The sequence below is a fragment of the Pseudoalteromonas sp. CuT4-3 genome, assembly GCF_035666335.1.
GTDB classification, from domain to species: domain Bacteria; phylum Pseudomonadota; class Gammaproteobacteria; order Enterobacterales; family Alteromonadaceae; genus Pseudoalteromonas; species Pseudoalteromonas atlantica.
Genome location: NZ_CP142030.1, coordinates 425,857 through 483,527 on the forward strand (window position 1 = coordinate 425,857; position 57,671 = coordinate 483,527).

Below are 57,671 nucleotides of genomic sequence, written 5' to 3' on the forward strand. Positions count from 1 at the left end.
GAGTTAAAAGCAGCGCTGATGGTAATTAACACTACACTAAGGACGACTACGCCAGGCCACTGGTACAAAGCAAAGGCTTTCACACCAATAATTGAGCCAAAGGCGCCGCCTAAGTAGTAGCCGAGCATGTAAACACCATTAATACGGCTTTGTGCGCTTGGGTCTATGCTAAATACGCGGACTTGATTGGCTACTTGTGCGCTAAAAATAGCGAAGTCGATTAAAATAATACCGATAATTAGGGCTATTAGGTTTCCTAAAAAAACGCCTGTAATAGCAAAACCAATTGCGGCAAGTGTGAGTACTATCATGACTAATTTTTTAGAGCCCAGCGCATTGACCCACTTACCCGAAGACTTAGCCCCTATTATGCCAGCTAATGCGATGATGCCAAATAATCCGGCCTCTTGGGCACTGTAGTTAAAAGGTGCATCACTGACATAAATAGCTAAAGTAGCCCATAGTACATTAAAAGCAGCAAACCAAAGCGCGCCAGTTAAAGTAAACACTTGTAGTGGTTTGTGCAGTTTAAATAACGCCACTGTACTTTTAAGTAGCGGCCAGTAACGTAAGCTAGTTTGTGGTTTATTTAGGGGTAAAAAGAGCCTAAGTAGTACACCAAATAGCGCAGCTAATATTGCAGACATAACAAATACGCCACGCCAACCAAAGTGTTCTCCTACAAAACCGCTTAACGTGCGTGAAAGTAAAATACCAATGGTTAGACCCATCATTAAGGTGCCCAATGGCGCCCCTTTATTTTCAGCAGATACAAGTGATGCCGCAAAAGGGATTAATTGCTGGGTAATGTTGGCACTTACCCCTATTAAAAATACCGACATTAATAACAGCGGTAAGTTAGGTGTAAATACGGCAAAACTACATGCAATAACCAGTAAGCCCGATAAAATGCTTATTAAGCGACGACGCGCAATAGAATCCCCCAGCGGCGAAATAAACAATAGGGCAAAAGCGTAACCAAATTGAGTAAATGCGGGAATGCTACCAAGTTGTGAATCCGTTAAATTAAACTCGTTACCAATCAGGGGTAAAATTGGCTGGCTGTAATATAGGTTTGCAGCGGTTGCTGCAATGGCGGTTGTCATCAACAATAAAATAAAGCGACTTAACGAGGCGCTTTGCGTTACCCGGGTCATTTTGCTCTCCAACATTAAAAGGTAGGCGAATGATAGAGGGAGATGCTTGATGTTAGAAATGTTTAAATTTGATGGAATCTATACAAATAACGTATAGTTGCTGTTATACCTCTCATACAGAGCAAATTTGAGTAGTACATGGATATAAAAATATTAAAAAGTTTTATTGCAGTGGCTAAGCACTTGAGCTTTTCCGAAGCGGCTCAAGAGCTACATACTGTTCAGCCCGCTATAAGTTGCCATATTTCTTCGTTAGAAGAGCAGCTAGGTGTTAGCTTGTTTATCCGTAACTCTCGGGAAGTGTCGATCACGCAAGCGGGAGAGCAGTTAGTTAAAGATGCCACGGCAATTTTAGCGCTTACAGAGCGGGCTAAAAATAAGGTTAAACTGGTCGATAGCGGGCAGTTAGGCTCGCTGAGTATTGCGTATTTAAGCTCTGCATGTTTAACATTTTTGGCCAAATTAATCCGAACGTATAAGTCGCAGTTTCCTAATGTTCACGTTACCTTGCTAGAAATGACCGCGACCGAGCAAATAGAGGCCCTTAAAAACGAACGGGTAGATGTCGCGTTTTCTCGGCCGTTACCAAGCACCATAGCCGATGAGTTTATAAGTGAAACTATGTATGTTGACCGACTCGTAGCGGTGGTCAACAAAAATCATCCCTTTGCATCGGTGCAAACTATTGATATGAAAACCCTTAAAAATGAGCCGTTTATTCTTTTTAATCGCGACGAAGCCTTAGGGTTGTTTGATGAAATTATTACTCGTTGCAAGCGCGCTGGCTTTTCACCTAACATTATTAGTCAGCCAAGGCATATGCAAACCTTAGTAACAGAGGTTGCCGCTGGTTTAGGGTTAGCTATAGCGCCTTATTGTGTAAGTAAATTATATAGCGAGGGTTGCCATTTTATAGAGTTAGAAAAGGTCGACACACAAATTTATTTGCAGCTGCAATACAAGCAAATTAACAGCAGTGCTACCACGCAAGCGTTTGTAGAAATGGCACTTAATGCCCAAGCAGAAATTCAGCTTAGCATGCGTAATTGAGTTGGCTTTATAAAAGCGCTTTTAGCTAACTTATGCGCCGCAATAATTAGCGAGGCGTAAATGCGAAAAAACGCAAATACACCTTTGTAATTTACATCTCATTTAATTGATTTGTAACTAATTAACATCTACTCTAGTGGTACTAATCACTTCAAGCAACTATGAGAAACATGAAAGCCATTATTTTATTTTTATTTCTTGTTTTTCAATTTGCCAGTTTGCCGGTAAGCGCTCAACCGGATTCTAAAATTACCAATGTCTTATTTATCAATTCTACCAACCAACATATGCCTTGGCATAAAAGTGTTGAAGAGGGCTTAAATAGCGAGCTATCAACACGAACTTTTGACTATGAGCTTTTTGTTGAAAACATTGATGTAGGGCGCTTTGATGAGGCCACTCAAACGCAATTAATGAGCGACTACCTTAAGCAAAAATATAAAAATAAGCACATAGATATAATTGTCACGCAATCCCCCTCAGCTGCCACGTTAATATCGCAATTGAATGATTTTTTTACTAGCACACCAAAAATTTATTTAGAACCTGGCGAACAGTTTAGGCTACCGGCAAACACTAATAATGCCTCAATGCAGGCTAAGTTAGACTACAAGCAAGCAACCGCCAGCGCGGTTAATTTAATGAAACCTAAAAAGCTCATAGTCATCTTAGATACTAAAAATGAAATAGGTATAAACTTTTATACGGGGCTGTTTAATATTATCAGCCAAGATTTCTCGTATTTAGAAGTTGAGCAATGGTTTGATCTTCCTGCTGCAGAACTGATGACAAAAGTAAAAAATGCGCCTTCAGACGCCATTATTTTATTTACCCCTATATTTAGAAATTACGAAAATAAGTCGATTAGCCCGTATCAGCTCGTCAACTTGCTCGCTCAGCACAGTAACGCCCCCATTTTTAGCTACTGGGAAGTTTTATTGGGCTCAGGTGTCGTGGGTGGTTATGTTTTATCAGGTGAGAAAATAGGTAAACGCGTGGGTGAAGCTATTATTTCTTACAGTGAAAATAACGTGTTACCTACTATAAGCGATGAAAATTTAAGTGTTCATAAATACGATTGGCGACAGCTAAAAAAATATAATGTTGCCCCGCAAAGCCTGCCAGAAAAATCGATTATTGCTTATTACAAGCCGAGTTACTTTGAACAAAATAAAGTGTTAATTTACAGCGCCGCCATTACTATTTTTGTATTGAGCGCTTTTTTAGTGTTTGTATTACGATTAAACCGCCGCCGCATTCAGCTTGTAAACGCGCTTGATGAAGAAAAACTACGACTTGAATCGCGTGTAGAACAACGCACTAAAGAGCTATTACAAGCTAAAGATGAAGCAGAGCAACTTACCTCGTCAAAATCTGAATTTTTAGCCAATATGAGTCACGAGATCAGAACCCCAATGAGTGGCATTATAGGGCTGACAAATATTTTATTGGGCAAAAACTTACCTGAAGAAGACAAACAATATTTAGAAAAAATATAGTACTCGTCAGATCAATTACTTGTGGTTATTAATGACATTTTAGATTTTTCAAAAATCGAGTCAGGAAATATCAAACTCGAGGCCTTTGCATTTTCGTTAAACGCGGTTGTCGATTATATAACGACCACATTTGAAAATAAGGCGCGGAGTAAAGGTATTGCGTTTGAGATTAATATTAGCGATAACGTGAAACATAACTTAGTTGGCGATGTGGTGCGTATAAACCAAGTATTAATTAACTTGTGCTCTAACGCGATTAAGTTTACCTCTAATGGAGCTGTTTCGGTGCAAATAGACGCAGAAGAAGCCCCCCATGACACCAAAAGTACTGTTTTACGCTTTAGTGTTAAAGATACCGGCATAGGTATTGATGAAAAAAGCTTACCTAACTTGTTTGAATCATTTACTCAGGCCGACAGCTCTACAACCCGAAAATACGGGGGAACTGGGTTAGGCTTAGCCATTAGTAAACGTTTATGCCAAGCAATGGGTGGCGATATTTCTGTAAGCAGTACGCAAGGTGAAGGCAGTGAGTTTATTGCTACCATAAACGTTGAGGTAAACACCCAAGCATTAATAGAAGACAGCCCACAGTTATCATTTGCTGAACCATTTGATGTATTACTAATAGATGATAACGAAGATGATTTAAGCTTAATTAAAAGTCAGCTTAGTGCAATGGGACTGCGTTGTACGCCTTGCACGCAGGCAAGTGATGCAATAGAGATAATTAAAGAAAATATAAACACTTATAAAATTATTATTGTTGATTGTGAAATGCCGACCATGAGCAGTGAAACGTTTTTTACCCGCATTTACAAAGTGAACCCACAGCTTTGCAACAATATTATTGTACTTACAGCAAGCAAAAACGACGCAATTTACGACATAGCTAAAAAAATAAACATTAAGACTATTTTGCATAAGCCTGTGCTTACCAGCGTGTTATTTGAAGCGATGAAAAGCAAAGTGGTTAGCCCTTCTACAAGTAATACCCATAAACCTGCCACCGAAAAGCCACTGCAAGGGGTAAAAATACTCGTTGTGGAAGATAACGCCATAAACAGGTTAATTGTATCCGATATATTAGCCGCCAGTGGGGCGCAAGTGCACGTAGTAGAAAATGGCTTAGAATGCATACAAACCGTAAAATTAGAAACGTTTGATATTATTTTAATGGATATTCATATGCCCATTATGGACGGTGTAGAAGCGACTAAAGTAATACGCAGTGATAGCAATACTGCGCTTGCCTCTATGCCTATCATTGCGTTAACTGCAAACGTAATGAAAGATGATATTACTCACTACCTATCTATTGGTATGAATGCACATGTTGCTAAACCAATAAAAGCTAAAACATTACGCGATACAATAATTAGCTGCTTAAATAAATAAACTTATCAATTACCTACCTTTAATAGCAGGCTTTAACGCCTGCAACGTTAAAAAACCAAACGCAAAATTTATATAAATAGGGTTTGACTCACACCTTTTAATATGTGAAATTTCATATATTCGTTTTTTCATATATATTTAGTTCGCTATAGAACTACAAGGTTAAGGATTATGAGTAAATCAATTGAACACGAGCTACCTAATTTAGAACTTTCACAAAGCACTCCTCCTACCGTTAAGGATTTCACGCTAACGTTTTCATCTCATAAACCTAAAATCTTATTGTTATACGGATCGCTAAGAGCCCGCTCATATAGCAAGTTAGTTATAGAAGAAAGTGCACGCTTGCTAACCCACTTTGGTGCTGAGGTTAAAATATTTAACCCTGAAGGTTTACCCATAACAGATAGTGAAGATGAGATGCACCCTAAGGTGCAAGAGTTGCGTGATTTAATGCTCTGGTCTGAAGGGCAAGTATGGTGCTCGCCGGAGCGACACGGTGCTATGACGAGTGTATTTAAAAACCAAATTGATTGGGTTCCATTAAACCTGGGTGGGGTAAGGCCTACACAAGGTAAAACGCTGGCTGTGCTGCAGGTTTGTGGTGGTTCGCAGTCATTTAATGTGGTTAATCAGTTACGCGTATTAGGGCGGTGGATGCGCATGGTAACTATACCTAATCAGTCATCGGTGCCTAAAGCGTTTTTAGAATTTGAAGAAAATGGCCGAATGAAGCCTTCCGCTTTTTACAATCGAATTGTGGATGTAATGGAAGAGCTCGTAAAATTTACCTTATCAATGCGCGACCAAAAAGAACACTTTGTTGATCGATACTCTGAGCGAGTAGAAACAGCAGAGCAGCTCAGTAAACGCGTAAATCAAAAAGACATTTAGGAGGTTACTGTGGGGTTATTTGAGCGCTTTTTATCGGTGTGGGTTGCGCTGGCAATCGCGGTAGGGATTGTCGCCGGTTACACCGTACCCGATGTATTTAGTGTTGTTGCAAGCTTAGAATATGCACATGTAAATATTGTTATCGCTGTACTCATTTGGTTTATGATTTACCCAATGATGGTGCAAATTGACTTCTCTTCTATTAAAGATGTAGGCAAAAAGCCTAAAGGCTTAGTACTGACAGTCGTTATCAACTGGCTCATAAAGCCCTTTACCATGGCCTTACTAGGGTGGTTATTTTTTAAAGGCATTTTTGCAGACTTTGTTGATCCACAAACGGCAACAGAATACATAGCCGGTATGATTTTATTAGGAGTAGCACCATGTACTGCAATGGTGTTTGTGTGGTGTCAATTAACAAAAGGCGATGCTAATTACACGTTAGTGCAGGTATCTATAAACGATATTATTATGATATTTGCCTTTGCGCCCATCGCAGGTTTATTACTAGGGGTAACAGACATAACGGTACCGTGGGACACGTTATTACTCTCGGTGGTTTTGTATGTACTTATTCCATTAATAGCAGGCGCTATTACCCGCAAAAAGTTAGATAAAGGTGAAGATCACACACGGTTAAATCACTTTTTAAAGGTAATGAAACCGTATTCTATAATTGGCTTACTGGCAACGGTGGCACTTTTATTTGGTTTTCAGTCTCAAACATTAATAGATAACCCAGAAGCCATTGTATTGATTGCTATTCCGTTACTTTTTCAAACGTACGGTATTTTTGCAATAGCCTATATAGCCGCAAAAAAAATGGGCCTAGGTCATAATATTGCAGCTCCAGCTTGCATGATTGCAACTTCTAACTTTTTTGAACTCGCTGTTGCCGTAGCCATTTCATTATTTGGTTTACACTCTGGTGCTGCGCTTGCCACCGTTGTAGGCGTTCTTGTTGAAGTACCTGTTATGCTTAGCTTAGTTTATTTTGCTAATAAAACGCGTCATTGGTTTAACTAGGAGAGTGTCATGGTCGTTATTCATCATAACCCTGATTGTGGTACATCGCGCAATGTATTGCAGATTATTAAAGCCGCTGGCTATACCCCCACGGTTATTGAATACCTTAAAGAGGGCTGGACAAAACCTCAATTGTTAGCGTTATTTGCCGCAGCAAACTTAACACCAAAAACAGCGTTGAGAGTGAGTAAATCGCCTGCTGAAGAGCTAGGCTTGTTAAATGAAAACGTAACAGATAAAGCTATTTTAGAGGCCATGCTTGAGCACCCTATATTGGTTAATAGACCTATAGTGTGCACCGAAAAAGGGGTTAAACTGTGCCGCCCGAGTGAGCAAGTTTTAACGCTATTAGCACAATGGCCTAAAGGTGAGCTATACAAAGAAGACGGAGAAATGATATTAAACGGGCAGGGCGAGCAACCCTAAAAGTAATAAGCTATTTGCCAAAACCCCGTTTACACGGGGTTTTTTTGTTTAGCAAGATTATAAACATTTAAACTTGCTTTGCCTGCTTGTGCTAATGACTATTTTGAACAACACTTTAAATAGTCGCGTTGCCACAGAGAGCACTATGCATAAAGCCTTAATAAAAATTGCTGAGCAAAAAAAAATAATTTACTTAACCAGTTTCACGCTGGTGGTAATTATTTTTAATATGCTTTTAAATGATACGCTCCATAAAAAAATTCATAAAAATGGTCAGCAGTTAACACAGCAAATTTTTGAGCTGCAAATTAATGCCAATGCCGATAAAGAAATAGTGCAGGCATTGGTGCAAAGTAAAGGCTTTATGCTGGCTGCACACTCCAATGCCGAACACTTCAAATACTTAGTTGATATACAGCACGATGTATTTAGCTATAAAACGCTCAGCATAAGTTTATACCACTGGCCTGCCTGGGTGGAGCAAGCCTACTTATTTTTATTATTAAATATCATTATATTAGGTGCCACTAGCTGGTGGGTTAGATGGTGGAAAGTATTAGTAAAAAAACCGGCAGCGAACCTGCCATTGCCTTACAGCAAAACTAAAGCAGCAAAAAAACTTTCTACGCAAATCACCACATTAAACTGCGAAGTAAAGTCTATGTACGGTGTTAGTGCAGCACGGCATAGCTTATTTGCCATAGTGAAATGTGATTGTGTGTTTGATGAAAATACCGATACCCAAGCAAGCTTTAAGGTATTGATAGCAAAATATTTTAAAGAGCTTCCTGCAGTATCAGTTAATGTATTTGATGCTAACAACCTTGCTATTACTTTAAATAATATCCCTGTAGCAAAGCTAGATACATACAGTGAAAGCCTACACGAATGCGTTTATCAAATTTGTAAGCGTTATCTAAGCACAGTAACGCGTAAAAACATAAAGGTTGGTCTGTGCGATTATCGATATGCTGCTGAGCAACCCGTTATTTTTAAACTCGCTAAGTCGGCCTTAGTATTTTCAGAAAAAAGCTTAATTCAGCACTGGCATAGGCTCGCGTTACAGCACGAGCAAGGGAACTTAATTTCAAGTAAGCAGGTTATTGAAAATATTAAAAAGAATAAATTTATTTTGTTCTTTCAACCGTTATTTATGATCACCAGCGGCGATATTGTACAACATGAAGTGCTAATAAGAATTAGGCAGCAACCGCATGGTTTATTAGCTGCACGCTACTTTATTAATCAAGACTTTAACAATCACCAAGCATTTGAGTTAGATAAAGCGGTGCTACTTCAAGTTAAAAAGCTTATTTTAGCTGAGCCCAGTGCTCTAACGGTGAGCGTTAATTTGCATATAAGTAATTGGTTTAACGAGCAGTTTTGGAGCTGGTTTGTCACCAATATGAAAGATTTTACGCCAAAGCGAAAATTACAGTTTGAAATTAGCGAAGCAGACTTTATTAAGTACCAAGCGCAACTAGCAGGTGCCTTTGAAAAACTGACGGCCCTACAAAGTTTGCTGGTGATTGATAATGTACAGAATGTGGAGCACATTAACCAAATTGCTTCTCAAAAATTAGTTAGCGGTATAAAACTGGGTTATCCGCTTGTTCATAATGTGGATGAAAAAACACAACAGCAAAAACAAGTTAAAAACATTGTGGCGCAAAGCAAGTTGCTCAATATACCTGTATACGCGGTGGGTGTAGAAACCCAAAAAGAGCTACTTATGTTGGCTAAACTAGGCGTAGTTGCCGCACAAGGTTTTTACTTTTCTGAGCCCTTGCAGGAATACACGCATGCCACGTTTTACTAAGGCCAGTTAATCCTTTTAAGCTAAGTACAGCCAAAAGGGCCACTCTAGCAGCGGTTGTAGAGCTCACTCGGTTACACATTGCACCGTGGTTAAACTGGCCTTAAGTAAGCATGTTTTAATGCCCAGAGGTTAATAGCCCTAGATCAGGCCACGATATTTTAGCCCATTGAGCCCCTGTAAACCGCCTGTATGAATTGCCATTATATGACTACCAGCAGCAAAGTAATCTTGCTCGATAAGTTGCCATAGTGCATACATCATTTTACCGCTGTATATAGGCTCAAGAGGTAAGTCATGTTGCTGCTGCATGCGTTGGCAAAACTGCCATAAGTCATTACTAAATTTGCCATAACCGCCATCATGAAACTCAGTAAGTAGCTGCCAATTGGATTGCTGAGCTGCTTTTTTACTGAGCGCTGTAATTTCATTGTTCAAGTACTCGGCTTGTTTTAATACCGCAATTCCTAACAGCTGTGTGGCCTCATAGCTACCTTCAATTAAGCCTGCAAGTGTTCCTCCACTTCCAGTGGGACATACTAAGTAATCATGCTTTGGTAAGCTTTTAGCAAGCTCAGCACACCCAGGCAGGGCGTATGTATTACTTCCACCTTCAGGGATTATATAGGCTTGTGTAAAGCGTGCTTGCAACTGGGCTAAATAATCAGGGTCATGGCGCTGCTTATATTCAATACGAGTTACCGCATGTAAATCCATTGCACACTGTTTAGCAAATTGTAGGGTGGGGTTTTGAGTATCTAAGTGTGGCCCTCTAATTATGGCGTGGGTTTTTATATTAAATAGTTTACCCGCCCCTGCACAGGCGTGAACATGATTAGAAAAAGCCCCCCCAAAGGTGAGTAGTTGTGTTTTATTAAGAGCTTGCATTTGCTGTAAATTATATTTTAGCTTACGCCATTTATTACCACTTATTAGCGGGTGAAGTAAGTCATCTCTTTTTATACTTAACCGTATGTTTCTCTTTTTTAGACAGTCGCTATCTATTTGTTGTATTGGACTTTCTTTTTCAATATTAAATAAGTTAAGCATTATTTCTCGCGTTTAAACTTGCAAACTAACAATCTTGTACGACACTTAATTAATCTCTTATTAACAATAGTAGCTATATGAAAAAAAAGCTGTTTTCGTTGTTATCTTGGTTAAATCGCAGTTTAGACTCAAGCACAGCGATTGGTATTGCTACTTATGCAGATACAGTAAACGCGGTGTGTTTAAAAAAAAATCAAGGGCAGTGGTACGTACATAACTCACACAGTGTGAATGTAGAGGACCGAACGGATTATACAGTCGCTATTGCAACTTGCGCAAATGAAGTTTGCGCTGAGGTGTGCCCTGTAAATTTAGTGGTTCCTCATTATTTTTATCAAATAGTGCAAATGGATAAACCCATGCTGAGTGACGAAGAGATCATTCAATCCTTACCTTGGACAACAAAAGACTTAGTTGATATTCCACCAGAGAACATTGTTGCCGACTTTATCGATTACCCAATTATTCAGCCTATGCAAAGCAGTAACTGTAGTTTATTACTAATAAACTACAGTTACTGCCTTTTATTGATAGCTTTTCAAAAATAAAGCCTGTGCTCAGAGCAATGACCTCGGAAGAAATGATTTTAGTGACCTTGTTTGGCGAAGATAAAAGCGCGCACATGCTTATAGTGCAACATGCAGGGCATGAGCCGCGTATTTTAATTATTCGTGATGGTCAGCTTTTATTAGCTAGGCGTTTAAACGGGTTTTTAGGCATTTCAGATAAAGAGCGCACACACGGTTTGGTTGAAGCCTTAGGGCTTGAGATCCAACGATCAATGGATTTTTTTGAAAGCCAACTAAAACAGCCTCCTATCAGAAGCATTCAGCTGCATTGCGATGATTTATCGTCTTTGACGTTAAGGGCAGGTCTTGCAGAATTTTTGCAAGTAAAGGTTGTTGATTTTAAACCTAATATAGATTTAGCACAGGATCTCGAACCCAGCTTTTATTACGCATTAGGCGCAGCGTACCAATTAACTGATCCGGACTCAGTGCTATGAAAACACGGATTAATTTTTACCAAAAAGCCATTAGGGTTAGGCGCGACCCCGTGCCCTTTAAAGGAATGCTGTTGCTGTGGCTAGGTACATTGCTAGTGGTTGCATTAACTTGGTTGTTTTATTTATACGAAGAGCACAATAGCCAGCAATTACTTACACAAAGCCAAGCTTATCTAAAGCAAACGCAGCAGCAATTAAACGTGGTAAAGCAGCGATTAGCTGATAAACAAAATAAATCGCATTTGATAGATGAGCTAAAAGTACTGCAACAAGACATTTTGCATAAACAGCAGGTGTTTGATTATTTAGAAAACACATCCATGCACACGAAAACGGATTATGCCGATGTGATGCGCGATTTGGCAGCGTACCACGAACCGCAAATTTGGCTTGATCGGATAAAATTTGAAGGCCAAAAAGTAATGCTCAAAGGGCGTACTCAGCAAGTTAAATTTTTACCTATTTGGCTTGCTAATCTCAAGCAATCGAGCTTTTTTAAAGGGAAGGAGTTTTCAGTGCTGGAGCTGTCGAGCAGTGATGGTGTGAGCGAGTTTAATGTGGCTACAGAGCTTAGTTCAAGTGAGGTAACACAATGAATGAGCAAAATGAAAATAAAGGCTGGCCATTATTCGTTAAATACCAAGCACAATTTGCGGCGTTACAGCAGCGGGAAAAGTATTCTGTACTGTTTGGTGGCTTATTTCTTATTGTTTATTTAGGTTTATGGTTTGTGGTGTTTCCACAGCAAGATGCAGTAAATAGTTTACGCGTGGAACAAAATATATTGTGGCAAAAACTTAATCAAAATGAAGCACAGCTCTCTATGCTTACTCAGGCATTAGAGCATGACTACACTAAAGTACTCAGAAATCAGGTAGGGCAAACCCAGCGCGAGCTAGAAGATATAAATAATAAGTTAAGCACGTTTAGCCAAGGCTTTATTTCAGCAAACAAAGTACCTGCTGTATTAAAGGATTTATTAGTAAATACTCCCGATGTGCAAGTGGTTGGCTTTAGAGTAAACCCAGCAAAAGCAATTGATGTAGAAAAACTCGGTGAGCACGATACGCAAACCTTGTTTTTCGAACATCAAATGGTGGTTACTTTGCAGGGGCGTTATTTTAGCTTACAGCAGTATTTAGAAGGCCTTAAAGCTAGCCAACAAAAGTTGTTGATACAGCAGTTTAACTATCAGGTGCAAACATACCCAAATGCAGAGTTAACATTACAAATAGCAACGGTGAGTGCCAATGAAAAATTTATCGCTTTATAGTTTGAGTGTGTGTTGCGTGTGTTTTTTTTCTGTTAGTTCAGCTGAAATACTGCGCGACCCCACTCAGCCAAGCAATGCACCAATACTAAAAGGCGCTGCAGTTAGCAATACAGCGCTGTCGTTACAGTCAATTATTAAAACCGAAAAGCAATACAAAGCGATTATTTCTAAGCAGGTGTATAAGCCAGGAGATGTAATAGGTGAATTTCGGGTGCTAACAATAAACGCCAATTCAGTGTTGTTAGCAAATGATGATAAGCAAATAAAATTAGAATTATACGACTATGAAATTAAAAAATAATATAACAAAGCCATGGCTTGCGCTTATTTTAATACCGCCTTTTTTAACGGCTTGCCATAGTTTTAAGCCCGGAAAAGAGATTCAGCCACACATAGCACAAGAGCTTGCTCCTATAAGCAATAATGCTAAAAGTGTTGCCCCGGTAAAGGTGAGTAGCGCGCTTACACAAAGCTTACTTTCATCACTTAATAGCGAGCAAAGTTTAAAAAATGAGTTAGCTGTAAAGCGTTTTGATGTAGCCGCAAAAGAGGTCGAAATAAGCTCATTTTTTAATGGATTAACTGCTGATACTCCATACAGCGTGGCAGTACACCCAAAGGTGAGCGGAGTTATTTCTTTAAATTTAAAAAACGTCACGTTTGAAGAAGTTATAGCTGTTATTAAACGCATGTCCCCGTTAGATATTGTCCAAGAAGGTCGTATTGTGCAGGTGTTACCTGCGGTCATGCGCACAGAAACTATACCGGTTAATTATTTAATGATGCAGCTCCATGGGCAATCAACGGTAAGTGTAGTTGCTGGTGGAGTGAGCCAGTTTTCACAAAACAACTCAAGTTCAAATTCAAGCTCAAACAGTAGTAATAATTCGAGCCAAAATAATCAGTTTGGCAGCGATAATCAAAATACCGAGCTAAATGGCTCTCGCATCCAAACAATTAACCAAAACGACTTTTGGAAGGAGCTTGAAGTTGCTCTTAAATCGCTTATTGGTTCAAACGATGGTCGTTATGTGGTTGCCAGCCCACAGGCAAGCTTGGTTACGGTTAATGCATTACCAAGTGAAATAAACCAGTTAAAAGACTTTTTACGTCAAAGCCAAGAAAACCTTCAGCGACAAGTTATTCTTGAGGCTAAAATTGTCGAAATAACCTTAAAAGATGAATACCAACAAGGGGTTAACTGGGAGCGGATTTCTAGAGGGTTAGAAGGTGGGGTGTCGTTTGCAACAACAGCAGGCAGCATAGGTAATTCTATTTCAGCTACTTTAGGAGGGGGCTCCTCGTTAACGATTGAAAAAGGCGACTTTAGTGGCGTAATTAGTTTGCTTGAAACGCAGGGCGACCTGCAAATGCTTTCTAACCCGCGTGTAACTGCAACAAACAATCAAAAAGCCGTGATTAAAGTGGGGCAAGATGAGTACTTTGTTACTAACGTTTCGAGCACAACAGTAACGGGCACTTCAACGACTACGTCACCAGAAATAGATTTAACTCCGTTTTTTTCGGGAATTGCCTTAGATGTCACACCACAAATCGATAAATATGGCTCAGTTATTTTGCACGTTCACCCATCGGTAACTGAAACAGAAGAGCAGCTCAAGGTGATTACATTAGATGATCAGCGTTTTGAGTTGCCGCTTGCACAAAGCAATATTCGTGAATCTGATACGGTGATCCGCGCTCAAAGTGGTGAAATAGTCGTAATTGGTGGGTTAATGCAAACCACCACAGAAGATGAAGAATCGAAAACACCTATTTTGGGCGATGTGCCAATATTAGGTAATTTGTTTAAAAGTATTAGTAAGCGTCAAGAGAAAAAAGAGCTCGTTATTTTAATCAAGCCAACGGTGGTGATGCCCGACATGTGGAAAAAGCAACAAGCTCACAGCCGCGCGCTGTTAAATACATGGTATGAGAACTAACTATGTATTTGAGCTTTTTTAATTTAAGTGAAATGCCTTTCACCTTAACCCCAAACACCGAGTTTTTTTGTGTACTTGAGCCGCACCACGAAGCGATGCAAGTACTTACCACAGCGCTAGAAATGGGGGAGGGATTTATAAAAGTAACAGGAGAAGTAGGGACAGGCAAAACCTTACTATGCAGAAAACTTTTAAATCAAATTGAAGAAGACTACTTTGTGGCTTATTTACCTAATTCTTATTTAAGCCCTGAAGAATTACGTTGGGCTATTGCTGTAGAACTTGGCATGGAGGTAGATAAAAGCCTAGATCAACAATCGTTAAGTCAGCAAATAAACCATTACTTACTAGAGCTGCAAGAAGATAACGAACGGGTTGTACTACTGATAGATGAAGCGCAGTGCCTGAGTTGGGATACTCTTGAAGCGCTTCGGTTATTTACAAACCTAGAAACCGAAACCGAAAAGCTTATTCAGGTGGTGCTATTTGGCCAACCTGAATTAGATGAAAAACTTGCTAATAGTAAAGTGAGGCAACTACGCCAGCGGATCAGCTTTTCCTACTCATTGCGTGCAATGACCGCCGGTGAAGTTATTTATTATATTAATCACCGTTTACAGGTGGCAGGCTTTAATCAGCCACCACTATTTACGAATCGTTTAGGGTTAAAAATAGCGCGTGCGAGTCGAGGAATTCCCCGTTTGGTCAATATTTTATGCCATAAAGTTTTACTGCAGGCATACGGTGAAGGCCTTAATAAAGTAACACCGCGCCATATACATCTTGCCATTGCAGACACCGAAGATTGCAAAAAGCACCATGCTAACCATTACTGGGCTTACAGCTTATTAGCTATTAGTGTTTTTGTTATTGCAATTATGTGGGTATGGAGGCAATGGTTATGAGTGTTATTAATAACATGCTAAAAAATATCGACCAGCGCCAAACTGCACAGCGTAATCAGCAAAGTGGCGGGGTCGCTATTCCCCCTGTACGCGACTACCACGATGTATTATTTAAAGTGCTGAGTGTTTTATTAGCGATTGTACTAATTTTTACAGCCTACCTTTATTTACCTTTTGCACAGGCACCACAAGCGAGTAGCGACACGGCTGAAAAAGCATATGCGGTTAATAATAACAGCCAGCCGATTGAAATTGCCCAAGCTAAAATTACCCCCGTAATTAAGCCCTTAAAACAATTAAGCGAAGAAAACACTGGCGCTAAAGCAGCTCATATTAATGCAGATACGCAAAAAGAGCTGGGGCAGGTACAAAGCAATAACGCATTGCCTGATCAGGCAAAAGACGAAATAATACAGCAACACGCTGCAGACAAAGCCGCGCTACTGAGCAAAAAAGCAAGCCCCACAGAAGCAAACGCTAAAGTAGCCACTAGCACAGAAATAAATGCCCCAGTTGAAGCAAAAAGCAGTGCACCAGTAAAAAGCATTACACAGGCTGAGCAGCCGCCCGCTGAAAATAAATTAGTAAAAACTGCCAGTGTTAAGCAAACCAAAGCCCAGCGTATAGCACTGCAATTAAAGCGTGCTAAACAAGCGTTGGAATTTGCTTTATATGATGATGCGATTAACGATTTAACCGCTATTTTACAAACACAACCTGAGCATATAGAAGCGCGTAATTTACTCGCGGCAACGTATTTTCAGCAACAAGATGTACTTATGGCTCAGCAGTTATTAGTTGCTGGCATAAAAATAAACCCTGAGGTTGTGCAGTGGCGTGTAATGCTCAGTAAAATTTTAATTATGCAACAAGAGTACGAAGGCGTGCTTAAACTGCTTATAGCCGAACTTGAGCCGCAAGCAAACTTGGAGTTTTGGGTATTAAAAGGCACTGCAGCACAAAATGCGCAGCAACATCAAATAGCGCTTGCGAGTTTTACACAGCTTACACAGCTTCAGCCTCAGCAGGCTAAATGGTGGCTGGCGTTAGCTACTTCAAAAGATGCGTTAGGGGAGTTTGCTGATGCAAAGCACCTTTATAAAGTTGCCCTAGATTTAGGCGGTTTAAATGCCGCAATGACGCAACATGCACTACAGCGCTTAGTCGCATTGAAGGAGGCTGTATGAGACCCAGTTTAAAAATGCGTTTAGGGTACTTACTCGTTCATGAGCAAATGATCACCGAAGCACAGCTAAGTGAAGCACTTAATGTGCAAGCTGCGTCAGGGCGAAAGTTAGGGGCTACATTAATTGCGCTTGAGTTTATAAGTGAGCCGCAATTATTGCGCTTTTTAGCCCAACAATTACAAATACCGTTTTTAGATATTTCGCAGCGCAAAATATCTTCAGATGTATCTAAATTACTTTCAGAGGTTTATGCCAGACGCTACCGAGCATTAGTAATAGAAGATAACGGGATTCTGTGTTAGTCGGAATGAGTGACCCCGCTGATTTGAGAGCGTTGGATCAGTTAGCGCCAATGCTAGCCCCTAAGCGAATTGAGCTTGCTGTTGTGCAAGAAAGCCAGCTTATGGCAGCGTTTGATAATGTGTACCGCCGAACAGAAGAGATTACTAACTTTGCTGAAAAGCTACACGAAGAATACGAAGACGTAGAAGAGTTTGACCTTAATTCCTTAGCAGATGAAACCTCTGACGCCACCGTAGTAAAACTACTGCAATCTATATTTGAAGATGCAGTACAAGTACGTGCCTCAGATATCCACATAGAACCCGATGAAAGGCTATTACGCATTCGCCAACGTGTTGATGGTGTATTGCAAGAGCACACATTAAACCAAGTAAAAATAGCCTCTGCTTTAGTACTTAGGCTAAAGCTTATGTCGGGGTTAGATATATCGGAGAAGCGTTTACCGCAAGACGGCCGTTTTAATATAAAAGTGCACGCGCACAGCATTGATGTACGTTTATCGACAATGCCAGTGCAATATGGCGAGTCAGTTGTGATGCGGTTGCTCGACCAATCTGCAGGGCTTTTATCGTTAGATGAAACGGGCATGCCGGTGCATATTTTAAAACGCCTGCGCAGCATTATAAAACGCCCTCATGGCATGGTGTTAGTGACTGGGCCTACCGGTTCAGGAAAAACGACCACCTTGTATGGCGCTTTAAGTGAGCTTAATCAACAAGATAGTAAAATTATTACCGTAGAAGATCCGGTTGAATACCGCATTGGACGGGTAAACCAGGTGCAAATAAACAACAAAATAGGCTTAAGTTTTGCCAGTGTATTAAGAACCACGTTACGCCAAGACCCCGATATTATTATGGTTGGCGAAATGCGTGACCAAGAAACCGTTGATATAGGCCTAAGGGCTGCATTAACAGGCCATTTAGTACTTTCTACCTTACATACCAACGATGCCATATCAAGCGCAATGCGCTTAATTGATATGGGAGCACCCGCTTATCTAGTTGCAAGCTCACTACGCGCTATTATTGCTCAGCGCTTAGTTAGGCGTATTTGCAATGAATGTAAAACACCGTATCACCCAGATAAACAAGAACAAAGCTGGCTTACCTATTTAGGCGAAGATATTAGCAGCACACAGTTTTGGCGAGGCCAAGGCTGCACAGCATGTAGCCATAGCGGCTACAAAGGCAGGGTGGGGATTTTTGAGCTGTTAGAAATGAACGACGCTATGATGGATGCCCTGCGTATTAACGACACGCAGCGTTTTGCCGAAGCGGCTAAAAATAGCGCTAATTTTGCACCGCTTTCTTATATGGCTTTAACGTATGCAAAGCAAGGCATTACCTCGTTAGATGAGGTATTTAAAATGGCTGAATATGTACCTGAAGTGGTAGGTGATGACGATGCAGCTTTATAGTTACAAAGCCAAAGACGCAAAAGGTGCGCTGGTTAAAGGGCGTGTTGAGGCAAAATAATGAGGCCGGTGTTGCCGATAGCTTATTAAAGCGCCAGTACATACCTATTTCAATTTCGTTAGTTGAAACAAAAAACAATATAAAGTTATTCGATAACTTATTTAGCGAAAAAATAACCCTTGATGACATGATCATGTTTTCACGGCAAATGTACTCTTTACTTAAAGCCGGGATCCCCATTATTAGGGCAATGATAGGGCTTGCTGATACCACGCAAAATAAAGAGTTTAAAAGTGTGTTGCTTGAAGTAACACGCCAGCTCGAACAAGGCCGTGAATTATCTAGTGCGTTAGCTATACACAACAAGGTGTTTAGCCGCTTAACTATTTCTATGGTTAAAGTCGGAGAAGGCTCGGGACGATTAGAAGATGCATTTTATCAGCTGGCTATTTACTTTGAAAAAGAGCAAGAGACTCGTAAGCGCATAAAAGCCGCTATGCGTTACCCCACTTTTGTTATTTTGGCGCTTTTAGTTGCGATGATCATATTAAATATTTTTGTGATCCCAACCTTTGCCAGCATGTTCGAAAAGTTTGATGCAGAGCTGCCTTTAATGACCCAGATCCTCATTGGCACCAGTAATTTTTTTGTCAATTATTGGTGGCTGCTAGCGCTAATGTTAGTGGGGGGAGTCGTTGCATGGCGTCGGTATTTAAATACGGCGGCTGGGCGCTTTAAGTGGGATCACCACAAACTCAAAATTCCATTTGTAGGCGATATTTTAAAACGCACCTTACTTGGCCGTTATAGCCAAAGTTTAGCCATGGTGCTGCGCTCGGGCGTCCCAATGACGACAGGGCTGTCGTTAACGGCCCATGCAGTTGATAACAGCTACATGGAAAAAGCCATTATCACCATGCGTCAAGATATCGAAAAAGGCGACAGTTTGTTGCGGGCTTCGCGAAGTAGCCAGCTATTTTCACAGTTGGTACTGCAAATGGTGGCAGTGGGTGAAGAAACCGGTCGCGTAGATGAGTTATTACAAGAAGCGGCTGATTTTTATGAACGAGAAGTCGATTACGATTTACGCAGTTTAACCGCAAAAATAGAGCCCATTTTGACGGTGTTTGTTGCCATTATGGTGCTTATTTTAGCACTCGGTATTTTTATGCCAATGTGGAACATGATGTCGGCTATTAAAGGGTAGCTATTGTGACTAACGGTCGTGTTCGTGCAACAGGTTTTTCGTTATTTGAGCTTGTTTTAGTAGTTGTTTTACTGGCAGTTATTATGGTTTTTGCTATACCTCAATACATAGGCATTAAAAATCAGGCACACAATGCGAGTGTGGATGTGGTTGCTGGTGGGTTTGCCTCTGCGGTGTTGATGGTCAAAGGTCAATGGGAATTATCGGGGCGTCCAAAGGGCGTTAATAATACAACACATATTAATTACGGAGGTGTGATTGTTGGTGTCGATGGAGAGAGAGGCACACCAACGGGTGATAAAACGACTAATACTGATACGCGGGCCAGCGCAATGACTGCACTGCAATGCCAAAAAGTATTAAGTGTAATTTTACAAGATGCGCCTACAAGCACATTAAGTACCGAGGTTTCTATAATAACCAAGGTGAGTTATTTAGTGCGTTATAACACTAAAAACAACCAGTGTATTTATTATTTAACTCATAATTTAAACACCAATAACCTACCTACCGATGGCGCCGTTATGGCTAAAAAAGTAGGGTTTTCGTACTTTCCAACAACTGGCAAAGTGCAAATTTTTAAAAACTAAGTAATTATAAAGAGGCTTACTTATGAAAACGCAGTCATTAAAACAACCAATGAATAAGCAAGCAGGTTTTACGCTTGTCGAACTAATAATTGTAATTGTAATTTTAGGTATTTTAGCGGTGACCGCTGCCCCTCGTTTTTTAAACCTGCAGGGTGATGCTAACGCTTCTACACTCGAAGGTCTACAAGGCTCAATTCGCAGTGGTATGAATATCGTAAATGGTAAATCTATTATCGCAAGTACCCATAAAAAAGATGGTGCTTCGGTTTCTGTAGATAGTGGTGCAGACGTCCCCACAGTTTATGGCTATCCCGCAGCGACAGAAGTAGCTTTTGAAGCTTTTTTAGATGTTGAATTTGCAGCTGATGATACAGCTGATTTTAACCTTGTAGAAACGTCTAATGGTACTAATGGTACTACTGATGCTGGTGCCGTACCAAAAGTTACTATTTACCCAAACAGCTATACTGCAACAGGGGATGCAACTACAGATGACAAATGTCGTATTGAGTACACTCAAGCAACGGCGACTACTGAGCCAGTGAACGTGACGCCGCCTAAAGTTGAGCTTTTTATAGAAGGCTGTTAATTACATAAATGAATAGCAGTAGTAATCAACGATTGCGTGGCTTCACACTGGTTGAATTAATTATTACTTTAGTTATTTTGGGCATACTGTCGGTAACGGCAGTGCCCAAGTTGCTAGGAAGTTCAACAGAGCAAGCATACTCATACAGAGATAGGGTATTAAACGCCCTACGCACAGTACAATTACGCGCGATGCAAAATACTGTAACAAGCAGCTGCCATAAACTGTATATTTCACCTACCTTGGTTGCGGGGCCGGAGCCAGAAACCTGTACTGGCGGCCCAAGTACCAATAATAGCGAGTATTTAGTTGTTGCTATCAATACCGAGCGCAGCGACGTACGATTTAATGCCTTAGATAGCAATGCTAATGTGTTTACGCAAATTAACTTTGACCCACTTGGGCGAGTAGATCAAAATTGCTCAGTACAATGTAAAATTGACCTGGGTCTAGCCGCGGTGTGCATTAGCGGTGAAGGGCTTATTTATGCCTGCCCCTAAAATACAATCAGGTTTTACCTTAATTGAGCTGATTATTGGCATTGTAATGTTTGCTATTGCGCTAAGTATTATTACAGCGCTTATAGCACCTCAAGCAAAACAAAGTGCCAAGCCTATTGTCGCACTCAGGGCCTCAGAGCTTGGGCAAGCATTAATGAACGAAATATTAGCTAAATCATTTGATGAACATAGCGAGCGCACGCCACCATTTAGGCGCTGTTCCGAAACAAGCTTAGGAGCCCAGCCTTGTAGTACTCATTCTGAGCTTGGTGCTGATAGCGGTGAAGCACGGGCTGATTTTAACGATGTTGATGATTATATTGCGCTCACAGGGCAGCCTATTAGTGATAGTTTAGGGAATACATTAGCGCAATATAGCGACTTTTCACTGGCTGTAAACGTGCAATACGACAGCGACCTAAACGAGGCAACCAATAACGATGGCGTTGCCTTTAAACGAATTACCATTGAAGTAACCTCACCCTTGGGGCAAGTGTACGGCTTTAGTGCATATAAAGGTAATTACTAATGAATAGAGCAAAGCAAAAGCGTGGCTTTACCTTAGTTGAGCTATTACTTGTTATGGTAATTATTGGCATTTTAGCCGTAGCGTCATTTTCGTTTATTAGCGCTGGATTTAATATTTACAGCCAAGGTGTGAAACGCCAAGAAGCGGTGGCGCAAAGTCGCTTTGTTTTAACCCGATTAAGTAAAGAGCTTCGCCATGCAACCCCTAACTCACTGCGCTTAAATTGTGATAACGCCAGCAATGGAGCGTGTAGCACGCAGCAATGTTTAGAATTTACGCCGTTTTTATCTGCCACTCACTATACCGATTACTTACCCACTAGCGCCCCTTTTGAGATTACCGCCGTGAATTTTGCGCTTAATAATTTAACTGAGCCACAAATAAACGATTGGGCAAGTATTTATCCATTAAATAGCAGCGATATATACGATGAAAGTCAAAATAAGCGCCTACAAGTTAGCGGCTACAGCGCCGTTACAAGTGAGCTAGATACATGGCAATTTAGCAAAGCATTTGCTCAAGAGTCACCGAGTAAGCGCCTTTATTTATTAGATCAGCCAATTAGCTTTTGTGTAGAAGGTAATTCACTGTACCGCTATAGCAACTACGGCTTTACTACAAACCAATTAAACGCCGCCAGCTTACAGGTTAGCTCGGGCGTTAAACGCGATTTAATGAGTAATTATATTGCCAATAACTTAACGAGCAGAGCCTTTTTTACGTTAAGTGAGATTTCGCTACAGCGCAGCGCGGTTGTTAATGTGTTTGCGCAAATGGGGTTTAACGACACCGAACAAATAAGTATTAGCCATGAGGTGCATGTGCCTAATGTCCCCTAATATAAAAAACATCAGTTTTGCTAAAAAGCAGCAGGGTAATTTGCTCATAATTACGTTGGTGATCATTGTCACTTTGCTGGCACTAGGGCTGGCGCTTTCTAAAGTGTTATCGGGTGCGGCGCAGCAAAATACCATTGAGTATTACGGCGCGCGCTTACATGGCAGCCCAAAGCGGATTAGAAACCGGCTTAAGCGAAATTTTTGCACTAAGTAGCACTGCGCAAACATGCAGTGCAGTAACCACCAGTACGAGTTTTAGCACCCTCTATCTAGCCAATTGTAAAGTTGAACTGAGCTGTAGTGAATACATAGCCTTACCCGATAGCAGCACCCGCTCTGGCACCGTTAATATTTACTACTTACAAAGCTCTGCAACGTGCGCCGCCAATGATTGTGCTGCCGGTGCAGCATGTCAAAAGGAATATTGGCAAACCCAACGTACTCTAAGTGTGGAGGCTAAAACATTACCATGAGCAAATATACCCTCTGTATTTTATGTTTAATAAGTTTGCTACTAAGCCGATGCGCTATGGCTGTACCGCCTAAAATTGAAGGGCGATTTATAGAGCTACAAGACACGTACACTTCACCCATATGGACAAAAATAAATTTTCAGCAGCAATACATAACCCCTCCTGCGGTATTTATGTTGTCCACTAATCAAGGCGGTAACCCCGCTATAGTGAGAATACGCAATGTAACAACCACAGGGTTTGAAGCATTGCCACTTGAGCCCTCAGGAGAAGATGGTGAGCATATAACCATGGGCGCGCACTATTTAGCGGTAGAATATGGAGTGCATGAATTTCCTGATGGGGCCATTATGGAAGTCGGGAACACCGACTTACGCCTTGAGCTACAATACGGTGATAAGTCGGGGTTTGCCCCCATCACACCTAAAGGTTACAAATCACTGACTTTTAATAAACCATTTGCCTTAAGGCCTAACTTTTTCCATTCGTTACAAACACTAAATAGTTTAGATAGTAACCCGCCGTCTCAAGCGCTTGTGCCTTTTTTAACCGTTGCAGTGCAAAGTGGTTCTTTATCTACAAGCGGGGTAAATATAGCGTTAGAGGCCTCAGAAACCGCATTAGGTGTTATTCAAACTGAAACGGTGGCCTACATGGCCGTAGAGCCTGGCAGTAATCGCACCTTTACCGATGACAATGGGGTAGAAGTGTCCTGAGAGACCTTTTTTACAGGGTTCGAAGTTGATGGTTGGAATGATGGATGTAACTACTTTAATTTTAACAATAACTTTAGTGAAGCACCGCTGGTGGTGGCAAGTAAAAATTCCCGACTTGAAGAAGACGGTGGGTGGCTGCGCAGCTGTAATTTAAGAGCGGATCGGTTAGGGCTGGTGGTTGATGAAGACCGTGATGGCGACAGAGAGCGTAACCACGTAAAAGAAGAAGTCTCTATATTGGCCATGACCAGTACGTTTGTATTTAATGGCGATATTTTAGATTGCGATACTTTATTTCCTGGCGCTATTTCTACCTACAATGATGGACAAGTACAGCTTGTTCAAGGTGTGGAAATAACCGATAGCAATGCACAATTTATTACCACCACTAATTTAATATCAACTGCACTCACCAACCCACCTTTGTGTAATGGCCAAGGCTGTGTAGCCACTGGGTATAACTCCCTTGAGCCAAATCAAGCTGCGCAAGTACCCACGGTCACAAACGATGGAAGCTCCACCGGAGATGTGCCTGTATCGTTAGCTGGCGATTATTTTTATGACGAACTAGCACTTAACTTATTGGAAGATGAGTATAAGGTAACAGCGCCCACCCGTATTTTTTTAAAAGATACATCGTCGCTAATTTCTAGCGCATTTTTGAACATAGGCAAAACGAATATTGCGGTTGAGGAAGGAGCGTATTTAGCTATATACGTCGATGGTGATGTTGCCATTGCGGCCGATGCAAATATTGCTGCATACATTGTCGCAACGGGGGAGGTAAGAATTGCTCAAAATGTCACATACCAGGGCTCTATAACCGCTGCAACACAAGTAATAACCGAGGGCAGCTCTACGTTTGATGCGTTAACAGTGCCAGAGAGTATTCCTGGATTTTGCGGTATTTTTACGCCGGTTTTGCTTGATCACTACCGCATATCATTAAGTGATAACCAAGGCTTAACCTGCCAAGCAAAAGAAATGACATTAACCGCCTGTGCAAACGATGCATGTGATTTACTGTACGATGAGCCCTCCGCACTTGACCTGTCTCCAGATAACAGTGGCCAGCAAAGCTGGGTAAACGGTGAAAATATTACCTTTACAGGCTCTGCCACCGTAGCGCTTGCAAAGCGTACCACAGGCACCGTTACACTTGGTTATAATACCGCCGACCCATCTGCACCGCTGCGTTGTTATATTAATGGTAATAACGTAGGGCTGGGAGGGTGCAAAGTGGTTTTTTCTGATGCAGGGTTTATTTTTAATAACGACACAGCCAATAAAGCGAGTATCCCCACTCAATTATCTGGTAAACCCTCTAGCGAAGGTTTTAATGCCGCCGAGCTATCCATTCAAGCGGTTAAAACAAATACCACAACAGGCGTATGCGAAGCCGCATTCCCTGCCGGTGGTCAAGTTGATTTAGATTTAGCTTATACCTGCAGTACCGGCGCTGCGTGTTCAGATCCAATACAACTTAGTAATAATGCGAATACTTGTAGCGTGCAGCAAGCATATCAAACTTTTTCGCTCACCTTTGATCAAGACTCAAAAGCCCCTATTGCTATTAACTACCCTGATGCCGCTAAATTAAGTTTAAATGCACGGGCAACAATTGTATTAGACCCAGTAACTAATTTATCAGTAAGCTTAACCGGCAGCTCTAACGAATATGTAGTTAAGCCCTTTGGATTAGCGATGCAAGTTGCAAGTGACGGCTATGCCCAAACAGCAAACGATAGTTTATTTAGATTAACAGGTGAGTCATTTGATTTAAAAATGAATGCAGTACAGTGGCGCGCAGGGCAAGACAATAACAACGATGGGATACCTGATAACTATAGCGCTATTCATAGTAATCCCATTGCAAAACACTTCATTAGCGAGTCTCCTTTAGTAACACATAGCTTAGTATTACCCAGCTCTGGTAATGAGGGGCAAATTGAAGCGCTAAGTACCCTTGCCTTTACAGATACGGGAAGCTTGAGTGAATCCATATCGCAGTACGCTTATGACCAAGTGGGTATTATAAACGTATTTGCGGGTTTACAAGATGGCGATTATTTTGGTGTGGGCGATGTAAAAGGGCAGCTAAACAACGTAGGGCGGTTTGCTCCATCACACTATCAAGTATTAGGTGTTCAAGCTGCTGCGCAATGTACACAGTTAGGCAGTAATTTAACCTATTTAGATCAGCCATTTGAGCTTGGTTTTACGGTACAAGCGCTTAATCATAACAACCAGCTAATGGCTAATTACAAACAAGGCTTTGAAAAAGCCCAAGTACAAATAAATGCCGAAAACAATCAAGCTGGTAATTATGTACCAGCAACAACGTTAACCAGCAGGTTAGCCAATATAAGCAGTAATAGTTGGAGCACCCTAGCCGATGGACAGTGGCAAATGAGCGACAGCACTGCCATGTTAACGCGCTTGGCTATAAATAATCCCGACGGCCCATTTACTATGGTTAATCTTATGGCCACCGTCACTAATACAGAAGGCGCTACGTTAATTGATGCTAACGATGAGCCGAGTACGCAAGCAAGCTGCAGCACTGATTGCAATAGTGTGCGTTTAAATGATGTGCCAATAGACTTTCGCTTTGGACGCACAGTGCTAGGCAACAATGCCGGCTCAGATTTAGACTCATTACGTGTGCCTATGGAGGCTCAGTACTTTAATGGAACAGGCTTTGTATTAAATACCGAAGATAACTGCAGTGTATTTGAGCATCCGCAGTTATCCCAAATATCGCCATCAACGCCAATATTAAGCTATGAGTATGGTGCAGGTGCAGCGGGTTCATTAGAAGCAGGCAGCTACCCTACAAACAATGCTATTTATGCAACACCAAATGGCAGTGGTACATTTACATTAGAATATGAAACAGAAAATTGGTTAAAGTGGGATTGGCTTGGTGATAATTCACAGCAAGATCCCCATGCTATTTTGCAATTTGGTCGCTTTAGAGGAAATGATCGGGTTATTTACTGGCGTGAAACAAGAGAATAGTTGTAAACTAAGATAATAATTGAACAAAGCTTGTGTTTTGTGCTTCAAGTACATAGCATAAGGCATTGGGTGTATTGATTTTTGATGGTTGAAAAATGTTCAGCTTTCAAAAGTGAGTACACTCTAATAAACAATAATAACGACCAAATAATTGCCGCTTTTTGGGACTGGAATATATGCGAATTGCTCCTTTATCTCTGTTAATTTCCGCTAGTTTGTTAGCTAGTAGTGCATTTGCACAAGACACAGCAACAGTAACCGGAATTGAATCAGAGATTAGTATTAAACAAACAGAATACGATAACTCGACACAAATACTTGAAAAACACTTAAAAGAAGAAAGTCAGTTACAAAACCAACTTGAACTACTTCGTTCTCGCTCTACAGAGCTTGATAAAGAGAAAAACCAAGCACTTGATGCGATGAACGAAATGTATCGCCGCTTAATTGACGATCCTACGCTTGATATTAGTGCTGCCCAATCGCGCTATCAAAAAGCCGTGGTTGATCATAAGCAAAATAAAGACGACATCTCAATGCAGTTGGCGGCAATTGCATCTCATCGTAAAGATATAGAGCAAATTCGTGTTGCAAAACATACGCTTTTAAACACCTTAGAAAGCTTAAAAGAGCAATTAACTACAGCCCGAGTAGAGCGTTTACGTAATGAGTTTACCCGCGAAGGTACACTTGAAGTAAACCACACAATTAACTGTAAGCGTACCGAAACGCTCGCAGCTTGTGAGCAACGCGGCCAGCAAATGGGTTTACAAAAAGCCACTAAGCGCTTTGTTGATCAAATATTTGCTAATTTAACAGAAGAGCGAATTGTTGAACCAAAACGCAACATGGCAGGCGCACAAGTACAAATTTTAAGTAGCCATGTAGTTAACAGTGCATTTAGTGGACAAGGCAATTACAACGTTAACTTAAGCGTAACCATGCGCGGCGAAGTAAACAGCAGCCGCCTATGTAACTTATTAAACGTAGATAACCGTTATTGTTCTGAATATGGCTCGCCACTCGCGACAGCTTATCAGCCTGGTTACGGTACAACCTACTCTGATAGTCAGTTAACATTCAGCAACGCCGCGGATAATACCGACACTGTGTCTGTATCGCGAATGAACAATCAGCCAGTGCGCGATTATTCAGTGAAAGCTGCACCTACAAAAAAAAACTATCCATCAATTATAAATAAAGAGAAAAATCAGCAAGTTGAGTTGACTTTACGTTCAAATGTTTACGATGATGAAGTGTTTATTGATGGGGTGAGCTTTGGCTCTACGCGTTTAGTTACGCGTTTACCGCGTGGTGTGCATAACGTAGAAATACGTAAATTAGGTTATAAGCCTTACAAAGTAAGAGTTGATTTAACTAAAGCACAGACTATTCATGCTAATTTAGTAAAAAAGTCTGAGTCGATTGCTGCACCGGCTTACACTCGCGAGCAACCAAAACCTGTAAGTCGTACAGCAAGCACTAATCGCTCTGCTGATGTACAAAATAATGTTGTAGTTGTGCCCGCTGGTAAATTTAAGATGGGTGATATTAACGGCAATGGTTTAGCAAATGAACGCCCGGTTATTGAAAAAGTGATAGCCAGCTCATTTGCTATGCAAACCAAAGAGGTTACCGTAGGTGCCTATGAAGCGTTTGTAGCAAGTACTGGGTATAAAACACAAGCAGAGCAAAGCAAAGGGTGTGCTTATTATTTAAATGGCGAACCCGTATGGGAAGCTAATTTAAACTGGCGTAACCCAGGTTTTGAGCAAAGCAGCGATTTTCCTGCTGTGTGTTTAACATTTAACGACGCGAAAGCGTACGCCGAATGGCTCTCTGGCGAAACTGGGCAGCAGTACCGTTTACCTAATGAAGTTGAATGGGAATACGCCGCTCGCGCAGGTACAGAAACAGAATACCCTTGGGGTAACGAAATAGGTAAAAATTTAGCTAACTGTGGTTGGTGTGGTAGCGAATGGTCAAACAAACGTGCAGCACCGGTGGGTTCTTTTTCTCCTAACGCATTTGGATTATACGACACCGTAGGCAATGTGTGGGAATGGACAGCTAAAGAGTCAGGCGAATCTGATGTTGCAGTAAGAGGCGGAGCGTGGAACTTTGCACCAAGCCTTGCACGTGCTTCAACACGATTAATTTTAGCGCCAGATTTTAGATCTAACTACATTGGCTTTCGCTTAGTCCGCGAACGATAGCATTTAACCAAGGAAGCCTAGCTTCCTTTTTTCACAAATTAACAAAGGTAGTTGCGCTTTATATTGCTCATCTAATTAGGCATGTTAAAGTGAGTGCAGCTAACATAAGAACGTATTTCAAAGGTCATCCAGCCTCATGTTTAAAAAACTCCGTGGTATTTTTTCAAACGATCTATCGATCGACTTGGGTACAGCCAATACCCTTATCTATGTAAAAGAAGAAGGTATTGTACTTAACGAACCTTCAGTTGTAGCTATTCGTCAAGAACGCGCTGGTGGACCTAAAAGTGTTGCTTCTGTGGGTACAGAAGCAAAACAAATGCTAGGGCGTACACCGGGTAATATTAAAGCGATTCGCCCAATGAAAGATGGCGTAATAGCCGACTTTTATGTAACCGAAAAAATGTTACAACACTTTATAAAACAAGTGCACAACAATAACTTTATGCGCCCAAGCCCGCGTGTACTTATTTGTGTACCGTGTGGTGCAACCCAAGTAGAAAAGCGTGCAATCCGCGAATCAGCAATGGGTGCCGGCGCGCGCGAAGTGTACCTAATTGAAGAGCCAATGGCCGCAGCAATTGGTGCTGGGCTACCAGTATCAGAAGCAACTGGTTCTATGGTTGTTGATATTGGTGGTGGTACTACCGAAGTTGCTATTATTTCACTAAACGGTGTTGTTTACTCATCGTCTGTGCGTATTGGTGGCGATAAATTTGATGAAGCCATTATTAATTATGTACGCCGTAACTTTGGTAGCCTAATTGGTGAAGCAACGGCTGAAAATATTAAACATCAAATAGGCTCTGCTTTTAAAACTGACGAACCAATTGAAATTGAAGTACGCGGTCGTAACTTAGCCGAAGGTGTTCCTCGCTCATTTACACTTAACTCGCACGAAATTTTAGAAGCACTCCAAGAGCCGCTAATGGGCATTGTAAGTGCCGTAATGGTTGCACTTGAGCAGTCTCCACCTGAGCTTGCATCAGATATTTCAGCTCACGGTATGGTTCTGACTGGCGGTGGTGCGCTATTAAAAGATTTAGATCGTTTATTAATGGAAGAAACAGGCATTCCTGTGGTTGTTGCCGATGATCCACTTACGTGTGTAGCACGTGGCGGCGGTAAAGCCCTTGAAATGATTGATGTTCATGGTGGTGACGTTTTTAGTTACGATTAATGAAATTACTGTTTGGACAAACCATCTCTTTGCAACTGCGACTTTTTGTCGCAGTGCTTTTGAGCATAGTGCTCATTGCGGGCGATAAGTTTACACAAGGCGGCACGGTTGTACGTACAAGCCTTAATACACTTGTCAGCCCATTAATTTACGTTGCCAACCTACCTTACGAAATATTTAGCTTAGGTGCTAAAAGCCTGCATACCCGCGATCAGTTACTGAGTGAAAACGAAGCGCTGAAAAAAAAGCAAATGCTACAAAGCGAGCAATTGCAGCAATACCAATTTTTAGCCCGCGAAAACCAAAAGCTACGTGCTTTACTTGGCTCATCAGCTAAGCAATCTAATCGTAAAAAAATAGCCCAAGTACTTTCTGTACATTCAAACCCTTATAGTCATCAAGTGGTTATTAACCGCGGTACCACCGACGGCCTAAGCGAAGGCCAAGCCGTAATTGATGAAATGGGGGCTGTTGGTCAATTAACAAAAGTAGGCTCTACCACTTCACGCGTGCTACTAATGACCGACACAACCCATGCTACGCCGGTACGCATACTACGAAACGACGTACGCACGGTAGTCGAAGGCATAGGTAAAATTAACGTTGTTAAGCTTTCGCATGTACCTCATAGCCTTGATGTGCGCATTGGCGATGTACTCGTGACCTCGGGGCTTGGGGGGACGTTTCCTGAAGGTTATCCGGTGGCCGTTGTCACCGAAATAAACCGCGATGAAGGGCGCCCATTTGCTCAAGTATTTGCAGAGCCTATTGCACAGCTAGACCGTATTCGTTTGTTGGTTATTTTATGGCGCAATCAACAGGAGCAAATCAGCGATGATTAATCGTTATTCATTGTTAATTGCCCTAAGCATCTTTTTTGCTTTAATTATGGCATTAATGCCACTGCCTTTTTCGTTTGAGCCCTTCAGACCTGATTGGGTGTTACTGGTATTAATGTACTGGTCGCTGGCAGTGCCGCATAGATTAAATATTGGTACCGCGTGGGTTGTTGGCCTACTCATGGACTTAGCCTTAGGCTCGCCATTAGGAGTTAACTCACTCACGTATTCTATTTGTATATTTGTGACCGCAAGTAACTTTCAAAAAATACGTAACTTTTCGCTTTGGCAGCAAAGCTTATTAGTGGGCTTATTTTTAACCTTGTATCACCTAATGCAATTTTGGTTAAATCACTTTTTATTAGGTGTTTATTTTAATCCACAATACCTGTGGCCAGTGGCGACCGGTATGGTCAGCTGGTTTTGGGTCTTTTTACTTCTTCGCAAATACCGTAGACATTTTAGGATCAGGTAATGACAACCGCAGTATATTTGGCATCAGCCTCCCCGCGACGTAAAGAGTTGTTGAGTCAGTTAGGCATTGAGTTTGAACAATTTAGTGTAGATGCAGACGAAACCCCACTTGCAAACGAGCAGCCTCATGCATTGGTTGAGCGCTTAGCCCGCTTAAAAGCGCAAACAGGCGTAGCGCTTGGTTACACAGACCGCCCAGTGCTTGGTAGCGATACTGTGGTTGTTATTGATAACGAATCGTTGGGTAAACCACGCGATAAAAACGATTTCATAACAACACTTAAACGTTTATCTGGTAATACACATCAAGTACTTACTGCCGTTGCTTTTGCTACACAAACAGATGTACTAAGTTGTGTAGTGAGTACATCTGTGACCTTTAAAACCCTCAGCGATGAAGAAATAAATAGCTATTGGGAGTCAAACGAGCCACAAGATAAAGCCGGTGGTTATGGCATTCAAGGTTTAGGTGGTCGCTTTGTTACACACATTGCGGGTAGCTATTTTGCTGTTGTAGGCTTACCTTTATACGAGACCGAACAATTATTACAAGCATTCTTAAGAAGGTAACATGAGTACAGAATTACTAATAAATGTCACGCCAAGTGAAAGCCGTGTTGCCCTAATCGAAAACGGTGTATTACAAGAAATTCAACTAGAGCGTATAGGCAACCTAGGTATTGTAGGCAATATTTACTTAGGAAAAATAAGCCGCGTACTGCCAGGCATGCAAGCTGCTTTTGTTGATATAGGCCTAGAAAAAGCCGCTTTTTTACATGCATCAGACATAGTCAATAGCGCCTCAATAGTTGAGGGTGTAGACGACGAGCCGATTAAAAAAGTACAAGACATACGTGAGCTAGTACGCCAAGGCCAGTACATTATGGTGCAAGTGGTTAAAGACCCACTAGGCACTAAAGGAGCAAGGCTTACTACCGATATCACTATCCCTTCGCGCTATTTAGTGTTTATGCCAGACGCTACGCATGTAGGTGTTAGTCAGCGTATTGAAACCGAAGAAGAGCGTGCGCGACTTAAAAAAATAGTGGCAGAATACGGCGACGATAATGGCAGTTTTATTGTTCGTACAGCGGCAGAGGGCGCCAGTGAAGCGGAGCTAAGACACGATGCTGAATTTTTACGAAAACTATGGCAAAAAATTGTATCACGTCGTAAAAAAACCAATAAAGCCAGTATATTACACGAAGACTTAACGCTTGCATTTAGAACCCTGCGCGACTACGTAGGTGAAGATATGGAGCGCATTAGGGTTGACTCTAAGCTAACCTATCAAGAGCTAAAGCTGTTTACTGAAGAGTTTGTGCCTTTGCTTTCGCAAGCACTTGAGTATTACCCAGGTGAGCGCCCAATTTTTGACTTATTTGACGTTGAAACCGAAATTCAAAAAGCATTGCATCGTAAAGTCACGCTTAAGTCGGGCGGCTATTTAATTATCGACCAAACCGAAGCGATGACCACAGTTGATGTGAATACAGGTGCGTTTGTAGGGCATCGTAATTTAGAAGAAACCATTTTTAATACCAATGTGGAAGCCACATCAGCCATTGCTAGGCAGCTACGCCTGCGTAACCTAGGCGGTATTATTATTATCGATTTTATCGATATGATCAGCGAAGATCATAAACGCAGAGTATTACATTCTCTAGAGTCAGCACTATCTAAAGACCGTGCAAAAGCCAACATAAACGGCTTAAGCGCATTAGGCTTAGTAGAAATGACCCGTAAGCGCACCCGCGAAAGCCTTGAGCATATTTTGTGTGATGTGTGTCCGGCTTGCTCTGGACGTGGCTCACAAAAAACAGTCGAAACCGTATGCTATGAAATACTGCGCGAAATAGTGCGCGTTAATCGTGCCTACGATGCCGATAAATTCATGGTGTATGCGGCGCCTGCAGTAAGTGAAGCCTTACTCAATGATGAGTATCATAACCTTGCCGAACTTGAACTATTTATTGGTAAGCAGGTCAATATTCAAACAGAGAGCCTATACAGCCAAGAGCAGTTTGATGTGGTAATGATGTAATGAAAACGAAAGCGGTCTGTTTTTTTTGTTTTAGAAAGTTATGGCAAACCTGCGCCATAATTTTAGTATTACTGGCCGTGATTGTTTCTATTTTAAAGTACACCTTACCTTATGCAAACGACTACAAAGGCGATATAGAAACCTACCTGCACGATAAATTTGCCATTAGTCTTTCTATAGGCGCAATCTCTGCCAGTTGGCATGGCGCCGGCCCTGCCTTGGTATTAGAAGAGCTCTCCTTTAAGGATAACGAAACTGCGCCTATATCGCTCACTATTGCCAAAACAAGCTTAGAACTTAACCTATGGGAGAGCATTAAAGCCTTTCAGTTAAAGTCTAATTACTTTGTTATTAATGGCTTTCATACCAGTGTAAATATTCAAAATTTATTTAATAACACTAATAACGATGATGTTTCGTTTGAACAAAAAGAGCTAATTGAAGAGCTATTTTTAGGAGATGCAGGGCATTTTGCTATTGAAAATTCGAGTATTAATTTCATTTTAGAAGACGGTAGAGAGCGCAAGCTATTACTCGAAAACATAGTATGGCAAAACCAAGATGAACAACATTTAGGAAGCGGCAGCCTCGCCTTGCCCGGCATTAGTGTGGGTAGCTTTGACGCACGTATCGCGCTTAGTGGCAAAACTATAGAGCAAATTGCGGGTGATATTTACGTTCAAGCAAATAGCGTAGATGTGTCTAATTGGTTGGCGCAATATATTAATACTGAAAAACAACAGCTTTACACCGACATAAACTTAAAGTCTTGGCTTAAGCTCGAAAATGGTTTTATCAGCGATGTAAAAATGCAGTGGTTACCTAGCTTTGTGCACTGGCAAAACAACCAACAAGCTAAACAAGTAAGCTTAAGCGAAGGGGGGGTTCATTTATTTCCTGAGGCAAACGCTTGGCACTTAAAAAGCACGGGCCTAACATTTAGTAATAACGACACAACCTGGCCAAGTCTAGAATTTGAGGCAAACTTAGGTAAGCAAAATAAAGTGTGGCTGCAGCAGGTTGATCTTTCTTTACTGAGTAACTTGGCGTCGTTAACTAATTTTGAAGCATTACAGCCACTTTTAAACCGCAAACCAAGTGGTTTTATCGATCAAGCCTACCTAGAACTTAATCCAGATGAGCAATGGCAGTTATGGTTTTCAGCTAATAATATTGGCTGGCAAGAAGTGTCTGGTATTCCTGCAGCGCAGGCGCTTAGAGTCTCGGGGCTTATAAATCAGCAGCGCGGGCGAGTGCAGCTATTTGGCGAAAACGGGACTTTAATAACCGGCGACAGCTTCAGTAAAAATATTGATTACAACCAAATTAATATCGATCTGGATTTAGCAAAAACAGATAATTACTGGAATGTAAGCAGTAATAATATTTGGTTTGATAATAACGAAGTTACCTTAGCGGCTGAGTTAAATGTAAGCCTTAGCGACCATCCTCGCTTAGATCTATACGCAGAAGCCTATGCAGAGGATGCCACAGTAGCTGGGCACTACTTTCCGTTAAAGGCAATGAGCCCTCAACTTGTAAGCTACTTAAACGGTGCAATAAAAGGGGGCGAAGTAGCTAAGGCGCAAGTATTATTTGCAGGTCCGCTTTCGGGTTTTCCTTTCACCGATGGCAGCGGCCAATTTGATGTACTCGCGCAAATAGATAATGCAACGTACGCGTTTGACCCCAATTGGCCGGCAGTAACTAACGCCAATGTGCAGCTGCATTTTGCCAACGAGCGAATGGATATTTATAGCCAGCAAGGCCAGTTAGTTAATTTAGAAGTAGGCGATAGCGTGCAAGTGAGTATTGCCGATTTAATGCACGCTGATGAACTCATTGTACAAATAGATAAACGCGCGCAAATGGAAAAACTGCATGACTTTTTTGCAGCCACCCCGATTGCAAACCCACTGGCCAATATTTTTGAAGTGGTGCAAGGTAAAGGTCAAGCCGATGCAAGCGTAACTCTTTTAATTGGCTCTAAATTTAAAGGTGGAGCCAGTGTCAGCGGCAAAGTAAAACTAAACGATTTGCCTGTTTATATTGCGGCCCCAGGCATTGCGCTTGAAAAACTAAGCGGCGAGCTCAGCTTTGAAAACGATACAATTAGCATGCAAAACGCCAGCGCTACATGGTTGGGTATGCCGCTTAGCATTAACTATAATAGTGCAAGCGAAGCACAGCAGTACACCGCTAATATTGATATAACGGCGTTACTAAATGCAGATACACTAATAACCCAGGCGCAAGGTGTACTGAAAGGGTACCTGAGTGGGCAAAGTGAAGTTGATATAGGCCTTGCACTTAATTTTACTGAGCAAGGATTTAATTACCGCGCTCAGGTAAGCTCAGAGCTACTAGGGTTAACGAGCACGCTACCAGCGCCCTATGGCAAAACAAGTGAACAGGTTTGGCCGTTAACGGGCATAGTGCAAGGCGATGATATTTCAAATCTTATTACGGCTAATGCTAATCAGCAGCTATATTTTAATGCGATTTTAGAAAACGGTCAGCCGCAATTTAGTAATATGCATATTGTTCTTGGTGAGCAAGATTTAGGGCTAAATCAAAAAGATTTAAGCGTTAATATTAACCTTGAACAAACGCAACTAGAAGCATGGTTTGAATTAATAGACCAAATAATTAAAGCCGCTCAAGCTAAGCCAGACCAGCAGTCTGAGGGTATTATGCCGCCATTAAATGAAGTGGTTGCGCATATTGACAAGGTTAATGCTAGCGACATTATTTTTAACGATTTTGAAATGCGCTTAGCGCCCCAGCAAAACGACTTATATTTAAAGCTTAATGCCAAAGAGCTGCGTGCTGACGTGTTTATTCCCAACTCTCAGCCAAGCCAGCCGATACGTATAAATAGCGATTACTTAAGACTTAACTTTGCACCTAAAGTAGAAGAAGATCTTGAGATCACCGATGTACTGCCAGAGCAAAACCTAGCGTGGCTTAACACAGTACCTGCCATTGAATTTGAATGTGCAGATTGTAAAGTGGCAAGTTATCAGCTTGATAAAGTGAGCGCTTCGCTGGTCGGTGAAGGCGACAAGCTCACTATTTCTGAGCTTGTGGTTGATAAGGGCGACCATATTTTACGTACCAAAGGGCAATGGCAAGGTGGCTTTACGCAATTTAATGGTGAACTTAAAAGTGACGATATAGGCGCGCTATTTGATGAATTTGATATCACCACCGCAATAAAAGACTCAAAAGCCGATATTAACTACAACCTTGCTTGGCAAGGCGCCCCGTATAACTTTGATATACCAAGTTTGGGCGGTGAAGTTAAGTGGGATTTAGGCGAAGGCCACATTGCTGAAATAAGTGATGGTGGGGCACGTGTGTTTTCGTTACTTAGCCTTGACTCGCTAGTGCGTAAATTAAAACTCGATTTTAGAGATGTATTTTCAAAAGGCTTTTTTTACAACAGCTTAAAAGGCTCTATGCAGCTAGATAAAGGTATAGCCTACACAAAAGATACCAAAATGGATGGCGTGCCAGCCGATTTAACGATTAACGGCTATGCTAATTTAAACACCCTTGAAATAGATTACGATTTAGCAGTGGCACCGCAAGTAACATCTAGTATTCCGGTTATTGTGGCTTGGATGGTTAATCCCGTCACAGGGCTTGCCGCTTTAGCGCTTGATAAGGTTATTCACTCAGCAAGGGTGATCTCCGAAATTAACTTTAAAGTAACCGGCAAAATGAATGACCCTGTGGTACAAGAGCTTGAGCGTAAAAGTAAAGAAGTTACCTTACCGCAAGCTGCACAAAATCAGCCGCAAGCGGCCAGTACTCTCACACTTAAAGATGCCGCGGTAACAGCAACACAATGAGTACGCTAAACGCTAATATAATTGCTTTGCAAATGTGCTCAGGCACCAACCCCGACGAAAACATGGCAACCCTTGGCGAGGCGTTAAATAAACTCCCCGCAGCCAGGCCAATGCTTGTATGTTTACCCGAGGCGTTTTTAGTATTTAGTAAAAGTGGCCATGATACGCTAGCGGTTGCTAAACGTATTACACACTATAAGCAGCAATTAAGTGCATTGTGTAAAAAGCATAATATTTGGTTAAATGCGGGCACTATCCCTGAGCCACACAAAAATAATAAATACTTTGCGGCCTCGCACTTATTTAATAGCCAAGGTGAATGCGTAGCCACGTACAATAAAATGCATTTATTTGATGTTGATGTGGCCGATAAAACCGCCAGCTATCGAGAGTCAGACTTTACTCAAGCAGGCGATGATGTGGTGGTTGTTGCTACACCGTTTGGTAAAATTGGCTTAACAGTATGTTATGATTTGCGCTTTAGCGGATTATTTAGCGCACTTACGCGCCAAGGGGCTGAAATAATTTTAGTGCCCAGTGCTTTTACAGTCCCTACAGGGCAAGTACATTGGCAACCCTTATTAAAAGCACGCGCAATAGAAACGCAGTGTTACGTTATTGCAGCTGCGCAGTATGGAACACATCAAAATGGCCGCCAAACATACGGCCACAGTATTATTATTTCACCATGGGGCGAGCAAATAGCAACGCTTGAAAGTGGGGTAGGGTTTATAAGCGGTTACGCCGACCTAAACCAGTTAAATAAAATTAGAAGAGATATGCCCGTGCAATCTCATCAACGATTTAGAGAGCATTTATTATGAATTCGGTTGAACAGCATTTATTACACGACAGCCAGCTAAATCGAGAAGAACTCGAAAAAACGCTTGGGTATATTCATCAGCACAAAGTGGATTACGCCGATTTATACTTTCAATCAAGCCATCATGAGTCATGGGTGCTTGAAGACGGCTTAGTAAAAGAAGGCTCGTACAATGTTGAGCGCGGAGTAGGTGTGCGTGCCGTTTGTGGTGAAAAAACAGGATTTTCTTACTCTGATGCCATTAACCTTGAAGCGTTAAACAAAGCCGCAACGGCAGCTCGTAGCATTGCCGATGCAGGCGAAGATAAAACCATTAAAGTATTTAGCGATGTGAAAGCAAAAGAGCAATTTGCCCCGCATCAGCCAATATCAAGCATGAGTGACAGCGATAAAGTGAGTTTATTGCGTGAGCTTGAAAACTACATACGCGAACTCGCCCCTGATGCTGAGCAAGTAATTAGTTCAATGTCGGCTGTATACGAAGAAGTGTTAATTGCTGCCAGCGATGGCACGTTTGCTACCGATATACGCCCGCTTATTCGTTTAAACTGCTCCGTTTTACTTGAAAAAAATGGCCGCCGTGAGCGCGGTGGTGCAGGGGGCGGCGCACGCTTAGATTATGGTTACTTTAAAGAACTAGTTGAAGGCAAGCCACGTTGGATGGGCTTTGCCGAAGAAGCTGTACGCCAAGCTAAAGTAAACTTAGAGGCAATTGATGCACCAGCTGGCACAATGGAAGTTGTGTTAGGCAATGGCTGGCCTGGCGTGTTGCTACACGAAGCGGTAGGCCATGGCCTTGAAGGCGACTTTAACCGTAAAGGAGCTTCGGCATTTAGCGGTAAAGTGGGGCAAAAAGTAGCGTCTGAGCTGTGTACAGTCGTTGATGATGGCACCATAGCCGATCGCCGTGGTTCACTTAACGTTGACGATGAAGGCACACCTGCAGCTTATAACGTACTTATCGAAAACGGTATTTTAAAAGGTTACATGCAAGATAAGCTCAATGCGCGTTTAATGGGTGTAAACCCAACGGGTAATGCACGTCGTGAGTCGTATGCGCATTTACCTATGCCGCGTATGACCAACACCTACATGTTAGGGGGCGAGCATAGCCAAGTCGATATTATAAGCTCAGTTAAAAAAGGGGTATTTGCACCAAACTTTGGTGGCGGCCAAGTAGATATTACTTCAGGTAAGTTTGTATTTAGCGCATCAGAGGCGTATTTAATTGAAAACGGTAAAATTACCCAGCCAATTAAAGGTGCAACACTGATTGGCAATGGCCCAGAGGTGATGCAGCATATTTCTATGGTAGGCAACGATTTAGCCCTTGATAAAGGCGTAGGTGTCTGCGGTAAAGATGGCCAAAGCGTTCCTGTAGGGGTAGGTCAGCCAAGCCTTAAAATAGACCAACTTACAGTAGGTGGTACCGCATAAAACAATAAAGCGCGAAGCAATTCGCGCTTTATAGGTTACCAATGCGAGGTTTACGCCTCGCTTTGCTCTTCTTTGTTCTTCTTCGCCTGTTCGTACCACAAAGCCATAAAACACTCAGTTAATTTATGCTCTATTTCAAGCGCTTTGTTGGTTGGGCAAAATAGCGTAAAGCTTGCTTTAAACTCACCAAGCTCTGTAGTGCCAAAGTGAATAACCGGTGCCGGACCCGAAATTTTGGCATCGAGTTTACGCTCTATCATCGAATTATAACGTGTTGCTAGATCGTGAAACTCTTCGCAGTATAGTTTTGCCTGATTGACTAACTCGTCATGAATAACATAAGGGTTAAAGCTCTCTCTGCGTACAATAGTAAAATGATGAGTAACAAAGCGCTTTACATAATTAAGGTTTTTAATTGAGCTGGTGATCAGCTTATTATTTGGTATATAAATTGTTTTGCGCGAAAACTGATAAGTGTGCATGTCTATTTCATGCATGGTGGTTTTTACCCAGTCTGTTTCGGCTACTTCGCCAAAATAGTCACCCACTTGTATCCAATCACCTACTCTAAATGGGCGGGTGGTAACCAGGTAAAAAAAGCCTATAACGCATTGTATAAACTCGCGTGTTGCAAGCACTATAGCCACTGCAAACGCAGCAATAGACAGCGCAAAATTTTGTATTTCGGTCGACCATACAAATAGCAGCGACAGCACCATAACAAAATTAATAAAGTGCTTAATGTTATGAGTGATGTAACGAATGTCTTTTTCTTTTTTTTCTGCGCGGTTTCTTGCTAGTTTATCAACCAGTACTTTAAGCACAAATGCAATGGCAAGCACGAGCACAGAAACTAAAAAAGGGTGCATGAGTATGTCTTTAATCATAACTTCCAAATACGAGTAGCAATAGGCACGCTAAGTATATTGAGTAATCAAACCAATTAGCAAATTTAAGCTACATAAAATCACTTATACCAATTGTATTAAGTTATGAGCCATTTATAGCAATAGCTGAATAGCGTGATAACCCTATTAGCGCTTTATTTTGCACGCTAGAATGGCTAATACTTAATTAAACCGGTATTACTTAGCAGCTAGGCTGTTTGCTCTGTAATAGAGACCTGCGTGTGTTTAGCGTGTTTTTGGCAAAACAATACAAGCTCAATGGCAGCGATAAAAATAAGTGTGTAACCTAGGGTTTCTATGCCTTCCTCAATAATATTTTTAACGACCCGAACGTATTGTTCTCCCATAACTGAGTGCCAAAACTCGCCCTTGCCCATCATTCTCGAAAAAGCGAGTAAGGTCACTAAGCCAGATAGACAAATACCATAGCTCGGTGTTTGCGCATAGGCTTTTAACGAGCTGTAAATAAAGCCTCGTTGGGCTTTTAAGTAAAGTAGTACGCTCGCTAATAGCGTATATACAATTGCTTGCCATGCGCCATCAAATACATACATATCTAGGTAGGTGTCAAATTCTCTAACAAACATAGCAGCCGACAAAGCAGCCAGTAACAGCGCAGCTATTTTAAGATCAGAGTGAATACGTGAGGCGCAGAAAAACAGCATACAACTTAAAAACGTTAAAATATCTTGCATGTGTTCGGTTAGTGTTTCTTCACTGTAAAGTGCATTTTGCTGTAAATCAAAACCTTCAAGCTGAATTAAAAAAGCCACACCTGCTAAGCATAATAAGTAAATAAAAGATCGCAGTAAAAACATATAAAAGCTCAAATAGAAAACAATGCGCGGCAGTTTAATTATAAAAATAGCTAAAAGCCAAAACATTATAGAAACTTTTTATAAATTTATCGGTCTAAGTTTTTGCTGTTAAATTAATTGGTTATGTTTTTAATTTATGTATTTATGATGTGTTTTTTGTAATAAGTTGAGTTAATTAGTTGTGCTGCATAGGGTTAAATGCGTTAAGCATAAAAAACCCTTACTAAAACATAGTAAGGGTTTTTAACGTTATAAGCAGAATTTGCTTAGCGCATCGTCACAAACTCTTCTGAGCCTGTAGGGTGCAGAGCAACAACGGCATCAAAATCAGCTTTAGTTGCGCCCATTTTCATAGCAACAGCAAAGCCTTGAATCATTTCGTCAACGGCAAAACCAATACCGTGTAAGCCAACTACTTTTTCTTCAGGGCCTACGCATACAAGCTTCATTGCACACGGTTGGCGGTGTTGTGTAACTGCTGTGTACATAGCGGCAAAGCCAGACTTGTACACTTTTACATTTTCTTCACCGTGGCGAGCAATAGCTTCTTGCTCGGTTTCACCAATAGTACCAATAGGTGGGTGGCTAAATACCACAGTAGGTACAAGGCTGTAATCCATTTTTAAATCATCAGGTAGGTCTTTATTAAATAAACGCTCTGATAGGGTACGGCCGGCTTTAACAGCGACAGGCGTAAGTTCTATACCGTGCTCAATAATATCGCCCACAGCATAAATACCAGGTATGTTTGTATTTTGATATTCATCTACTTTTACATAACCAGAGCTATTTAGTTCAACCCCTGCTGCTGCAATGTTAATTACATCGGTGCTTGGCTCGCGGCCAATAGCCCAAATTACTTGGTCAACATTTTGGCTGTAACCATTTTCAAAATGAATGGTTAAGCTACCATCGCTTTCTTTAACAATTTCTTTAGGCGAGCATTCGGTATGCAGTGTTGGGCCTTCTTTTTTCATGATCTCTACTAGGGTTTCAACCAGTAGCGTATCAAAATTACGAAGCGGCGCGTGTCTGCGTACAAATAAATGAGTTTCTGTGCCTAAACCATGCAGTACACCGGCAAGTTCTACAGCAATGTAGCCTGCGCCAATTACCGCTACTCGCTTTGGCTGCTCTGTTAATTCAAAAAAGCCATTTGAGTCTATACCGTACTCAGCACCTGGGATATTAGGAGTATGCGGACGTCCACCTACTGCAATCAAAATATGATCGGCCGTGTAATGCTCGCCGTTTACTTCTACGGTTTTGCTATCAACAAATTTAGCAAAACCATTAATTACAGTTACGCCATTGTTCGCTAAACCGTTGTCGTATCCTTTATGAATGCGACCAATGTACGCTTCGCGGCTCTCAACGAGTTTGCTCCAGTTAAAGTCTTTTACTTCTACGTTAAAGCCGTAATCAGGTGCGTATAAGTTAATTGCTTCAGCAACTTGTGCGCCATGCCACATTACTTTTTTAGGCACACAGCCTACATTAACACAGGTGCCACCCATGTGTTTTGCTTCGATAAGCGCTACTTTAGCGCCACGCATTGCCGCACGGTTAGCAGAGGCAATACCGCCACTACCACCACCAATCGCAATGTAATCAAAATGCTGAGCCATGTTTTATCCTCAAAAAATATATTTAACTATAATGTGCCGATGATAGCATATGCTAAGTGCAAGTCACCCAGCGCGGCGCGCTAAAAAGCTGATAAATACAACAAACGAAATTGTTTATTATGCCGATCAGTTTCATCCTAAGCTATATTAGACCCATTAATGGAGGCTTGTATTTCACCGTTTTGCCCCAACTTCAAATTCATAGTCAATTAAATTGAGAAAATTCATGAGCGAAGCACAAACAAATCCACTCATTGGCCTAGAAGGCTTACCCCCGTTTTCAAAAATAAAGCCAGAGTACGTAGTACCGGCACTAAAGCACGGTATAGAGCAATGTCGTAAAGCCATAGATGACGTGTTAGCGAAAGGCTCGTTTACATGGAACGATTTAGTATTACCCCTTGAAGAAGCCGACGATAAACTCTCGCGTATGTTTTCACCAGTATCGCACCTTAATTCAGTCATGAATAACGACGAGCTGCGTGAAGCCTACGAGCAATGTTTACCACTTATATCTGAGTACTCAACATTTGTCGGGCAGCATCAAGGCCTGTACGAAGCGTATAATGCGCTTTATAACAGCGATGAATTTAAAACACTCAGCACTGCGCAGCAAAAAACCATCACCAACGCCCTACGTGATTTTAAACTTTCAGGCATTGCATTATCAGCAGAAGATCAAAAGCGCTACGGCGAAATTAGCACGCGTTTATCTGAACTTGCCTCTAAATTTGGCAACAACGTAATGGATGCAACGCTTGCATGGCATAAACACATTACCGATGAAAGCCAATTGGCAGGCTTGCCAGAGTCGGCATTAGCGCTTGCTAGCGAAACTGCTAAAAGCAAAGGTTTAGACGGCTGGGTATTTACGCTTGATTTTCCGTCTTACTTACCGGTAATGAGCTATGCAGATGACCGCGAACTGCGCAAAGAAACCTACACGGCATTTTGTACGCGCGCTTCAGATCAAGGCCCTAATGCGGGTGAGTTTGATAACTCAGCCATTATGAAAGAAGAGCTTGCACTACGCCATGAGCTATCGCAGCTGTTAGGGTTTAATAACTACGCTGAAAAATCATTAGCAACTAAAATGGCTGAGTCGCCAGCGCAAGTTTTCTCATTTTTAGAAGATTTAGCTGCTAAGTCTAAGCCTCAAGCAGAGCAAGAAGTGGCAGAACTAAAAGCCTATGCTGAGCAACACCATGGTATTACTGAGCTTCAAGCATGGGATTTTGGTTACTACAGCGAAAAGCTCAAGCAAGAAAAATACGCAATTTCAGATGAAGTACTGCGCCCTTACTTCCCTGCAGATAAAGTACTTAGCGGTTTATTTGAAACCGTTAACCGCCTTTTTGGTATTAAGGTAAAAGAAGTAAGCGACTTTGATAGCTACCACAGCGATGTTCGCTTTTTTGAAATTTTTGATAGCAGTAACACATTGCGCGGTCGTTTTTATCTTGATCTATATGCACGCGAGCGCAAACGTGGCGGTGCATGGATGGATGACTGTATGGGGCGTAAAGTGCGCGCCAGCGGCGAATTGCAAACACCCGTGGCATACTTAGTGTGTAACTTTAATAAAGCGGTAGGCGACAAACCAGCGCTATTTACACATGACGAAGTAACCACGCTTTTCCACGAATTTGGCCATGGTATACACCACATGCTTACCCAAGTTGATGCTGCTCCTGTTGCTGGTATTAACGGCGTTGCATGGGATGCCGTAGAACTACCAAGCCAATTTTTAGAAAACTGGTGTTACGATGAAGAAGCGCTGAGCTTTATTTCAGGCCACTTTGAAAGTGGTGAGCCATTACCAAAAGAGCTACTTGATAAGCTACTGGCCGCTAAAAACTATAATTCTGGCATGCAAATGCTGCGTCAGATTGAATTTTCATTGTTCGATTTTAGAATCCACCACGACTACCAGGCAAACCAAGAGTGCCAAATTCAAGCAATTTTAAACGACGTACGTAGCCGCACGTCGGTGGTTAACCCGCCTGAGTTTAATCGTTTTCAACATGGCTTTAGTCATATTTTTGCAGGTGGCTACAGCGCCGGTTACTACTCGTACAAATGGGCTGAGGTACTCTCTGCAGATGCATTTTCTAAATTTGAAGAAGACGGTATTTTTAACGCCGAAACAGGTAAAGCCTTCTTAGAAAATATTTTAGAAAAAGGCGGCAGTGAAGAACCTATGGAGTTATTTAAAAAGTTCCGAGGTCGCGAGCCAAATGTTGATGCGCTACTGCGTCACAGTGGTATAGCTGCATAAACAACTACTTAACCTTATAAAGCGCCTATATGGCGCTTTTTTTATGTTTTTTAATATATTGGCCAATTGTTTTTAGTAATTTTAACCTCCCGTACTATGCTTTGTGTATACGCAGCAAAATGGACTAGGGCATGGCAAAGTTGGTACTAACGATTGATGACGATTTGTATGTTCATCGAATTATTGAAGAGGCTTTAGCGGGCTTTTGTAAGCTTATTCACGCTAAAGATGGCGAACAAGGACTTAAGCTAGCCAAAAAGCACACGCCCGACATAATTTTACTTGATATAGAAATGCCCGGTAAATCCGGCTACCAAGTATGCCAAGCACTAAAAGAAGATGAGTCAACACACGATATACCCGTTATGTTTTTATCCTCTAAGGTGGAGCTTAACGATAGAGTAAAAGGCTACAGCGTAGGCGCGTCTGACTACATCATAAAACCCTTCAACACCGAAGAGCTAATGGCACGCATTAAAGTGCTTTATGAGTACCGGCAGCAGTGTGAAAAGCTAAAATTTGATGTAGCTAAAGCGCAAGATACCGCCGCAATGGCTTTGGCGGAGTCGGGAGATATGGGGCGTATTGTTAGGTTTGTGGGGCAAAGCTATCACTCTCATAACTTTCAGTCATTAAGCGAGCACTTGCTTGCCTTTTTTAGCCCGTTTAATTTAGACGTGGTTATTGTGTTTTGGTATCAGGGGGGGAGCTATTTTTATAGTCTAGAAAGTGGTGTATGCCCGCTTGAGCAGGAGCTTTTAGAGCAGCACCGTAATGCCAATCGATTTGTTGATATTGGTAACAGCACCATTATTAACTACCCCAAAATATCTTTATTAATTAAAAATATGCCGGCTGATAATCGTGCTTTATACGGCCGTTATAAAGACTTATTCCCGCACATACTCGAAGTGACAAACGAAAAGGTCGTTGCTATGGAAAGAAACGAAAATAGCTTTGAACAAGCCACCCAAATTAGCACTGCTTTGCAAGATATAGTAAAGCAGCTTACCAGCCAAAATGTTGTACAAAACGACTACACAAGGCAGTTTATAGAGCAGCTTCATGAACTTAACTGTGCAATTAAGCAAACACAAGCACACGCCAATCCTGCTGATTTAACTTTATACATGTCGCAATTAGACGAAACTATGCAGCTGCTAGTAACCGCAAATAGTGATTTAGCGTTTATAAAGTACCAGCTTAAACAAGTGACCGAGAGCCGCAACGAATTATTGTGCAACTTACGCTCTAAAGTAGAGGAGGCCAGCTCACATAGTCTTGCGCATCAAAGCGATATAGAGCTATTTTAGTGCTTTAACGCTTGTTATACTGCAGCTGAAATTTTTCGTCGGAGTGTGTAGTGGTTATTCAGTGTGCTTTTAAAGAGTGTCGCCCATATTTAAATGAGCTAGAAACGCGTTTTAACTTAGCCCAATGGGCGCAAAGTTGTAGCGGTTTTACTCTGCATTACGACGATAAAGGCCTTAGCCTTTTAAAAAGCGATGAGCCTAAACTTGGCGCAATAAACGTAGACTTTGTAACAGGTGCTGTTGCTCATAGGCGTAAGTTTGGCGGCGGCAAAGGCCAATCAATCGCAAAAGCGGTAGGGTTAAATAAAGGCGCAACCCCTGTTGTACTTGATGCTACTGCCGGGCTTGGCCGAGATGGCTTTGTGCTAGCGTCACTTGGCTGCAAGGTTATACTGCATGAGCGCCACCCCGTGGTAGCGGCTTTATTGTTTGATGGCTTAAAACGCGCTTACGAAGATGCAGAGATTGGCTCGTGGATGCAGCAAAATATGAGCTTAGTGTTTGGCTCAAGCCACACGTTGTTAGAGCAGTGCGAGAGCATGCCCGATGTAGTGTATTTAGATCCTATGTTTCCACACCGAGAAAAATCAGCGTTAGTTAAAAAAGAAATGCGCGTATTTCAGGCATTAGTAGGTGCAGACACCGACGCCGATGACTTACTTGAATTTGCCTATCCACTTGCCAGTAAGCGTGTGGTAGTTAAACGCCCCGATTACGCCCCATTTTTAAACAATCAAACCCCCAGCATGCAAATTAAAACAAAAAAGAACCGTTTTGATGTGTATGTAAAAGCGGCCATGGTTTAACGGCATTTAGCGTGTTGATCGGCTTTAAGGATCTAGGATCTTAGCGCGCTTTTATGTTAGAATTCGCACAATTTTTTGGCATAGTAAAGTAGCACAGCAATGATCTTAGATGATATTCGCATCGTTTTAGTTAATACCTCACACTCTGGCAACATTGGTTCGGCGGCTCGCGCCATGAAAACCATGGGTTTATCAAAACTGTATTTAGTGGACCCTGCTTGTGAAGTAGACAGCCATGCAAGCGCCTTAGCAGCCGGTGCAACTGATGTTTTAGGCAATGCGGTTATTGTTGATACCGTGGCTGATGCCATTGCGGACTGTGCATTAACTATTGGTACGAGTGCTCGTTCGCGCACGCTGTCTTGGCCTATGGTTGAGCCACGTGAGTGCGGTGAAAAGCTAGTTGCTGAGGCTGTAAACGGCCCTGTAGCGCTTGTATTTGGCCGTGAAAACAGCGGTTTAACTAACGAAGAACTACAGCTGTGTAATTACCATGTATGTATTCCTGCAAATCCACAGTACAGCTCGCTTAATTTAGCTATGGCGGTACAAACGCTAAGCTACGAAACACGTATGGCGTTTTTAAATCAGCAGCCAAAGGCTGAGCAAGCAGACGATGAGACTGCTTACCCAAGCTCAAAACAAACAGAGTTATTTTACGAACATTTAGAAGAGACGCTCGGTAACACCGGTTTTATTATTAAGCAGCATCCAGGTTTAGTAATGACCAAGCTACGCCGTTTGTTTAACCGTGCACGCCCAGAAGAGGCAGAGCTAAACATATTGCGCGGTATTCTTACCTCAATTAATAAATCTATTCCTAAGTAAGGTATAGCGATTGGTTATAAAAACCTGCGGGTAAATAACGAGCTAATACTTGACTAAAACACTCAAGTAATTACAATACACCTAATACTTGACCAAAAAGGTCAGGTATTAAAAATTTGTTAATAGAACAGTGTTCTTTAATCAAATTTTTATCAAGTGATAATACTTGACTATTTTACTCTGGTAATTAAAATTTGCACTCTTTTGTGCGGGGGGCGTTATGAAGTTAACATCAAAAGGCAGATATGCCGTAACAGCTATGCTGGATGTTGCACTACATGCGAGTGTAGGTCCTGTTGCCCTTGCTGATATTTCACAAAGACAAGAAATTTCTTTGTCTTACCTTGAGCAATTATTTGCCCGTTTACGTAAAAATGGCTTAGTGAGCTCGGTTCGTGGTCCTGGTGGCGGTTATTTGCTAGGCCGAGAAGCCGCGGTTATCTCTGTTGGCGATGTAATTAGCGCCGTAGACGAATCGGTAGATGCAACACGTTGCCAAGGTGCCGATACCGGGTGTCAAAGCGGTATGCGTTGTTTAACTCACAACCTATGGTCTGATTTAAGCGCACGTATCGAAGAGTTTTTAAATAATATTACCTTAGCTGAATTGGTGGAAAAATCAGATGTGAAAGAAATCGCATCTCGCCAAGATAACAGCATCAATAATGCAATTAAGCAGTTGGAAAACATTCAAGTAAGCTGTCAACTATAAAAGTTGACCTGCAGCGGAGAGAGAAATGAAGTTACCGATTTATTTAGATTACGCAGCGACCACGCCTGTTGACGAGCGTGTTGCAAAAGAAATGATGCAATGCCTGACAATGGACGGTAATTTTGGTAATCCTGCGTCACGTTCGCACCGTTTTGGTTGGCAAGCTGAAGAAGTAGTTGACCAAGCGCGTACAGACATTGCCGATTTAATTAATGCCGACCCGCGTGAAATTGTTTTCACATCGGGCGCAACAGAATCAAATAACCTTGCAATTAAAGGTGCAGCGCAGTTTTACAAAAAGAAAGGTAAGCACGTTATTACCGCTAAAACTGAGCACAAAGCAGTAATCGATACATGTCGTGAACTTGAGCGCCAAGGCTTTGAAGTAACCTACATGGACGTTGAAGAAAACGGCCTGTTAGATCTTAAAAAGCTTGAAGAAACTATGCGTGACGACACTATTCTTGTCAGCATTATGCACGTTAATAACGAGCTAGGTGTAATTCAAGATATCAATACTATTGGCGAAATGTGTCGCGAACGTAAAATTATGTTCCACGTAGATGCAGCACAAAGCGCAGGTAAAGTATTAATCGACGTACAACAGCTTAAAGTTGACTTTATGTCGTTCTCAGGCCACAAAGTATATGGCCCTAAAGGTGTTGGCGCACTTTACGTTCGTCGTAAACCACGTGCTCGCCTAGAAGCGCAAATGCACGGTGGTGGCCATGAACGTGGTATGCGTTCAGGTACACTTGCAACTCATCAGCTAGTAGGTATGGGTGCAGCATTTAGGATTGCTAAGCAAGATTTTGAAAAAGATCACGCACACATCAGCGCATTACGTAAACGCCTAATTGACGGCATTATGGCTGATATGGACGAAGTATACTTTAACGGCGCACAAGACCAATCAGTACCAGGTATTGTAAACATCAGCTTTAACTTTGTTGAAGGTGAGTCGTTACTTATGGCAGTAAAAGACATAGCGGTATCATCAGGGTCTGCGTGTACATCAGCAAGCTTAGAGCCTTCATATGTACTACGCGCACTTGGCCGTAACGACGAACTAGCACACAGCTCAATTCGTTTTAGTATTGGCCGTTTTACTACCGAAGAAGAAATTGATTACACCGTTGAATTAATGAAAAACTCTATCGGTCGCCTACGCGAGATGTCTCCTTTATGGGAAATGCATCAAGAAGGTGTTGATTTAGATTCAGTTGAATGGGCTCACCACTAATACGAGTGAGCACCTACCGTAGCAGGTAATGAGGATAGAATTATGGCTTATAGTGATAAAGTAATCGACCACGTAGAAAACCCACGCAACGTTGGTGTTTTAGACAAAAATGATCCGTCAGTGGCAACGGGTATGGTTGGCGCACCAGCATGTGGTGACGTAATGAAATTGCAAATTAAAGTATCGTCTGAAGGCGTTATTGAAGATGCAAAATTTAAAACATACGGTTGCGGCAGTGCAATTGCTTCATCATCACTTGTAACAGAGTGGGTGAAAGGCAAAACACTAGACGAAGCATCAACTATTAAAAACACTGATATCAGTGCAGAGCTTGAATTACCACCAGTGAAAATTCACTGTTCAATTTTAGCTGAAGATGCAATTCAAGCAGCAATTGCTGATTACAAAAGCAAACAAGCGAAGTAAGAGAAATTCATGGCAGTGACATTGACAGATGCGGCAGCAAACCGCGTACAATCATTTTTAGCAAACCGCGGTAAAGGTTTAGGCCTGCGCGTTGGCATTAAAACGACGGGCTGTTCAGGTCTTGCTTATGTACTCGAGTTTGTTGATGAGCTTAACGAAGACGATGAAACCTTTAAAGCTAAAGGCGTTACCTTAATTGTTGACGCTAAAAGCTTGGTTTACATCGACGGCACTGAGCTTGACTACACCAAAGAAGGCTTAAATGAAGGGTTTAAATTTAATAACCCTAACCAAGCCGACGAGTGTGGTTGTGGCGAAAGCTTTACTGTTTAAGCTCAGCTACCTTTGTAGTATTTTTAAGCCCTGCCAGTAATTGTAGGGCTTTGTTATTTGTGAAATTTGTATTTCTAAATTTTATTGGTTGAAGCTATGCGTTACTTTGAGTTATTTGCAATACCAGTTGATTACAACATTGACTTGGCAACAATAAATAAGCATTACCTAGAGCTGCAGCGCGCAGTGCATCCCGATCGCCACGCTAATGCGAGCAGCCGTGATAAGTTAATGGCCGTACAAAGTACCGCTGAAATTAACGATGCGCTACAAACGCTAAAACACCCAGTAAAACGAGCAGAATATATGCTCAGCGAACTAGGTGTTGATATTCGAGCTGAGCAACAAACACTGCAAGATCCAATGTTCTTAATGCAGCAAATGGAACTGCGTGAAGAGCTTGAAGAGCTCGCTTCAGCAAGTAACCCTGAGGCCGCTATCGCCAATTTTGAATCACAAATAAAGCAATTAAAAATCCAATACAGTAATGAACTTGCCGAGCAACTTGCAAGTAACGACGAGGCGCAATATCAACAAGCTGCTGACAACATTCGCAAATTAAAGTTTGTATATAAATTAGAAGACGAACTTGAGCGCATTGAAGACAGTTTATTTGACGATTAATTACTTGCTGTAAAGCGAGCAACACGAGTTTAAAGAGCATTATGGCATTATTGCAAATTGCTGAGCCGGGGCAGAGCGCGGCACCACATGAATACAAATTAGCAATAGGTATTGACCTAGGTACCACTAATTCATTGGTTGCAACGGTACAAAGTGGCGAAGCCCGCACATTAACAGATGACCTTGGTGCAGCCATGTTGCCATCGGTTGTGCGTTACCAAGCTGGCGGCATCACGGTGGGCACCGATGCTGCACAAGCTGCAACACAAGACCCAGCCAATACCCTTATTTCAGTTAAGCGTTTTTTAGGTAAAACCCAAGCCGAAATAGAGCAAAGCTACGGCCAATTACCTTACCAATTTTGTGAAGATAACGGCTCGCTTGCCATTCAAACCGATGCCGGAAAAATCAGCCCTGTTAAAGCCTCTAGCCATATTTTAGCGGCTCTAAAAGCGCGTGCAGAGCAAAGCTTTGGTAATCAAGATATTTTAGGAGCAGTAATTACTGTGCCTGCGTACTTTGATGACGCACAGCGCCAAAGCACTAAAGATGCAGCCGAACTTGCTGGCATTAACGTATTACGTTTATTAAACGAGCCAACCGCTGCGGCAGTCGCTTACGGGTTAGACTCGGGCCAAGAAGGTATCATTGCTGTTTACGATTTAGGCGGCGGCACCTTTGATATTTCTATACTTCGCTTACACCAAGGTGTGTTTGAAGTAATGGCAACTGGCGGTGATTCAAGCTTAGGTGGCGATGATTTCGATTCGCTATTAGTTGATTACTTTAAGCAGCAAACCGGTATTTCGGCATTATCGCCTTCTGTGCTTCGCTTATTTATTAATAAAGCAAAAGCCTGTAAAGAAGCGCTAAGCCAGTATGCAAAAGTAAATGTAGTGCTTGAATTTGACGAGCAAAAACACACCGTAGAAGTGACACGCGAAACCTTTGACGAGCTGGCTATGCCACTTGTTAAAAAAACACTTCGTTCGTGTCGTCGTGCAGTAAAAGATGCTGGCATCGAAAACGAAGAAGTGCTGCAAGTTGTAATGGTAGGTGGTTCAACTCGCATGCCACTGGTTCGCAGCCAAGTTGAAGGCTTTTTTGAAAAAGAGCCGCTAACATCAATCGATCCGGATCGTGTTGTTGCACTAGGTGCTGCATTACAAGCTGATGTATTAGTAGGTAACAAGCCCGATTCTGACATGCTATTACTTGATGTATTGCCACTGTCACTTGGCCTTGAAACGATGGGTGGGTTAGTTGAAAAAATAATTCCGCGTAATACCACTATTCCTGTTGCTCGTGCACAAGAATTTACTACCTTTAAAGACGGCCAAACGGCAATGTCTTTACATGTGCTACAAGGTGAACGCGAACTAGTTGACGATTGCCGCTCGCTGGCTAAATTTAGCTTAAAAGGCATACCGGCTATGGCAGCAGGCGCTGCACATATTCGTGTTACCTTTAAAGTGGATGCCGATGGCTTGTTAAGTGTATCAGCAATGGAAAAATCAACGGGTGTGCAAGCTGAAATCCAAGTTAAACCATCGTTTGGCTTATCTGATGACCAAGTAGCTAACATGCTCAAAGAGTCAATGAGCAACGCTAAAGGTGACATGCAAGCACGTATGCTTAAAGAGCAACAAGTAGAAGCGCTACGTGTTATAGAAGCACTAGAGGCGTCACTTGCTAGCGACGGTGACTTGCTCGACGATATTCAACTTGCTAATTTAAAAGCTGAAATAAGCGAGCTTGCTAAAGTGCGCGAGACCGCACAGCAACCAGGTGAAATTAAAGCCGCAATTGAAAAAGTAGATAACGCTAGCAGCGATTTTGCCTCGCGCAGAATGGATGCATCAATTAAAAAGGCCCTTACAGGGCAGTCAGTAGACAACGTTTAAAGAGGTTAGAATGCCACAAATTATTTTTCTTCCCCATCCGGAATTATGTCCTGACGGTGCAGCACTTGAAGCGCCTGCGGGCGAAACAGTCCTTGATGTGGCCCTTAAAAACGGCATTAGCATTCCACACGCATGTGAAAAATCGTGTGCATGTACTACATGCCATTTAGTGATCCGCGAAGGCTTTGACTCACTAGATGAAAGCGATGAGCTAGAAGACGACATGCTAGATAAAGCATGGGGCTTAGAGTCAGAATCTCGCTTAGGATGCCAAGCAGTTATTAGAGATGAAGACTTAGTGGTTGAAATACCTAAGTACAATCTCAATATCGTTAATGAAGAGCACTAGTTTTTAATTAACGAGAATTTTTTAAAAGCCGCTGTTTTTTACAGCGGCTTTTTTGTTTAAGAGATTGTATAAGCACGTAGCAGCGACTTTATGTCGCGTTTTTAAATGAATGATCACGTAATCATAATCGCGGGGTAAACCCGCTGCTACATTTACACCGTAGCAGCGACTTTACGTCGCGTTTTTAAATGAATGATCACGTAATCATAAACGCCGGGTAAACCCGCTGCTACATTTACACCGTAGCAGCGACTTTACCTCGCGTTTTTAAATGAATGACCACGTAATCATAATCGCGGGGTAAACCCGCTGCTACATCTTACACCGTAGCAGCGACTTTATGTCGCGTTTTTTAAATAGGCCTAGATCTAAAATGATCACGTTTTTCAGGTCGAATTACAGTCAAGGAATTATCGCTTTTGGCTAAACCCGCTGCTACGCGTTTTACCTAACCCATAAAACTATTTCGGAGGTCTATTTTGAGTAATCTAATTTTCAGTGACTCGTTTATTAATGGTGAATTTTATAAAACCAATAAACATTTTAGCGTTGACGACCCCGCGACCGAAAAAAGTATTGTTGAAGTAAGTGATATAGACGAGCAAGGCGTTAATAGCGCAATAAAGGCAGCGCAAGGTGCGTTTGTTAAGTTAAAATCAACCAATGCGACTGAGCGAAGTGATACGCTAATGCGTTGGTATGAGCTGGTAATAAAACACAAGCAAACGCTTGCTGAGCTAATGACAAAAGAGCAAGGTAAACCGCTTAAAGAGTCGTTAGGTGAAATAGACTATGGCGCTGGATTTATAAAATGGTTTGCAGAAGAAGCTAAACGCAGTTACGGCGATGTGATTCCCCCAACCGACGATACACATAGATTAACGAGCTTTAAACAACCTGTAGGCGTTGTGGCTGGCATTACTCCTTGGAACTTTCCGGTTGCTATGGTGACACGTAAAGTGGCGCCAGCATACGCTGCAGGCTGTAGCTTTGTGCTAAAACCTTCTGAATACACACCTTTATGTGCTTTGGCATTGGCATACCTTGCCGATCAAGCCGGGTTTGTAAAAGGGGCTTTTAACGTACTGATTTCGCAAGACGCAAAAACAGTCGGGCAAATACTTACTGACTCAGAAGTGGTGCGCAAATTTACTTTTACAGGTTCAACAGGCGTAGGCAAGCAGTTACTTTCTCAGTGTGCGGGTACAATTAAACGTACCTCCATGGAACTTGGTGGAAACGCCCCCTTTATTATTTTTGATAACGCCGATATAGACGAAGCAATCGACGGCCTCATGGCGGCTAAGTTTAGAAACAGTGGCCAAGCATGTGTAGCCGCAAACCGCATTTTTATTCAGCGCAGTATTTTAGATGAAGTGCTGAGTAAAATTACGCCTAAAGTAGCCGCATTAAAAGTAGCCAATGGGTTTGAAGAGGACGTAGACATTGGCCCCCTTATTTACCCAAAAGCGAAAGAAAAAGTGCAGCAGCTTGTGCAAGATGCACTTGATAAAGGCGCAGACCTAATAGGGGATAACAGCGACTTAGGTGGCAGCTTTCAAAATCCGCTTATTGTTACTAACGTAACGACCGAAATGGATATATACCACGAAGAAGTATTTGGCCCGGTATTAACGGTTATTCCTTTTGATGAAGAAAGCGAAGTACTAGCTCTTGCTAACGATGTTCCATATGGCTTAGCGGCTTATTTTTACAGTCAAAATATCAAGCAGATTTATCGTATTAGCGAAGGGCTTGAGTTTGGCATGGTTGGTGTTAATGAAGGGGTTATATCTAACCCTGTGGCACCGTTTGGTGGAGTTAAGCAATCAGGCTTAGGCCGAGAAGGGGGCCATCAAGGGCTTGATGAATACCTTGAAGAAAAATACGTGTGTATCAAAGTTTAAAAACGATGACACCATAAGCCATGAAAAATTGATTACCCAGTAAGGTTTAGGTTACTAATACTAATTTGCTTAATTAAGTAATCAATTTGGGGATGGAAAAACGTGTTGATAGCTAGGCAAAAAATTCGCTATTTAGTTGTTCTTGGCAATTGCGCCTGCATTGCTCTACCTTGTGCATCCATGCAGTCGTAAATGAGCATTTTTTAACGCCGCTAGCGGCACGTTTAGCCCCACAAAATGATTAAATATTATTGAGGATTGGTATAGGTTTATAACTACAGTTTACCTTTTTATTGCTAGATATAGGCCTTAGTGCTACATTTACGGCATAATTTTTGTTTAAAAATAATCAAAAATAAAAAGAATTTCTACTTGTAGAAATAACCCGTGTGTAAATGCCACCGCAAGGTGGCATTTTTTATAGCTTGAGTAAGTTAAGCTGGCTTATTTTATAGGTGAATAGCCCGGTAGGGTGGTTAAATCGACAAAGTCTAATTGCTCTGCAATTGCGTACTCATTTATGTAGTGCTTATACACTTCACTCTCTACAAATACCGCGAATATATCGGCGTCTAAATGGTTGTTCTCTACCATTTTCCCTAAAATAGCTAAACACTCACTCACAGGCTTTGCTTTTTTATAAGGCCTATCTACTGCTGATAAGGCTTCAAAAATGTCTGCAATGGCCATTAGCCTTGCCGGAATCGACATTTGCTCTTTAGTTAATCCTTGCGGGTAGCCTGTACCATCTAGTTTTTCGTGGTGGCCCAATGCATATTCAGACACATTACTTAAATGTTTAGGGAATGGCAGTGTGTCTAAAATATTTTTAGTCACATCCATATGGCGCTTCATAACGTCGCGCTCGCCGAGCGTTAGTGTGCCCCTGCGTATTTGTAAATTCTCTACTTCATCTGCGTTTAGTAACGGGGTATCTTTGCCGTTTATAGTTAAATGATAGTGAGATGCTATGCGGTCAATATTCGCAACATCTTCATCTGATAAAAACTCGCCACCCACATTAACTCTTTGCAAAAACGCGCGATCTAAAGAAAGTTGTTTTAATTCGGTATCGAGTAAGCGCTCAAATTGTAAAACCTCAATTGGCCTATTGAGCTTCATTGCAGAGATAATTTGTTTTTGATAGCTTATTTCTAAATCACGTTTAATAACTTCAAATTTAGCTTCAATGTGTTCAATACGATCAAAAATAGTTTCTAACTTGGTCGACTTTTCCATGATGTGATCGGGAGTCGCTATTTTGCCGCAATCATGAAGCCAGCCCGCTATATCTAGCTCATGACGGTCTGCATCACTCATTAAAAAGTTAGCCAAGGGACCACGGTCAATTTTATGCACAGCATCAGCAAGCATTAAAGTAAGCGCAGGAACTCGCTTACAGTGTCCGCCGGTATGAGGCGACTTTTCGTCGATGGCCATAGCAATGGTTTCTACAAATTTAGAAAATAGCTCTCCCATTCCCTTAATAAGGGTAGAGTTTGTCAGTGATATAGCGCCTAACGATGCAAATGATCGTATCAATGTGACAAGTTCATCACTATAAGTGATTATATTGTCGTGTTGATCTTTTACGTTGATCAGTTGGATCACACCAATAATATCATCGGTATGATCTTTTAGCGGAATCGTTAACATAGACTGAGTACGATACCCTGTAAGCGCATCCATATTACGCGCAGCGCTCATATCAAAGGGCAGGGCTGCGTATACATCCGGTATGTTAATAATCTCACCAGAGTTAACCGCATGAGCGACAATAGCTGTTTCGTTTTCTTTTCCATCTATAAACAAATCTATATTAGGAAAGTCAACGGGCTTCCCTGAAGCTCCCCCTAAATAGAGGTCTAAAGATTTATTAATAACCGTTTCAAACTTTAGCTGCTTGTCA

Annotated in this window: 50 protein-coding genes and 2 pseudogenes (2 of these 52 only partly in view); 46 read left to right on the forward strand and 6 right to left on the reverse strand. The window is 41.7% G+C overall.

The annotated features are described in order from the left end of the window. On the reverse strand, nucleotides 1–1,157 hold the 5' portion of the coding sequence (locus tag VOI46_RS01895; RefSeq protein ID WP_004585733.1) for an MFS transporter. Its footprint begins 16 nt before the window's first position; the window shows 1,157 of its 1,173 coding nt (coding positions 1–1,157); it begins with the start codon at nucleotides 1,155–1,157; its stop codon lies beyond the left edge, outside the window. A 138-nt stretch (nucleotides 1,158–1,295) separates the two neighbouring features. Between VOI46_RS01895 and VOI46_RS01900 the strand changes: the two genes are divergently transcribed. The 7 genes from VOI46_RS01900 to VOI46_RS01930 all read left to right on the forward strand — a co-directional run bounded on the left by VOI46_RS01900 (nucleotide 1,296) and on the right by VOI46_RS01930 (nucleotide 9,269). Further along, entirely contained in the window at nucleotides 1,296–2,207 is a 912-nt protein-coding gene (locus tag VOI46_RS01900) for a LysR family transcriptional regulator (RefSeq protein ID WP_004585734.1), read from the forward strand. Nucleotides 2,208–2,377: 170 nt separating this feature from the next. Next, on the forward strand, nucleotides 2,378–3,706 hold the full coding sequence (locus VOI46_RS01905; protein ID WP_004585735.1) for a histidine kinase dimerization/phospho-acceptor domain-containing protein: 1,329 nt from the start codon (nucleotides 2,378–2,380) through the stop codon (nucleotides 3,704–3,706). Between the two features lie 186 nt (nucleotides 3,707–3,892). After that, nucleotides 3,893–5,104, forward strand: a complete 1,212-nt coding sequence (locus VOI46_RS01910; protein WP_324738135.1) for a response regulator — start codon at nucleotides 3,893–3,895, stop codon at nucleotides 5,102–5,104. 171 nt (nucleotides 5,105–5,275) lie between these two features. Continuing rightward, the gene (gene arsH / locus VOI46_RS01915; protein ID WP_004585737.1) at nucleotides 5,276–5,998 is read left to right on the forward strand and encodes an arsenical resistance protein ArsH; all 723 of its coding nucleotides are present in this window, start codon (nucleotides 5,276–5,278) and stop codon (nucleotides 5,996–5,998) included. A 9-nt stretch (nucleotides 5,999–6,007) separates the two neighbouring features. Further along, nucleotides 6,008–7,024 (forward strand): ACR3 family arsenite efflux transporter, encoded by a 1,017-nt coding sequence (arsB, locus tag VOI46_RS01920; RefSeq protein ID WP_004585738.1) that lies wholly within the window; start codon nucleotides 6,008–6,010, stop codon nucleotides 7,022–7,024. A gap of 9 nt (nucleotides 7,025–7,033) precedes the next feature. Next, nucleotides 7,034–7,450 (forward strand): arsenate reductase (glutaredoxin), encoded by a 417-nt coding sequence (gene arsC, locus VOI46_RS01925; protein ID WP_004585739.1) that lies wholly within the window; start codon nucleotides 7,034–7,036, stop codon nucleotides 7,448–7,450. A gap of 145 nt (nucleotides 7,451–7,595) precedes the next feature. Next, on the forward strand, nucleotides 7,596–9,269 hold the full coding sequence (locus VOI46_RS01930; RefSeq protein WP_004585740.1) for an EAL domain-containing protein: 1,674 nt from the start codon (nucleotides 7,596–7,598) through the stop codon (nucleotides 9,267–9,269). A gap of 138 nt (nucleotides 9,270–9,407) precedes the next feature. On the opposite strand, the gene VOI46_RS01935 is transcribed toward VOI46_RS01930, so the two are convergent. After that, a complete protein-coding gene (locus VOI46_RS01935) occupies nucleotides 9,408–10,316 on the reverse strand; it encodes a pyridoxal-phosphate dependent enzyme (RefSeq protein WP_004585741.1) in 909 nt (302 codons plus the stop codon). Nucleotides 10,317–10,393: 77 nt separating this feature from the next. On the opposite strand from VOI46_RS01935, the gene VOI46_RS01940 reads away from it, so the two are divergent. The 27 genes and pseudogenes from VOI46_RS01940 (at nucleotide 10,394) to tldD (ending at nucleotide 39,685) form a co-directional block, all read left to right on the forward strand. Next, entirely contained in the window at nucleotides 10,394–10,864 is a 471-nt protein-coding gene (locus VOI46_RS01940; protein WP_039972065.1) for a hypothetical protein, read from the forward strand. A gap of 17 nt (nucleotides 10,865–10,881) precedes the next feature. Then, nucleotides 10,882–11,322, forward strand: coding sequence for a hypothetical protein (locus tag VOI46_RS01945; RefSeq protein ID WP_232423953.1), 441 nt, complete (start codon nucleotides 10,882–10,884; stop codon nucleotides 11,320–11,322). Next, nucleotides 11,319–11,918 (forward strand): PilN domain-containing protein, encoded by a 600-nt coding sequence (locus VOI46_RS01950; RefSeq protein ID WP_004585742.1) that lies wholly within the window; start codon nucleotides 11,319–11,321, stop codon nucleotides 11,916–11,918. The genes VOI46_RS01945 and VOI46_RS01950 overlap by 4 nt, the downstream gene beginning before the upstream one ends. After that, the gene (locus VOI46_RS01955; protein ID WP_004585743.1) at nucleotides 11,915–12,595 is read left to right on the forward strand and encodes a hypothetical protein; all 681 of its coding nucleotides are present in this window, start codon (nucleotides 11,915–11,917) and stop codon (nucleotides 12,593–12,595) included. The genes VOI46_RS01950 and VOI46_RS01955 overlap by 4 nt, the downstream gene beginning before the upstream one ends. Beyond that, complete coding sequence (locus VOI46_RS01960; protein ID WP_004585744.1) at nucleotides 12,573–12,896, forward strand: mannose-sensitive agglutinin biogenesis protein MshK; 324 nt, start codon at nucleotides 12,573–12,575, stop codon at nucleotides 12,894–12,896. Before VOI46_RS01955 ends, VOI46_RS01960 begins: the two co-directional genes overlap by 23 nt. Then, nucleotides 12,880–14,538, forward strand: coding sequence for a pilus (MSHA type) biogenesis protein MshL (gene mshL / locus VOI46_RS01965; RefSeq protein WP_004585745.1), 1,659 nt, complete (start codon nucleotides 12,880–12,882; stop codon nucleotides 14,536–14,538). Before VOI46_RS01960 ends, mshL begins: the two co-directional genes overlap by 17 nt. Nucleotides 14,539–14,540: 2 nt before the next feature. Further along, nucleotides 14,541–15,443, forward strand: coding sequence for an AAA family ATPase (locus tag VOI46_RS01970; RefSeq protein WP_004585746.1), 903 nt, complete (start codon nucleotides 14,541–14,543; stop codon nucleotides 15,441–15,443). Next, nucleotides 15,440–16,630, forward strand: coding sequence for a hypothetical protein (locus VOI46_RS01975; protein ID WP_004585747.1), 1,191 nt, complete (start codon nucleotides 15,440–15,442; stop codon nucleotides 16,628–16,630). Before VOI46_RS01970 ends, VOI46_RS01975 begins: the two co-directional genes overlap by 4 nt. Next, a pseudogene (locus VOI46_RS01980) lies at nucleotides 16,627–18,353 on the forward strand (GspE/PulE family protein). The gene VOI46_RS01975 and the pseudogene VOI46_RS01980 overlap by 4 nt, the downstream one beginning before the upstream one ends. After that, nucleotides 18,340–19,558, forward strand: a pseudogene (locus VOI46_RS01985) (type II secretion system F family protein). Before VOI46_RS01980 ends, VOI46_RS01985 begins: the two co-directional pseudogenes overlap by 14 nt. Nucleotides 19,559–19,563: 5 nt before the next feature. Continuing rightward, nucleotides 19,564–20,148 (forward strand): hypothetical protein, encoded by a 585-nt coding sequence (locus tag VOI46_RS01990; RefSeq protein ID WP_004585749.1) that lies wholly within the window; start codon nucleotides 19,564–19,566, stop codon nucleotides 20,146–20,148. Between the two features lie 22 nt (nucleotides 20,149–20,170). Beyond that, on the forward strand, nucleotides 20,171–20,737 hold the full coding sequence (locus tag VOI46_RS01995) for a prepilin-type N-terminal cleavage/methylation domain-containing protein (RefSeq protein ID WP_004585750.1): 567 nt from the start codon (nucleotides 20,171–20,173) through the stop codon (nucleotides 20,735–20,737). 8 nt (nucleotides 20,738–20,745) lie between these two features. Further along, nucleotides 20,746–21,237 (forward strand): prepilin-type N-terminal cleavage/methylation domain-containing protein, encoded by a 492-nt coding sequence (locus VOI46_RS02000; protein WP_004585751.1) that lies wholly within the window; start codon nucleotides 20,746–20,748, stop codon nucleotides 21,235–21,237. Further along, the gene (locus VOI46_RS02005) at nucleotides 21,224–21,766 is read left to right on the forward strand and encodes a prepilin-type N-terminal cleavage/methylation domain-containing protein (RefSeq protein ID WP_004585752.1); all 543 of its coding nucleotides are present in this window, start codon (nucleotides 21,224–21,226) and stop codon (nucleotides 21,764–21,766) included. Before VOI46_RS02000 ends, VOI46_RS02005 begins: the two co-directional genes overlap by 14 nt. Continuing rightward, on the forward strand, nucleotides 21,766–22,605 hold the full coding sequence (locus VOI46_RS02010) for a type II secretion system protein (protein WP_004585753.1): 840 nt from the start codon (nucleotides 21,766–21,768) through the stop codon (nucleotides 22,603–22,605). The genes VOI46_RS02005 and VOI46_RS02010 overlap by 1 nt, the downstream gene beginning before the upstream one ends. Nucleotides 22,606–22,763: 158 nt before the next feature. Beyond that, nucleotides 22,764–23,078, forward strand: coding sequence for a hypothetical protein (locus VOI46_RS02015; RefSeq protein WP_232423954.1), 315 nt, complete (start codon nucleotides 22,764–22,766; stop codon nucleotides 23,076–23,078). A gap of 56 nt (nucleotides 23,079–23,134) precedes the next feature. Beyond that, on the forward strand, nucleotides 23,135–23,794 hold the full coding sequence (locus VOI46_RS02020; RefSeq protein WP_324738136.1) for an H-type lectin domain-containing protein: 660 nt from the start codon (nucleotides 23,135–23,137) through the stop codon (nucleotides 23,792–23,794). A gap of 93 nt (nucleotides 23,795–23,887) precedes the next feature. Then, the gene (locus tag VOI46_RS02025; RefSeq protein ID WP_232423956.1) at nucleotides 23,888–26,815 is read left to right on the forward strand and encodes a DUF6701 domain-containing protein; all 2,928 of its coding nucleotides are present in this window, start codon (nucleotides 23,888–23,890) and stop codon (nucleotides 26,813–26,815) included. A 176-nt stretch (nucleotides 26,816–26,991) separates the two neighbouring features. After that, nucleotides 26,992–29,031, forward strand: a complete 2,040-nt coding sequence (locus VOI46_RS02030) for a formylglycine-generating enzyme family protein (RefSeq protein WP_004585755.1) — start codon at nucleotides 26,992–26,994, stop codon at nucleotides 29,029–29,031. A gap of 136 nt (nucleotides 29,032–29,167) precedes the next feature. After that, on the forward strand, nucleotides 29,168–30,211 hold the full coding sequence (locus VOI46_RS02035; protein ID WP_002958401.1) for a rod shape-determining protein: 1,044 nt from the start codon (nucleotides 29,168–29,170) through the stop codon (nucleotides 30,209–30,211). Then, entirely contained in the window at nucleotides 30,211–31,053 is an 843-nt protein-coding gene (gene mreC / locus VOI46_RS02040) for a rod shape-determining protein MreC (protein WP_004585756.1), read from the forward strand. The genes VOI46_RS02035 and mreC overlap by 1 nt, the downstream gene beginning before the upstream one ends. Further along, nucleotides 31,046–31,525, forward strand: a complete 480-nt coding sequence (gene mreD, locus VOI46_RS02045) for a rod shape-determining protein MreD (protein WP_004585757.1) — start codon at nucleotides 31,046–31,048, stop codon at nucleotides 31,523–31,525. Before mreC ends, mreD begins: the two co-directional genes overlap by 8 nt. Then, entirely contained in the window at nucleotides 31,525–32,094 is a 570-nt protein-coding gene (locus VOI46_RS02050; RefSeq protein WP_004585758.1) for a Maf family protein, read from the forward strand. The genes mreD and VOI46_RS02050 overlap by 1 nt, the downstream gene beginning before the upstream one ends. 1 nt (nucleotide 32,095) lies before the next feature. Continuing rightward, the gene (gene rng / locus VOI46_RS02055; protein ID WP_004585759.1) at nucleotides 32,096–33,568 is read left to right on the forward strand and encodes a ribonuclease G; all 1,473 of its coding nucleotides are present in this window, start codon (nucleotides 32,096–32,098) and stop codon (nucleotides 33,566–33,568) included. Beyond that, nucleotides 33,568–37,425 (forward strand): YhdP family protein, encoded by a 3,858-nt coding sequence (locus tag VOI46_RS02060; protein ID WP_324738137.1) that lies wholly within the window; start codon nucleotides 33,568–33,570, stop codon nucleotides 37,423–37,425. The genes rng and VOI46_RS02060 overlap by 1 nt, the downstream gene beginning before the upstream one ends. After that, on the forward strand, nucleotides 37,422–38,249 hold the full coding sequence (locus VOI46_RS02065) for a carbon-nitrogen hydrolase family protein (protein ID WP_004585761.1): 828 nt from the start codon (nucleotides 37,422–37,424) through the stop codon (nucleotides 38,247–38,249). Before VOI46_RS02060 ends, VOI46_RS02065 begins: the two co-directional genes overlap by 4 nt. Further along, nucleotides 38,246–39,685, forward strand: a complete 1,440-nt coding sequence (gene tldD, locus VOI46_RS02070) for a metalloprotease TldD (protein ID WP_004585762.1) — start codon at nucleotides 38,246–38,248, stop codon at nucleotides 39,683–39,685. The genes VOI46_RS02065 and tldD overlap by 4 nt, the downstream gene beginning before the upstream one ends. Nucleotides 39,686–39,735: 50 nt before the next feature. On the opposite strand, the gene VOI46_RS02075 is transcribed toward tldD, so the two are convergent. From VOI46_RS02075 to gorA, 3 genes are all read right to left on the reverse strand, one after another. After that, complete coding sequence (locus VOI46_RS02075) at nucleotides 39,736–40,572, reverse strand: mechanosensitive ion channel family protein (protein WP_004585763.1); 837 nt, start codon at nucleotides 40,570–40,572, stop codon at nucleotides 39,736–39,738. A gap of 209 nt (nucleotides 40,573–40,781) precedes the next feature. Further along, on the reverse strand, nucleotides 40,782–41,366 hold the full coding sequence (locus VOI46_RS02080) for a hypothetical protein (RefSeq protein ID WP_232423957.1): 585 nt from the start codon (nucleotides 41,364–41,366) through the stop codon (nucleotides 40,782–40,784). A gap of 311 nt (nucleotides 41,367–41,677) precedes the next feature. Further along, complete coding sequence (gorA, locus tag VOI46_RS02085) at nucleotides 41,678–43,039, reverse strand: glutathione-disulfide reductase (RefSeq protein ID WP_004585765.1); 1,362 nt, start codon at nucleotides 43,037–43,039, stop codon at nucleotides 41,678–41,680. A 226-nt stretch (nucleotides 43,040–43,265) separates the two neighbouring features. On the opposite strand from gorA, the gene prlC reads away from it, so the two are divergent. The 12 genes from prlC to VOI46_RS02145 all read left to right on the forward strand — a co-directional run bounded on the left by prlC (nucleotide 43,266) and on the right by VOI46_RS02145 (nucleotide 55,762). Next, on the forward strand, nucleotides 43,266–45,317 hold the full coding sequence (prlC, locus tag VOI46_RS02090; protein ID WP_004585766.1) for an oligopeptidase A: 2,052 nt from the start codon (nucleotides 43,266–43,268) through the stop codon (nucleotides 45,315–45,317). 131 nt (nucleotides 45,318–45,448) lie between these two features. Further along, complete coding sequence (locus VOI46_RS02095; RefSeq protein WP_004585767.1) at nucleotides 45,449–46,630, forward strand: response regulator; 1,182 nt, start codon at nucleotides 45,449–45,451, stop codon at nucleotides 46,628–46,630. 50 nt (nucleotides 46,631–46,680) lie between these two features. Further along, nucleotides 46,681–47,436, forward strand: a complete 756-nt coding sequence (locus VOI46_RS02100) for a class I SAM-dependent methyltransferase (RefSeq protein WP_004585768.1) — start codon at nucleotides 46,681–46,683, stop codon at nucleotides 47,434–47,436. 99 nt (nucleotides 47,437–47,535) lie between these two features. Continuing rightward, complete coding sequence (gene trmJ / locus VOI46_RS02105; RefSeq protein WP_004585769.1) at nucleotides 47,536–48,264, forward strand: tRNA (cytosine(32)/uridine(32)-2'-O)-methyltransferase TrmJ; 729 nt, start codon at nucleotides 47,536–47,538, stop codon at nucleotides 48,262–48,264. Between the two features lie 220 nt (nucleotides 48,265–48,484). Beyond that, nucleotides 48,485–48,976 (forward strand): Fe-S cluster assembly transcriptional regulator IscR, encoded by a 492-nt coding sequence (gene iscR / locus VOI46_RS02110; RefSeq protein ID WP_004585770.1) that lies wholly within the window; start codon nucleotides 48,485–48,487, stop codon nucleotides 48,974–48,976. 25 nt (nucleotides 48,977–49,001) lie between these two features. Then, complete coding sequence (locus VOI46_RS02115; protein WP_004585771.1) at nucleotides 49,002–50,219, forward strand: IscS subfamily cysteine desulfurase; 1,218 nt, start codon at nucleotides 49,002–49,004, stop codon at nucleotides 50,217–50,219. A gap of 42 nt (nucleotides 50,220–50,261) precedes the next feature. Beyond that, nucleotides 50,262–50,645, forward strand: coding sequence for a Fe-S cluster assembly scaffold IscU (iscU, locus tag VOI46_RS02120; protein WP_004585772.1), 384 nt, complete (start codon nucleotides 50,262–50,264; stop codon nucleotides 50,643–50,645). Between the two features lie 9 nt (nucleotides 50,646–50,654). Further along, nucleotides 50,655–50,978: an iron-sulfur cluster assembly protein IscA gene (gene iscA / locus VOI46_RS02125; protein ID WP_004585773.1), complete on the forward strand. Its 324-nt coding sequence runs from the start codon at nucleotides 50,655–50,657 to the stop codon at nucleotides 50,976–50,978. 96 nt (nucleotides 50,979–51,074) lie between these two features. Next, a complete protein-coding gene (gene hscB / locus VOI46_RS02130) occupies nucleotides 51,075–51,602 on the forward strand; it encodes a co-chaperone HscB (RefSeq protein ID WP_004585774.1) in 528 nt (175 codons plus the stop codon). 41 nt (nucleotides 51,603–51,643) lie between these two features. After that, on the forward strand, nucleotides 51,644–53,506 hold the full coding sequence (gene hscA, locus VOI46_RS02135) for a Fe-S protein assembly chaperone HscA (protein ID WP_324738138.1): 1,863 nt from the start codon (nucleotides 51,644–51,646) through the stop codon (nucleotides 53,504–53,506). A 10-nt stretch (nucleotides 53,507–53,516) separates the two neighbouring features. Further along, the gene (gene fdx / locus VOI46_RS02140) at nucleotides 53,517–53,855 is read left to right on the forward strand and encodes an ISC system 2Fe-2S type ferredoxin (RefSeq protein WP_004585776.1); all 339 of its coding nucleotides are present in this window, start codon (nucleotides 53,517–53,519) and stop codon (nucleotides 53,853–53,855) included. Nucleotides 53,856–54,334: 479 nt separating this feature from the next. After that, nucleotides 54,335–55,762, forward strand: a complete 1,428-nt coding sequence (locus VOI46_RS02145; protein ID WP_004585777.1) for an NAD-dependent succinate-semialdehyde dehydrogenase — start codon at nucleotides 54,335–54,337, stop codon at nucleotides 55,760–55,762. A 444-nt stretch (nucleotides 55,763–56,206) separates the two neighbouring features. Here the strand turns inward: VOI46_RS02145 and VOI46_RS02150 are convergent, their stop codons facing one another. Then, nucleotides 56,207–57,671, reverse strand: partial view of an HD family phosphohydrolase gene (locus VOI46_RS02150; RefSeq protein WP_004585778.1) — the 3' portion only. It continues 197 nt past the right edge of the window; only the last 1,465 of its 1,662 coding nucleotides appear in the window; its start codon lies off the right edge, out of view; it ends in the stop codon at nucleotides 56,207–56,209.

Coding starts and splice junctions, on each gene's coding strand:
- VOI46_RS01900 (WP_004585734.1), top strand. CDS start 1,296: ATGGATATAAAAATATTAAAAAGTTTTATTGCAGTGGCTAAGCACTTG.
- VOI46_RS01905 (WP_004585735.1), top strand. CDS start 2,378: ATGAAAGCCATTATTTTATTTTTATTTCTTGTTTTTCAATTTGCCAGT.
- arsH (WP_004585737.1), top strand. CDS start 5,276: ATGAGTAAATCAATTGAACACGAGCTACCTAATTTAGAACTTTCACAA.
- arsC (WP_004585739.1), top strand. CDS start 7,034: ATGGTCGTTATTCATCATAACCCTGATTGTGGTACATCGCGCAATGTA.
- VOI46_RS01930 (WP_004585740.1), top strand. CDS start 7,596: ATGCATAAAGCCTTAATAAAAATTGCTGAGCAAAAAAAAATAATTTAC.
- VOI46_RS01935 (WP_004585741.1), bottom strand. CDS start 10,316: ATGCTTAACTTATTTAATATTGAAAAAGAAAGTCCAATACAACAAATA.
- VOI46_RS01940 (WP_039972065.1), top strand. CDS start 10,394: ATGAAAAAAAAGCTGTTTTCGTTGTTATCTTGGTTAAATCGCAGTTTA.
- VOI46_RS01945 (WP_232423953.1), top strand. CDS start 10,882: ATGACCTCGGAAGAAATGATTTTAGTGACCTTGTTTGGCGAAGATAAA.
- VOI46_RS01950 (WP_004585742.1), top strand. CDS start 11,319: ATGAAAACACGGATTAATTTTTACCAAAAAGCCATTAGGGTTAGGCGC.
- VOI46_RS01955 (WP_004585743.1), top strand. CDS start 11,915: ATGAATGAGCAAAATGAAAATAAAGGCTGGCCATTATTCGTTAAATAC.
- VOI46_RS01960 (WP_004585744.1), top strand. CDS start 12,573: ATGAAAAATTTATCGCTTTATAGTTTGAGTGTGTGTTGCGTGTGTTTT.
- mshL (WP_004585745.1), top strand. CDS start 12,880: ATGAAATTAAAAAATAATATAACAAAGCCATGGCTTGCGCTTATTTTA.
- VOI46_RS01970 (WP_004585746.1), top strand. CDS start 14,541: ATGTATTTGAGCTTTTTTAATTTAAGTGAAATGCCTTTCACCTTAACC.
- VOI46_RS01975 (WP_004585747.1), top strand. CDS start 15,440: ATGAGTGTTATTAATAACATGCTAAAAAATATCGACCAGCGCCAAACT.
- VOI46_RS01995 (WP_004585750.1), top strand. CDS start 20,171: ATGAAAACGCAGTCATTAAAACAACCAATGAATAAGCAAGCAGGTTTT.
- VOI46_RS02000 (WP_004585751.1), top strand. CDS start 20,746: ATGAATAGCAGTAGTAATCAACGATTGCGTGGCTTCACACTGGTTGAA.
- VOI46_RS02005 (WP_004585752.1), top strand. CDS start 21,224: ATGCCTGCCCCTAAAATACAATCAGGTTTTACCTTAATTGAGCTGATT.
- VOI46_RS02010 (WP_004585753.1), top strand. CDS start 21,766: ATGAATAGAGCAAAGCAAAAGCGTGGCTTTACCTTAGTTGAGCTATTA.
- VOI46_RS02015 (WP_232423954.1), top strand. CDS start 22,764: ATGGCAGCCCAAAGCGGATTAGAAACCGGCTTAAGCGAAATTTTTGCA.
- VOI46_RS02020 (WP_324738136.1), top strand. CDS start 23,135: ATGGCTGTACCGCCTAAAATTGAAGGGCGATTTATAGAGCTACAAGAC.
- VOI46_RS02030 (WP_004585755.1), top strand. CDS start 26,992: ATGCGAATTGCTCCTTTATCTCTGTTAATTTCCGCTAGTTTGTTAGCT.
- VOI46_RS02035 (WP_002958401.1), top strand. CDS start 29,168: ATGTTTAAAAAACTCCGTGGTATTTTTTCAAACGATCTATCGATCGAC.
- mreC (WP_004585756.1), top strand. CDS start 30,211: ATGAAATTACTGTTTGGACAAACCATCTCTTTGCAACTGCGACTTTTT.
- mreD (WP_004585757.1), top strand. CDS start 31,046: ATGATTAATCGTTATTCATTGTTAATTGCCCTAAGCATCTTTTTTGCT.
- VOI46_RS02050 (WP_004585758.1), top strand. CDS start 31,525: ATGACAACCGCAGTATATTTGGCATCAGCCTCCCCGCGACGTAAAGAG.
- rng (WP_004585759.1), top strand. CDS start 32,096: ATGAGTACAGAATTACTAATAAATGTCACGCCAAGTGAAAGCCGTGTT.
- VOI46_RS02060 (WP_324738137.1), top strand. CDS start 33,568: ATGAAAACGAAAGCGGTCTGTTTTTTTTGTTTTAGAAAGTTATGGCAA.
- VOI46_RS02065 (WP_004585761.1), top strand. CDS start 37,422: ATGAGTACGCTAAACGCTAATATAATTGCTTTGCAAATGTGCTCAGGC.
- tldD (WP_004585762.1), top strand. CDS start 38,246: ATGAATTCGGTTGAACAGCATTTATTACACGACAGCCAGCTAAATCGA.
- VOI46_RS02075 (WP_004585763.1), bottom strand. CDS start 40,572: ATGATTAAAGACATACTCATGCACCCTTTTTTAGTTTCTGTGCTCGTG.
- gorA (WP_004585765.1), bottom strand. CDS start 43,039: ATGGCTCAGCATTTTGATTACATTGCGATTGGTGGTGGTAGTGGCGGT.
- prlC (WP_004585766.1), top strand. CDS start 43,266: ATGAGCGAAGCACAAACAAATCCACTCATTGGCCTAGAAGGCTTACCC.
- VOI46_RS02095 (WP_004585767.1), top strand. CDS start 45,449: ATGGCAAAGTTGGTACTAACGATTGATGACGATTTGTATGTTCATCGA.
- trmJ (WP_004585769.1), top strand. CDS start 47,536: ATGATCTTAGATGATATTCGCATCGTTTTAGTTAATACCTCACACTCT.
- iscR (WP_004585770.1), top strand. CDS start 48,485: ATGAAGTTAACATCAAAAGGCAGATATGCCGTAACAGCTATGCTGGAT.
- VOI46_RS02115 (WP_004585771.1), top strand. CDS start 49,002: ATGAAGTTACCGATTTATTTAGATTACGCAGCGACCACGCCTGTTGAC.
- iscU (WP_004585772.1), top strand. CDS start 50,262: ATGGCTTATAGTGATAAAGTAATCGACCACGTAGAAAACCCACGCAAC.
- iscA (WP_004585773.1), top strand. CDS start 50,655: ATGGCAGTGACATTGACAGATGCGGCAGCAAACCGCGTACAATCATTT.
- hscB (WP_004585774.1), top strand. CDS start 51,075: ATGCGTTACTTTGAGTTATTTGCAATACCAGTTGATTACAACATTGAC.
- hscA (WP_324738138.1), top strand. CDS start 51,644: ATGGCATTATTGCAAATTGCTGAGCCGGGGCAGAGCGCGGCACCACAT.
- fdx (WP_004585776.1), top strand. CDS start 53,517: ATGCCACAAATTATTTTTCTTCCCCATCCGGAATTATGTCCTGACGGT.